Here is a 57,671-nt window from a genome sequence, read left to right as displayed (position 1 = left end):
CACGTGCGTGGAGCTCGTATCGAACTTAGCTTCCTGCTCGGCGTAGAGCTGCAAGAAGGTGTACGCATTCCAGATGGGAAGCAGCGCCTGGCGCACGCCCTCGCGGATGCCCTGCTCGGTGACGATGAGGTTGCCGCCGCGCAGGATGGGCGAGGACATCAGGAACCAGCGCATGGCATCGGAACCGTCTCGGTCAAAGACCTCGTTGACGTCCGGGTAGTTACCCTTGGACTTGGACATCTTAAGCCCGTCATTGCCCAAGACGATGCCGTGGGCCACGACCTTCTTGAACGCCGGGCGATCAAAGAGCGCGGTGGACAGCACGTGCAGCAGGTAGAACCAGCCGCGGGTTTGCCCGGAGTACTCCACGATGAAGTCCGCCGGCGAGTGGGTTTCAAACCACTCCTTGTTTTCAAACGGGTAGTGCTTTTGCGCAAACGGCATGGAGCCAGACTCGAACCAGCAGTCCAGCACGTCCGGCACGCGGCGCATGGTGGACTTACCGGTGGGATCGTCCGGGTTGGGGCGGGTCAGCTCATCGATGTGCGGGCGGTGCAGGGACTCCGGGCGCTTGCCGAAGTCCCTCTCCAGTTCATCCAAAGAGCCGTAGACGTCCATGCGCGGGTACTCGTCATTATCGGACATCCACACCGGGATGGGCGCACCCCAGTAGCGGGTACGCGAGATATTCCAGTCGCGGGCGCCTTCCAGCCACTTGCCAAATTGGCCATCGCGGATGTGCTCCGGCAACCATTCGATCTCGTTGTGGTTGAGCTCCACCATGCGGTCGCGGAATTCGGTGACCTTTACAAACCATGCGGGCAGCGCCATGTAGATAAGCGGCTCGCCCGAGCGCCAAGAGTGTGGGTAGGAGTGCTCAATGGTCACGTGGCGCACCACTCGACCAGCGGCTTTCAGGTCCTTGATGATGGACTTATTCGCATCGAAGACCAGCTGGCCCTCGTACGGCGGAACCTGGGAGGTGAACTTGCCGTCCTCATCCACTGGGACCACCAGCTCGATATCGTACTCGTTGGTGGTATTCATATCGTCTTCACCAAAGGCGGGCGACTGGTGGACAACACCCGTACCGTCTTCGGTGGTGACGTAGTCTGCCAACAGCACCTGGTAGGCATTGCGCAGGTCTGGGAAGAAGCCGAAGATTGGCTCGTACTTAAAGCCCTCGAGCTGTGCGCCGGTAAAGGTACCCAGTACCTCGGCCTCACCCAGTTCCTTTTCCAGGGTGCCCAGCAGGTTTTCGGCCATGATGAACGTGCGGCCGGCGAATTCGCCGTCGGTGGCCTTAAATAGTGCGTAAGTGACCTCCGGGTGAACCGCCAGCGCCTCGTTGGACGGCAGGGTCCAGGGGGTGGTGGTCCAGGCGAGGAAGGAGGCATCGGCAAGCGCGGGGTTTTCCGCCAGCGTCTTTTCCGCCGCGGTGCCCTCGCGAGCACCTGCGACTGGGAAGGTCACCGTCAAAGTGGGATCCTGGCGCATCTTGTAGGAATCATCCAAGCGCGTTTCCTGGTTGGACAAAGAAGTATGCTCCGCCCAGGAGTAAGGCAGCACGCGGAAGCCCTTGTAGATCAGGCCCTTGTCGTACAGCTCCTTGAACGCCCACATGACCGATTCCATGAAGTTGATATCCATGGTCTTGTAGCCATTGTCAAAGTCCACCCAGCGAGCCTGGCGGTTGACGTAATCTTCCCACTCATCGGTGTATTCCAGCACCGACTTAGCGCAGTACTCGTTGAACTTATCCAGACCCATGTCCTCGATCTGGGCTTTATCAGTGATCCCGAGCTGCTTTTCCGCCTCCAGCTCCGCGGGCAGGCCGTGGGTATCCCAGCCAAAGACGCGGGGGACGTAATTTCCGGCCATCGTGCGGTAACGCGGCACGATGTCCTTCACGTAACCGGTCAGCAGGTGGCCGTAGTGCGGCAGGCCATTGGCAAAGGGAGGGCCGTCATAAAAGATATATTCGGGGCAGTCCTTGGTCTTTTCCAAAGAAGCCTGGAACGTATCGTCCTGCTTCCAGTACTTCTGGACTTCTTCTTCCATATCCGGGAAGCGGCTCGAGCCGCCGGTCATATCGACCTTGGGGTAAATCTTTTTCACCATTATCTTCCTTCACGCTGTAACTTGATGCAGGGACGGGCCAATGGCTCGCGGTACCACCCTGCTTGAGCTAAAAAGCTCCGCTTCGTTTCGGTGAAGGAGATAACGGTCCCACCCGTTCAGTTCTACTGAGCCTTATGGCCGTTCTTCTGAATTGCTTCCCCGGTGATAGCCGGATCATCGCATGTGCCCGCCAGTATAGCGCCACACGAACGCTGTGCACAAAAGTTATCCACAGGTAGAAATTTTCCTGTTGTACGCGGTTGCGCGCGGCCATAGATTATGAAGCATGACCGCGCTCGAGAATTACTTAGCAGCTATGGCCCCGGGGATGGATATCGTCGCCGGGTGCACTGGCCTGTCTGAGGACGATCTGCGGGCGCATGGTGCGCCGGAGCACACGGCGCGGGAGCTTATCCTGCTCAAAGAGGCTTATTGCGGAAACACCAAATTCACCGGCCGGCGCCGGCGAGCCATGGACGGTGCCCGGCGCAATGGCCATTCCATCGTGGCGTTGTCCATCATCGAAAAGTATGCCCGGAAGATGCCCACGCTTTTCGATGCCTGGCTTCTCCGCGAGCAGCTCTGCACCACCAACGCCGGCACGACGGACCTAGAAAAACTGGCAAAATCCAAGCTACCTGCGAAAAAGAAGAAGGTTAAGCCTGGGGTGCGTATCATTCGCCGCAAGAACGCGCCGTGGACCCTGGCCATCGATGCGCGCTCCTCGCTCATTGCGGACCTGCATGCCGCGCTAAAAGAGAGCGGCAAGGAGCCGCTCGAGGCGGTGGAACAGACCTTTTTCGGCGACGGATCCGCCGTAAAGACCACGGTGATGACCAATGTCCTGGTCAACCTGGATGACTACGTGCGCATCATCAATGGCGATGGCGAAGAAATCCAGCTGCAGATGACCAACGGGGCAACTCTTACTGGCGCCGAGTACCTAGAACGCGCCCTCAAGGAACGCGGGCTCATTACCCTCATTAGCCCCTTTGAGGGAGCGGTCAATCTGTACCGCACGGAGCGCTTTGCCAATGCGAAGCAACGCCTTATGGCTGCTGCAGAAAATCCCATCTGCCCGTGGCCGCGGTGCAATAGACCCGCAGACGAATGCCAGATTCATCATTTGGAACCGTGGTTGCACGGTGGATTGACCAACATAGGTAACTTATCCACAGCCTGCGCCTACCACAACGGGGTCAACGACGATGATCCCAATGCCCCGCCACTGCGCGGACACCTGGTCCGCAGGAATGGGACCATCCGGTGGGAACCTCCGGATTAGGCAGGAGCATCTGAAAGCTCGTGGCGCATTCCCGGCGGGGGATCCGCCTGGGAGTCCGCCTGAGGATCCGTTTGAGGATTCGTTTGGGAATTCGACGCCGGATCCGAGGAAACCGTCATCCAATAAACCGCAGAAGTTGTGGGTGACACGATTGCTACTGAGGCTCGGGTCCCAGCCAGTTGAGGCGCCGGCGTGCGCCTACTTTGGCATGCCGTAATTGCGTGGAAATTCTTTCTGGCCGCTCACTTTGATCGAATCAACCAAGCCGCACCGAAAGTGAGCGGACCTAGACAGATGTGAGCGGTGAAGAGCCTTAGTTCTGCTTCCATCCATGGGACAAGTCTTCTTCAAGGGCATTATTATCCGTTCGGTACTTGCGCGCCCAGTCGATGATAAACAAAACGATACCAGAACCCGCTGCGATGAAGACGAGGTACAACGCCCAATCGGCGGTATTTAAGACATACGTCACCAAAGCCACGAAGGCCACGAGGGCGAGGACGAGGGCGGCAACGAGCATGGCAGTTCCTCTCAGGGGTTAAAAAGAAGCGATGGGAACAATCATAGCGGGGATAAAACCACAATAGCGCCCACTCCCCTAGAGGTGTGGGCGCTACGGGTAACTAATTTGGTTTAGTTACTGCCAACCAGCTTCTTAGTTCTTGCCGGCATCGCCGTTTGGTGCGGCGGTTCCGCGGGTCTCGAGCTCTTCCAGCTGGGACTCGAGGAGAGTCTTCAAGCGGGTGCGGTACTCGCGCTCGAAGGTGCGCAGCTCGGAAATGCGTGCCTCCAAAGCGGTCTGCTGCTGCTTGACCGTGTTCATCACTTCGGTGTGCTTCTTCTCGGCATCAGCCTGCAGCGATGCGGCCTTCTCCTCTGCCTGGCGAATCTGGGCCTCGGCACGGGAGGAAGCATCGGACTCGGTCTGCTGAGCCTTGGACTCTGCCTCAGAAACCAGCTTCTTGGAGCGGGTTTCTGCATCCTGTACCTGAGCATCGTACTTCTTCTGTGCCTCGGCAAGTTGTGCCTTGGAACGAGAGTCGGCATCGGAAAGCTGCTTTTCTGCAGCCGTGCGGGCCTCAGACAGCATGGATTCAGACTCGGCACGAGCCTCAGAGGTCAGGCGATCCGCCATCTCCTGGGCCAAGCCCAGCACGCGGGCTGCTTGCATGTGCGTATCCGGGGTAGCCAGGCCGTCGACGCCCTGTGCTGCACCAGCACCAGCAGCGGCCGCTGCGGCGCTGGAGGCAGCCGAGTTCGAGGAGCCAGCGGCAGACGCGGACTTCTTCAGGCTCTCGTTCTCGCGCTGGGAAGACTCCAGCTCCTTCTTAGCCTGCTTAGCCTCTGCGCGAGCCTCCTCGGCTTCCTTCTTAGCCTTCGCAGCTTCGTCGCGAGCCGCCTTGAGCTCGGCGGTATTAGCGGCAGCGGTGGCACCAGCTGCTGGGGCATCGGCACCGCTTTCCTTTGCCTTTGCAGCCTCAGCCTGGGCGGCCTTGACCTGCTCCTGGGCCTTCTTGGTTTCTTCCTTAGCGCGAGAAACCTCGGACTTGGAATCTGCCAACTTGGTTTCATACTCAGCACGCAGCTTAGCCTCAATCTCCTTGCGCAGAGCTGCTTCATCTGCACCAGAGTTTGCGGCAGCTGCGGCACCAGCCCCTGCTCCGCCGGCCTTGGCCCCGGAGCTAAGATCGCTCACCTGCGCCTGCAGGTCTTCATTTTCATCCTGCAATTGGGCAAGGGCATCCTCAACGAGGTCGAGGAACTGATCTACCTCATCCTCGTTGTAGCCACGCTTGCCAATCGGCGGCTTGCTGAACGCGACGTTGTGTACATCAGCTGGTGACAGTGGCATGACTTGTCTTCCCCTTCGAGTTGATACAACCCCGGAGGTTCCAGGGCCTTAGGAGCTGCGGTTCCAGTTTATTTAAACCTTCCCCACAAAGTTATATGTAGTTCATGATACGGGTTATCGCATTTTATTGTAACCGAAAGTCCACAATAATGGACGTAACGCTGACTCTCAATGTCTACCACAGGTTACGGGGTGATGCGGGGTTGTCCTACAAGAAAATAACCTGCAGGAAAAGCGTCAGGAACGACAGGATGAAAAACAGCACTAGGACGGAAACATCCAGCGCGATTCCGCCCATCTGCAGCGGAGGAATAACCCGACGCAGCGCTTTGACCGGTGGATCCGTGATGGCGAAGAGGGGTTCAGCGATGATCATAAACCAGCGCGGGGGGTTGAATTGCCGCGAGAAGGATTGGATCATCTCGATAATAATTCGGGCAATCAGTACCCATGTATAAACCCTCACCAAAAAGATGAGAATAATTCCAATTTCAGTCACGATTACTCAGCCTATCGAATAGTCCCCCGCACGTGCGCATTGCGCTCCGTACGGGGGTTATTGGGTGTGCGTCGTTGTGCTTGGGCCGCGCTCCTAGCGCAGGCCGGCGGCGCGCTCCAATTCAGGTTTGGCGATATCGGCGGACTTCGGCACGACGGCGAATACCTTGCGCTGGGTATCCATCTCCTTCGACAGGTTGAGCATGCGGCCTTCTAGGCCAAAGCAGAGACCCGCTGCGAAGTCGATGAAGCGCTTGGCGGTGCCGCGCTCGGCATCGGTAAGCTCAAAGACCACTGCATCGCCATCGCGGAAGGGCTCACCCACCTTGGCGGCATCGTTGAACGAGGTCAGGGAGATTGCCACGATAGTCGGGACGAACTTTTCCTCGACAGGCGCCGGCGCTGGGGTTGGCTCATAAGCCTGCGGGGCGCGGCGCGGGGCGTATGCCGCAGAAGTAGCTGCTCCGTTGCCCGCGTAACGCGGCTCGTCGTTGTAGTAGGCGTCGTCTTCTTCGAAATCCATCGGACCAAGCCCGAAGAAATTCTTCGTCCTATCAATGAATGACATTTTTGGGTCTCCCTCTGACCTAAATTTGTTCAAGTTCAAGCGCGTAAATGTGAATGATGTGACTCATGTGATTTACGCTGTGAAATGCGCTTTTGCGATATTTTTAACCTACTGGGCGCTTTCCCATGATGCTGGTTCCGACACGCACAATATCGGTGCCCGCAGCAATCGCCGCATCCATATCCGCGCTCATCCCGGCCGATAGTTTGAGCTGCCGGCCAAGGCGTTCGGAGAGGCGATCCACGTCTGCGCGCACTGTAGTAAACACCTCCCTCGCATCGGCATCGAGGGGAGGAACCACCATGAGCCCTGCGAATTCTAGGTGCTCCGCCTTTTCGACGGCCTCGATAACCTCATCCAGTTCCTCGCGGATTACTCCCCCGCGCGACGTATCGCCATCGGCGGAAACCTGAATGAATATCGGGAGGTTGGACTCTCGCTGGCCGCGCTCTTTTGCCAGGCTCACGCCACGGTCCAGCGCATTGGCCAGTTTCACCGAATCCACTGAATGGACGCTGGTGGCCCACCGTGCGACATGGTTGGCCTTCTTGGTTTGAATCTGGCCAATCATGTGAAACCGCAGCTGGTCTAGCTCCTGCGCCTTTGCCCGGGCTTCTTGCTCGCGGTTTTCCGCTACATCCTCTACCCCAAGCTCCGCTAGAAGGGCGATATCCTCTGCGGGGTGAAACTTGGTCACGACCAATAACTGCGGTGCTGGGCGGTCATGCTCGGCGGCAATGGCTCTAATGTGTTCTTTTGTTGCGGCGAGATTATCTGCCAATTCTTGTTTCCGGTTACTCATGATTAGCCTCCAACCAAATCACACCGGCCTGGCGGCCAGTGGTTCCTTCGCGGCGATAAGAAAAGAAATCCGTGTCCTCAATGGTGCAGCGCGGATCAGAATCGATATTGGTAATGCCCAGGCCCATCAATTGGCGGATAAGGCCAGCGCGTACGTCGATGCCCCACGTCCCTGTCGCGGTCTTACATTTCGAGCCGGGAAGGCGCCGTTCGACATCGTTGGCCATTTCTTCCGGCACCTCGTAGTTTTTCCCGGATGCGGCGGGTCCCATGACCACCTGGATTCGCTCCGGCTGAGCGCCAAGTTTCTGCATCTCGCGCACGGAATTGACCACGATGCCGTTGCGGGCACCGAGCCGGCCGGCGTGGACGGCGGCGATGACGCCGGCGGGGACATCGACAAGCAGCACGGGCGTGCAATCCGCGACGAGGACGCCAAGGCCAAGCCGGCGTTGCGTGGTCACAATCGCATCCGTTGCTGGCACTGGGGACTCTTGCGGGCCATCGATGACGGTGACCGTATTTGTATGGAGCTGTTCCATCCACACAATGTTTTCGAGCCCGGTAACGCGCAAGAGGCGCTCGCGGTTAGCCGCCACGTTGGTGGGATCGTCGCCGACGTGGCCGCCAAGATTAAAAGACTCATATGGATATGCAGACGCCCCGCCTGCACGGCTGGTAAAAACCATGCGGACGGGGCGGCTGGTGCGATGTTCCTCGTTTACTGGCATGCACACCAGCGTAGCGGTTTGCGCTTAGCGCATGAAGGACGGCACATCGAGATCGTCGTCGCCATCATCATCGCGGCGCTGGCTTGGCCGGGACAGGCGGTAGTCTTCGCGACGCTCCTCGCGGAAACGATCGGAGTTGGTGAACAGGCCGCTAGACTCGCTGCGGCGCTCCTCGGGGCGGCGTTCTTCCACGCGGCGGTCGTCGTAGCGACGATCGTCTACGCGGCGCTCATCAGCGCGGCGATCCTCCACGCCACCCTGGCCGGCGCGTGGCTCATAGGAGTGGCGCGGTGCGTAGTCATCGGCCGCGGGCTGAGCAGGCGCCGGGGTGGCGGAGTTGCCGGACTCGCGGTCGCGGTTATCAAAGAGCGAACCGGGCTTGCGCTGCTCGGGAGCGCGCTGTGAAGATGCTGCCTGAGCGGCATTAGCCTCGGCATCGAAACCGGTGGCGATGATGGTGATGCGGATTTCATCGCCCAAGGTGTCATCAATGATGGTGCCGAAGATGAGGTTAACGTCTTCATCCGCGCGCTCTTCGACCATGGAGGCTGCGGAGTTGACCTCGTGCAGGCCCAGGTCGGAGCCGCCGGCGATGGACAGCAGCACGCCCTTGGCGCCTTCCATCGTGGATTCCAATAGCGGGGAGTTGATGGCCTGCTCGGCGGCGGTCATGGCGCGGTTATCGCCCCGTGCGGAGCCGATGCCCATCAGCGCGGAGCCGGCATCAGACATGACGGAGCGAACGTCAGCAAAGTCGACGTTGATCATGCCCGGGATGGTGATCAGGTTGGTAATACCCTGGACACCATTGTGGAGGACCTCATCGGCCGCGCGGAAGGCTTCCACGATGGAAAGCTCTTCCCCACCGAGCTGCATCAGGCGGTCATTAGGGATGACAATGAGGGTATCGCAGACCTCGCGCAGCTCCTCGATGCCGGCCATAGCCTGGCGGGTACGGCGCGCGCCCTCGAACTTGAAGGGGCGGGTGACAACGCCCACGGTCAGCGCGCCCATCTTCTTCGCAATGGAAGCCACAACGGGAGCGGCGCCCGTACCGGTGCCGCCACCCTCGCCGGCGGTAACGAATACCATATCGGAGCCCTGCAGGGCGTCCTCGATTTCGGACTTGTGGTCTTCCGCAGAGGTCTTGCCCACCTCAGGGTTGGCGCCTGCGCCCAATCCGCGGGTGGCTTCGCGGCCGATGTCGAGCTTGGTATCGGCATCGGAGAAAATCAGCGCCTGGGAGTCAGTGTTGATGGCGACGAATTGGACGCCCTTCAGGCCTTCTTCGATCATGCGGTTCACGGCGTTGACGCCGCCGCCGCCGACGCCGACGACCTTGATATCCGCGAGATTGTTGTTGGAAGAGATCATGTGAGCAGGTCTCACCTTTCGCTACTTTAAGTCTGCACGTGCATTAAACGAGGATTGTATGCGCTTCACCAGAGTGAATCGCGTTCCCCTCCATCTTTAACGACACACCTGTAATTTTCATGCTCATTTTACGCGTGTCGAGACTCTCAAGTACCACTTTAGGGTTGTTGGCCTGCGGTTTTGTCCGCCACTTCCGCACCATTGACACCACCCGAGAGAGAAAATAAAAGACCCTGCAGCGCATACGCTGGGGGCGCGGCGCGGCAGGGAATTTTTCGGGTCTATCTCAACCTCCACCGAGGTATCTACCCTATCCGCGGGTAGTGACCAGTTCAGGGTTAGAGATATTCCATTCTTGGCCCTCCATCTTCAGCACGGTGGCGAAGGCGCGAGCCTTATCATCGTTATTTTTATCGCTGGCACCCCAGAAAATGCGGCGATCATCCTTGGTAGTGAACTGCAAGGAATAGGAATCGGTGACTTCGAGGGTGGCGACGTGGTGGCGCACGTCATCAGACAGCGCGGCAATGGCAGCCACCGCGTCTTGGGCCTCGGAGGAGCCACTGTCGATGTCCCCGGTAAGTTCCACCGCACCTTCAGGAGGCTCTGCGGAGGTAAACTCCTCCCCCTTGTCATCGATGAGGAAAGTAGTGTCGTCTCGCTTTACGAAGGCGACGGGCTTGTGTTCCTGCACGGAGATAGTCAAGGTCGATGGCAGGTCACGCGAGACCGTCACCGAATCCGCCCAGTCCAAGCCGGCGACTCCACTGGCGGCCGCGTGCGCGTCCACCCGCAAGAGATTTTCGCCCTCGGGCACGCCTGCGGCCTCCTGCACCTGGGCGGCATCGAGTTGGTGCACGCCTTCTACCTCAAAATTTTTCACCTTAAAGATGGGCAGCGCCCACACCGCGATGGCCACCAGCAGCACGAGGGCAAGCAGGCCACCGACGATGCCGAAAATGAGTTTCTTCGACACCCGCACTAGTGGGCCCGCAATTCATCGAGGATTTCCGCGGCCACGAGGGTGATAGAACCGGCGCCAATGGTCAAGATGATATCGCCCGGCTGTGCGATGGAGACCACGTCCTTGGCCGCGGCGGAAAAGTCTGGCTCGAAGATAACCTCCATCTCTTCCGGCATCTTGTTGGTGATGATGCGCGAGGTAATGCCTTCCACGGGTTGCTCGCGGGCGCCGTAGATATCGAGTACAACGGCGGCATCGGCAAGCGCAAGCGCCTGCGCAAACTCGGCGTCGAATTCCATGGTGCGCGAGTACAGGTGCGGTTGGAAACAGGCGATGACGCGGCCCCCATTGCCTTCGGCCGCGACCTTAGCGCGCGCGGCCCGCAGCACCGCGGCAACCTCGGTGGGATGGTGGGCATAATCGTCGAAGACGCGGACGCTACCGCCCTGCCAGTCCACGCTGCCCCGGTACTCAAAGCGGCGGCGCACGCCGCTGAAATCCGCGAGTCCCTCCGCGATGGTGCTGGGCTCGCCGCCCGAAAGCACGCCGGCGATAAGCGCCGCCATGGAGTTGAGCACCATGTGGTGGCCGGGGATCTGCAGCTGGTAGCTCACGGATTCCTCCACGCCGGGCAGGGAAAGTTGCACCGTGCACGCCATGCCGGCGGCGGTGGTCTCCTCCGCGGTCAACGTTGCGGCAAGCGGCACGGAGGTGGTGCGCGCCGTCTCCGCGCCGCCATAGCCGATGACGTTAATGCCGCGGTTAAGCGCCTGCTCACCGATCTCGGCGGCGTGCTCGTCCTCTGCGCACACAACGAGGTAACCGGTTTCCGGGGTGACCAAGTCCGCGAAGTCCGCAAAAACCTTGAAATAGGCGTCCGCGGAGGGGAAATAGTCAAGGTGGTCCGGCTCCGCGTTGGTAATGACGGCGATATCGGGGCTATAGCGCAAGAGCGAGGCATCGGACTCATCAGCCTCGGCAACAAAGGCCTCGCCGGTGCCACCGTGTGCATTGGTGCCGGCGCGATTGAGCTGACCGCCGATGGCAAAGGAGGGATCCAACCCCGCGTGCTGCATGGCGCTCACGGCCATCGAGGTTGTTGAGGTCTTGCCGTGCGTGCCCGCCAGCAGCACCTGGCTGTGCCCCTCCATCAGCGCGGCAAGCAGGTCCGAGCGGCGGATGAGCGGAATATTATTTTCACGCGCGGCGACGAGCTCTGGGTTATCCTGCGGAATCGCCGCGAAGGAGGTGACGACGGTGGTGGGCAGCTCGCCGGAAAGCTTGAGGTTTTCCGCAGCGTGGCCGATGGCTACCTTGGCGCCCATGGAACGCAATACCTCCACTGCGGTGGAGTCCTTCACATCGGAACCGGTAACGACGGCGCCGCGTGCGGCGAGGATGCGGGCCAGACCCGACATCCCAGAGCCGCCGATGCCAATGAGGTGGACGCGGCTGAGATCGTACTGTGCGGGATCGGTCATTTACTTATCCTTCTTTCCTGCCTGCAGTTCTGCGTCCTGCACGCGGGTAGCGATGCGATCAGCGATGATATGCGCCGCATCCCCCGCTGTGGACTGGTCTGCGGCCCGCGTCATGGATTCTAGGCGCTCTGGGTTATCAAGGATGGCGCGGACCTCTTCGATAAGGCGCTCGGGATCCAACTCGGCATCGGGAATCTGCACCGCAGCGCCGGCTTCTACCATTTCGCGCGAGTTCAACGCTTGCTCGCCGTTGCCGTGCGGCAGCGGGACGTAGATTGCGGGAAGGCCCGCGGCGGTAACCTCAGCCACCGTCATCGCGCCCGAGCGGCACACCACAAGGTCCGCTGCAGCCAGCGCGCCGGCCATATCATCGATATACGGCAGAGCGGCGTAGTTCGGGTGCGGCTTGGGCGGTTCGTTTTTCTTGCCATAGGCGTGCAGGAGCTGGAAGTCCTTGGTGAGGTCCTCCGCTGCGCCCGCCACAGCTCCGTTGATGCTGGCTGCGCCCTGGGAGCCCCCGGTAATGAGGATGGTGGGCAGCTGCGCCAAATCCCACTTCGTGCGGGCATCCGCGGCGGTATTCCCGTCCTTATCCGCGGCGGCCGCGGCCAGGCTCGGGCGCACCGGGATGCCGATGACTTCGCCCTCCATGCCGGAATTGGCGTGGGCGTTGAGCCCAATGCCGCCGAGCTTGACGCCCAGCTTATTGGCCATGCCCGCCAGGGCATTGGTCTCGAGGACGTAAAAGGGAATGCCTAAGGTCTTCGCCGCTATATAGGCGGGCCCAGAGACGTAACCGCCAGTACCGAATACGACATCGGCCTCCACATCCTTTAAGACCTTCCGCGCCTGGCGGACAGAGCGTGCGAGCTTGACAGGCAGCTTGGCCAGGTTGGTGCTCACCTTGCGGGGAATCGGCACGGGGGTAATCAGGCGCAGGTCCACGCCGCGGGCGGGAATAATATCGCTTTCCAGCCCCTTTTCGGTCCCTAATGCGGTAATCCGAGCGCCGTAGCGCTCGCGTAAAGCTTCACCGACGGCAAGTGCGGGCTCAATATGTCCTGCAGTGCCGCCACCTGCAAGGACGACGGAAAATGGCGTGGAATTCATAGCCTAAAGGCTACCAGCGCCTACCGCCTCGGGCGGTGCTCGGCGCGCGGATACCTCCGCCCACTTCCGGTCACCGGCCGGCCGTAGCGCTCGTCGCGCACCCGCGGACGGGGCTCCTGCGGCTGAGCATGCCGGCCCCGCTTTTTCGGCTTCCTCGCCGTCGGCGGCTGCGGCTCACCAATGAAAAAGAGGCGATCAAACAGTGGGCGCCCAAAGTTCTGCATGGCAGAAATCTGCATCGGTTCGTGGCGCGCGACGTTGCACAAAATGCCCATCGAGCCAATCGTGATAATTGCCGCCGTACCACCCGCGGAAATCATCGGCAGCTGAATACCGGTCACCGGCAACAAGCCAACGACGTAGGCGATATTGATAAACGCCTGGGTCACCACGCCGATGGTCAGCGTCGCAGCCAGCAGGGATTGGTACTGGTTCTGCGCGCGGGTCGCCGTGCGCAGCCCCACATAGCCCAAGGCGGCGAAGAGGAAAATAACTAGTGCCCCGCCCCACAGGCCGAGCTCCTCGCCCACGATGGCGAAGATGAAGTCGTTCTTGGCTTCTGGCAGGTAGAACCACTTGGCGCGGGATTGGCCGAGGCCAACGCCCCAGAAGCCGCCATCGGCAAGCGAGAGAAAGCCCTGGTAAGACTGAAAGCCCGTGCCCTGGGTATCGGAGATATTGCCAAAGAGTGCATCGAAATAGGTGTGGAAACGGTGGGAGCGGAAGCCGCCGATGAGGAAAACGGCGACCAAGCCCAGCGCACAGAGAATGCCGATGATGATGGGCACGCGCCTGTTAACACCAGCGAAAAAGAGCGTGAAAACCACCACGAGGGCAAAGGACAAGGCCATGCCTAAGTCGCCCTGTCCCACAATGAGCAGGAACATCAAGCCCGCGATGAGCGAGTACATCATGAACGGGTCCGAGAGCTTGAGGGAATGGTGTTCCTTATCCGCCAAGACCGAGGCGCCGAACATTCCTACCGTGATGCGCGCCAGCTCGGAAGGCTGCAGGGAAATCGGGCCGATATAAATCCACGACTGGGAGCCGACCTCCTCGCGGCCGGTACCGACGCCCGGGATGAGCACCGCGATCAACAGCAAAATAGAAAGGGCCAAAAGCCACGGGATGAATTTGCGCAGCGTATGCGGGGAAACTTTCAGGCCGAGCCAGAATGCGCCCAAACCAATGATGACCATGGCGGTTTGCCGCAGCGCCTGGTTCCACACGCCACCATCTTCTGTCAGCGACGTAGCCATGGACGAGGAAAAGACCATAACCACGCCAATGCCAATGAGCGAGAAGATAATTAGGCGCAGCAGCTGATAATCCAGCCCGGCTTGTTGGCGGGCTTGTTCGCGCACATCACTAATGCGCTCGCGCAGGCTCTTTGCCCGGGGGCGCTGCGGGGAGGTGGCCGTCATGAAGTCTCCTAATTTTTTAAAAAGGTCTAATGCGCGCGGGCGATATCCCGCGCTGCCGCGGCAAAAAGGTCGCCACGTTGGGCCATTCCGGTGTACATATCCAACGATGCCGCAGCCGGCGCCAAGAGGACGGTATCGCCTGCCTCGGCGTGTTGCACGGCTGCGCGCACTGCAGCGTTCATCGCTGCCTCCGGGTCGGTAGCCTCGATGAGCTCAACCGGGGTTTGCGGGGCGCGGCGGGCCAGCGCTTTAGCAATAATGCTCTTGTCGATGCCCACCAGCACCGCCGCCTTCAACCGCGCGGCGTGAGTAGCGATGAGCTCATCCACATCCGCGCCCTTAAGCTGCCCGCCGGCGACCCAGACAACAGAATCGAATCCCTCTAGGGCAGCATCGGCCGCATGCGGGTTGGTGGCCTTGGAATTATCGATAAAGGAAATCCCGCCGTACTCGTGTACCACGGCGCCGCGGTGACCAGCCACCGCGTAGGCGGCCAGGCCCTCCTGAATGGCGGCGGGGCTGGCACCCGCCAACCGCGCCACGCTCGCGGCAGCCGCCGCGTCGAGGACACCTGCAAGGCCCGCCGGCTCGATTCCCTCGGCGGAGGCGAGATCTATGGCGTCCTCACCGTCCAGCCTGGAGACCAGGCGCCCGGCGCTCACCCCTATCTCACCGGCAACCGGTTCGCCGGCGGTAAAGCCGTACACGCCGTCGATTCCTTCGGCGTAGCTGCCCGCCGCGGCATCGTCCTTGCCCACCACGGCGCGGGTGCCGTGCAGCGCCTTGACCTTGGCGCGGGCATAGGCATCGAAGGACCCGTGCCAATCCAAGTGGTCTTCGGCCACGTTGAGCAGCACGCCGACATCGGGGCGCAGCTCGCTGGACCAGTGCAATTGGAAGGACGAAAGCTCGGCGCACAGCACGTCTACCCGCGGGGTGGCGGTCAGGGCATCAAAAAGCGAGACCCCAATATTGCCCACGGCTTGGGCACGCAACCCGCTGCGGGCGGTATCGGCCTGCATAATCTGGGTCAGCATTCCCGTGGTAGTGGTCTTGCCATTCGTGCCGGTGACTACGAGCCAGGTGCGAGGTGGGCCGAAAACCTCGGCGCGGTCGAGACGGTAGGCCAGCTCGACGTCGCCGATAACCTCCACGCCTGCGGCCTGGAAGGAGTCTAAGAGGGCGGAATCGGGCCGCCATCCCGGCGAGGTCACCACCAGGTCATAGTCGCCCGGTGCCGGGGCGTCGGTCGATACCGTAGCCACGCCAAACTCTTCCGCCAGGGCCGCTAGGGCAGCGGCATTGGAATCGGCGACGGTGGTATCCACGCCGAGGCGCGCGAGCATCGCCACGCACCCGCGGCCAGAGACGCCGGCTCCTGCGACGAGGACACGCCCGCGCAGAAAAGGTGGTAGCTCAGCCATGATGAGTGCCTCAATCCTTAAGTATCTAGTGCCAAAACTTTATTGCAGGTTTCCAAAGCTGACTGCAGAGAGCCAATCGCCGTAAAAGATGCAGATGCCCGCCATCGCGGCCATCGCGCTTAATAGCCAGAAACGCGTGACAACCGCAGTCTCTGCCCAGCCGCCATTTTCAAAGTGGTGGTGGATGGGCGCCATGCGGAAAAAGCGCTTGCCCGTCGTGCGGAAGACCACGATCTGGATGACTACGGAGACCGTCTCGATGACGAAGATGGCGCCGATGATGATCATCAGCAGCTCGGTGCGGGTGGTCACAGAAAGGCCGGCGACGAGGCCACCGAGCGCGAGCGAACCGGTATCGCCCATGAAGATTTTCGCCGGTGCGGCATTCCACCACAGGAAGCCGAGGCAGCCGCCCAGGCCCGCGGCCGCGAGAACCGCAAGATCCAAGGGATCGCGGACCTCGTAGCAGCCGGCGGCCGGGGAAATCGAGCACGAGTTGCGGAACTGCCAGAAGCTAATGAGCGTATAGGCACCCATCACCATCGCCGTGGTACCGGCGGCGAGGCCGTCGAGGCCATCGGTCAGGTTGACCGCATTCGACCACGCGGCGATGAGCAGGTACAAAAAGACCAAGAAAATAATCGTGCCAATTACGGCGCCGCCGACGGCGATATCGAAGGTATCGAAATCGCGGACGAATGACAGGTTTGTGGACGCGGGGGTCAGCCCATTGGCATCCGGGAATTGTAGGGCGAGGATGCCGAAGATGAGCGCGATGGCCAGCTGTCCTACCAGCTTCGCGGTTTTATTAAGGCCGAGGTTGCGCTTTTTAAACAGCTTGATGAAGTCATCGGCAAAACCCAGACCGCCGAGTCCCATGGTCAAGAAGTAGACCAATAACCCCGAGGGGCTAAATCCACCGTTGCCGGTTGCGCGGGCATAAATTCCCACGATGAGGTAGGCCACGGTGATGGCCAGCAGGATCGCCAGTCCGCCCATCGTCGGGGTGCCTCGCTTACGCAGGTGGAGCTGCGGGCCGTCTTCGCGGATTTCTTGGCCTTTTCCGACGCCAGAAAAATACCGAACCAAAACTGGGGTGGTAAAAATCGCGACGAGGAAACTGACGACGCCCGCGATAATGATCTGAGTCATTGCTAGAGATCTTTCTCCTTGAGATAGGGACTAACGGCGATTGAGCTGTTCTGCCACGCGCCACAGGCGCTGGGCATTCGAGGATTTCACGAGGACGACGTCCTTGGCCGTGCGCGCGGACCAGTCCTCCACCCCGGCAGGGGCTACCCGCAGGATATTGTCCACGGCCGCCGTCGCGGCCTCGATATCGGGGCAAAGTTCAGTCTGGATGCCGTGCGCGTGCGCGGCCTCCGCCATGGCTACGGTATGGGCTCCTTCTCCTACCGCGACGAGGTGATCCACATGGTACTTCGAGAGCACCGATCCAAGAATGCGGTGGGCTTCGACGGCTTCGCCTCCAAGCTCGCCCATCTCACCGAGCACCGCGATGGAGCGGGCATCGGGACGGGCGGCGGCGGTATAGGCCAAGGCGGCAATCGCCGCGTGCATCGAATCCGGGTTGGCATTATAGGAGTCATCGATGACGGTGACGCCATCGCGGCGGGTGCGCACGTCCATACGGTGCGCCGAACTCGTCTGGTGTCCGCTGAGCGCACGCGCGACAACCGTGGGTTCCACGCCCGATTCGATGGCCGCTGCGGCCGCAGCCAGGGCATTGGAGACCTGGTGCTTTCCAAAGACCTGCAGCTTAATCTCCATCGGCGCGACGCCAGGGGCGTGGAAGGTAAAGGACGGGCGGGCGACATCGTCAAGCTCAATGTCTGTGGCATAGTACTGCGCATCCGCGGCTTGCGGTCGATTGGCGGAATAAAATACCACCTTGGCCTGCGTGCGCGGTGCCATAGAAGCCACGAAGGGATCGTCCGCATTCAGCACCGCTACCCCGCTGTCTGCCGCGGCGGGCAGGGCCTCAATAAGCTCGCCCTTGGCCTGGGCGATATTTTCGCGCGAACCAAACTCACCCAGGTGGGCGGTACCCACGTTGAGCACCACGCCCACCGTAGGGGCCGTGATCTCGGTCAAGTGGCGAATATGGCCAATCCCGCGCGCGGACATCTCCGCCACGAGGAAACGCGTATGCTCATCGCAGCGCAGGGCGGTATAAGGAAGGCCCACCTCGTTATTGAAAGAGCCGGGCGGGGCGACGGTTTCGCCCTCGGCGCGGAAGATGGTGGCCAGCAAATCCTTAGTAGAGGTCTTGCCCGCGGAGCCGGTAACACCGACGATATCCAGGCCCTGCTCTGCGGCGAGGCGGGAGGTCACCTCGCGTGCGAGATCGGATAATGCCCCAATCACAGCGGCGGCGGAGCCATCCTCATCATTGGCATAAATATCCGCATTCGCGGAATCACCGGTCACGCGGCCTTGGGGCTTGACGATGACCGCCGGTACCCCCACCGGCCGAGCGGCCAGCACGGCCACGGCGCCTTGTTCTATGGCTTTCTCAGCAAAATCATGGCCATCGACGCGGGCACCCGGCAGGGCTACGAACAAGCTGCCGCTCGTGACTTTGCGCGAGTCAAACTCCACGAAACCGGTCACGCGTTCATCGGGATCATCAACGCTATCCAGGCTACCGCCGGTTATCGCGGCGATATCTCCAATAGAAAGTGGAATCATTACTACTCCTTCGTATCCCTAAGAGTATCGCGATGCGCCGTTCCCGCCAGCTTTTCCTCAATGGCGCGCGCCATTTCCTCTCGGTCATCAAAGTGCAGGGTGCGCTCGCCCACAAGCTGGCCTACCTCGTGGCCCTTGCCGACGACGATGATGGCATCGCCCGGCTGCGCCCAATCCACGACTTCATCAATGGCACGTGCGCGCGAGCCCTGCTCCCGGATATCGGCGTCCGGCGCAGCCTCCCGGGCGCCCTGGATAACCGCCGCGCGGATTGCGGCGGGGTCTTCGGTGCGCGGGTTATCATCGGTGACCACCGTGAGATCCGCCCGGGTGGCCGCAGCCTCTCCCATAATCGGGCGCTTGGTGCTATCGCGGTCACCGCCGGCGCCGACGACGACACCCACTCGCCCGGAGGTGCCCTCCAATTGCAGGCGCAGGGTATCGAGCACTGCAGCAATGGCTGCGGGCTTGTGGGCATAATCCACTACGGCCACGAAGTCCTGACCGCGGTCGATCCTTTCCATGCGCCCCGGAACGGCGACGTTTTCCACGCCGGTCAAAAAGACCTGCGGGTCTTCGCCCACGGCAGTGGCCATTCCCAGTGCAAGGGCGGCATTAGCGATATTGAACTCACCTGGCAATGGCAACCGGAAGGAAAAATCGGTGCCGTCTAGTTTGAGGTCAACCTCCTGTGCACCGGTAGCCTCGGTGGCCGTCTGCTGGGCGGAGATCGTGGCATCGCCTGCGCGCGTTGCCACCGTCGTAATCGGGGTATCCGCGTCTTCTACCATTCCCCGCAGGCGCTCACCCCACTCATCATCAACGCAGATGACCGCGCGCTCGGCGGCCTGCTCACCTAGGAATAGCCGGGACTTGGCCGAAAAGTACTCCTCCATCGTGGGATGGAAATCTAGGTGGTCTTGGCTGAGGTTGCTGAACCCAGCCACGGCAAAGTTGGTGCCGCGCACGCGGCCGAGCTCCAAAGCGTGGGAAGAAACCTCCATAACTACGTGGGTAACACCCTCGTCCTTCATGCGGGCGAAAAGCTCTTGCAGCCGTGGGGCTTCCGGCGTGGTCAAGGAGGTGGGCACCGGCGTGCGATTAATGCGGGTGCCGGTCGTGCCGATAAGGCCTACGGAGTGGCCAGCCTGCAAGAGACCAGCCTCCAATAAGTAACTAGTCGTCGTCTTGCCGGACGTGCCGGTAATCCCCAAGACCGTGAGATCGCCAGTGGGGTGCCCATAGATTTCTGCCGCGATGGGGCCTAAGACGGCGCGGATATCGTCTACCACGATGATCGGCCGAGTCTCGTTAGCCTGGCGGAGGTGGTCGAGCCCGGGGGCATCGGTAAGCACCGCGCCCGCCTTGGTATCCCCGACGAACTGCGCGCCGTGCACGCGCGTGCCCGGAAGGGCGGCAAATAATGCGCCTTCGGGAAGGCTGGCGGAATCCAAGCCGCACGCACTGACCTCAACGGTGCCATCACCGATGACGCGTCCGTGCGAAAGCTGCGCAAGTTTTTCTAAGGAAACAGACATTTCAAGCTCCTATTGTTCCCGCAGGGTCATCCGCGGCGCTGGTGTCGAGGTAGGAATATTGTCGCGATTGAGCAGCCAGGAAGAAATATCCCGGAAGATGGGGGCCGCGGACTGGCCGCCACCACCATTGTCTTCCACGCCGGACTTGGGCTCATCGAGCATGACTGCGACGACGAAACGTGGGTCATCGGCAGGCGCAATGCCCGCGAAGGTAATCCAGTACGCGGAATTAGAATACGCCCCGGAATTCGGGTCCACCTTCTGCGCGGTACCGGTCTTGCCGGAGAGCTGGTAGCCATCCAATTGGGCATTAGCGGCCGTACCGTTTTGCACCCCGGCATCGTCATCTTGGAAGACGGCGCGGAACATATCCACCGTAGTTTTGGCGGTTTCCTTGTCTACTACCTGGGTCTTCTTTGGCTCGGGCAGCTTTTCCGTTTCGCCATCGGGGTCTTTGATCTCGTCGATGATGCGCGGTTCGATGCGCTCGCCGCCATTGGCCAACGCTTGGTACACGCTAGCCATCTGCAGCGTCGTCCACGCCTGACCTTGGCCGATGGGCAAGTTGGCAAAGGTGCCGCCTGACCACTGCTCTTGGTCTGGCACCGTGCCGGCGGATTCATTCGGCAGCTCAATGCCCGTGTTAGCGCCCAAACCAAACTTCTTCAGGTACTCCGCATATTTCTCAGGCCCGAGCTTATCCGCGATCATCAAGGTGCCCACGTTGGAGGACTTACCAAAGATGCCGGTGGTGGTATACGGCTCGGTCCCGTGGGTCCAAGCATCGTTGACGGTCACGCCAGCCATGTCGATGGAGCCCGGAACCTGGTGCACCTCGTCCGGAGTAGTGATACCCTCCTGCAATGCGGCTGCCGCCGTCACTATCTTGGCAACGGATCCCGGCTCATAGGGGTGGGAGATGCTGCGGTTCTCAAAGTCCTTGCCCTCTTTGAGCTGGTCTTCGATATTCTTATTCGGGTCCACCGTATCGGTATTAGCCATGGCGAGCACCTGGCCCGTCGCGGCATCAAGCACTACAGCCTCGGCACCCTCCGCCTGCGAATTGGCCTTAGCCTTTTCCAGCTTTTGCTGGACGTAAGTCTGCAGATCCAAATCGAGGGTGAGAGTGACATCGCGGCCGTCAACGGCATCCACGACATCGCGCAGGGTGCCGGGGATAACCTGCCCATCGGTGGAGACATCCTCCGTGGACTGCCCATCGATGCCGGTAAGCTCGGTATCGCGGGCCGCCTCAAAGCCAAATTGACCGTGGCCATCCATCGAGACCTTGCCCACGACGTTTTCTGCAATCGCCCCATTCGGGTACTGGCGGATATCCTGCCGGTCAGCTGCCACACCGTGGTACTTATTGGAAATCTCTACGGCAACATCTGGGTCCACATTGCGGACCAAGACCTCGTACTGCGTATCGGCTTTGAGCTTGTTTTTAATATCGTCCGCATCCACCTTGGAGGCAGAGGCACCCGAATCCTCAATCATCTTCGGAATGCCCTCAGACATCTCCTTGAGTTTGTCCTCCATTTGTTTGGTGAGGTACTCCTCTTTTTTGTTGTCATCCATGCCCTCGAGTTTCCCCTCGGACGTGGCTTCCATTTTCGCCTGCTCTTTCAGTTCATCGCGCAGGCGCGTGGGAGAGACAGTCAAGGAACGAGACTTCATCGTATAGGCCAAACGCTGACCATCTCGGTCCAAGATCTCTCCCCTGCGGGCGGGGTCGATGTAGACGCGTTCGCGCTGGGTAACAGCCTTCGCCGCAAGGTCTGGACCCCAGACCAATTGCACCCAAGCAAGGCGGCCGCCCAAAGCGACGGTGGCGACGACGACACAGGTCAAAATGATGCGCAGGCGCTGGCGCATGATCGCTTTTTGGGGCACAACAGAGCTAGCAGCGCGGCGCGGCCGCGGACGGTGTCCACGGTTGCCACCATTATTCGGTGCAGTCACGGTGTTCAGTCACCTTCCCTTCGCCGCCACAGGTTCTTGCGTGTATCGATTGTGCCCTACAAGATGGGCAGTGCCCGCGCTACCACGCGCGAGCACAGAGAATTTCACCACTTATTCTGTCCGTTTAATCGGCCTGGCTGGTGTACGGCGCGCGGGCGGGAAGGTTGGGGCGACTATCGCTGGCGTTATCGCGGTTTTCGTCGTCATCGCTGCCACGGTGCTCATCCCGGTTCTCGTCCGCATCGTTGCCGCGGGCATGTTGCTGCTGTCCGCGCGGCACAGCGTTGAGGGAATCAGACATCCCCTCCGTATCCTTTGGATCGCTCGAGGCTTGGCCCGGGCGGATGGGTTCACCGTTGACATCGATAAGCTTTTCCGTATACGGGGTGCCTTCGCGCTTGGCGATGATCTCTCCATCCCCGCCTACCTCAGTCACGCCGGGTTGCTTGGGCACTGCCATGCCCAATTCATCCGCGCGGCGGGCAATATCAGCCGAGGAGCTCAAGTTTTCGGCGTCCCGATTCAGCGATTCAATCTGATTATCCAACTGCGATTCCTGCACCGTCAGCTGCTGGATTTTAAACGTCTGTGAGGTGGACAAACCAGAGAGCCACATGGCCAGCACTACCCCGCCAATGAGCAAGGTAACGGCTAAGACGGCAACTCGGACAAAAGCGTTATTCTGCTTCGTCTGCTGTTGCAGCCGCCGGCCGCGGAAGCTGACGACCTGCTTCGAACCAAGCCGGTTCGGCCCGCGGTGCGGCACCCGGGTACGGCTAGGGGCCGTGCGGCGCGCCGTTTTGCCAGTGGTCCTGGTGGAGGTGCGCTCGCGCACTGCGGTCGGCGCTCCCGTATCGATTCCGGTGGTGAAGTCTCGGCTGGCGCCCATGCTGCGAGTGGCCTCCCTGTCGCGGCTATCCGTTAAGTGCTGGTTTCGGCGTGGGATGGTGCTCATTTCTTGCCTCCCGGGGTTAAAAATTCTGGCGTGCCTTCAAGCCGTTCTAGGGCGCGCACGCGCACCGACGCGGCGCGGGAATTTTCTTCTACTTCCGCCTGAGATGCCTTTTCGGCCCCACGGGTAACCGTGGCGAATTCCGGTGCGGTACCCGGCAGGTCCATCGGCAAGCCGGCAGGCGTAGTGGACGTAGAAAGGTCCTTGAATGCCGCTTTTACGAGGCGGTCTTCTAAGGACTGGTAGCTCATAAAGACCGCGCGCGCCCCAATGGAAAGCGCATTTGTAATAACGGGAAGCACATTTTCAATGGCCTCCAACTCGCGGTTGACCTCTACCCGCAGCGCTTGGAATGTGCGCTTTGCGGGATGCCCACCCGTGCGGCGCGTTGCCGCCGGAATGGTCGAGTAAAGAAGCTCAACCAGCCGGCCCGAGGTGCTAAAAGGTTCCTTCTCGCGCTCCTTGAGCACGGCGGAGGCAATCTTGCCCGCGAAGCGCTCGTCACCATAGGTCTTAAGAATCCGCGCCAAGTCCCCGTGCGAATACGTATTGAGTACGTCAGCGGCGGTAAGTCCATGGCTCGGGTCCATCCGCATATCCAGCGGCGCATCCGTCTTATAGGCAAAGCCGCGCTCTGCCTGATCCAGCTGCATGGAAGAAACACCCAAATCAAAGAGGGCTCCCGCAATACCGTGGGCGCGGGCAGCTTCAAAGATATCGCCCTCGCCCTGGGCAATGGCGGTGCCGAGCTCATCGAAGCGAGCATTAACCGCGCAAAAACGCGGGCCGAAGGGCTCTAGCCTGGCCGAAGCATTGCGCAATGCCTGCTCATCGCGATCCACACCGATAACGCGCGCCTGCGGAAAGGTCTGGAGGAAGTACTCGCTGTGGCCGCCGGCGCCCAAGGTGGCATCGACAAGCACAGCCTGCGAGCCCGCATCCTCTACCCCGGGGCGCAGGAGCTCTGCCATGCGCTCGCGCATGACCGGCACATGGCCGTGGTTATCCGCCACATCGTAATTAAGGTCAGTTGTAGCCATGTCTCCCCGCGTCCCCCTTTCTTATTTCCGCTGTGCAGGACTTCCTATCGTGGAAAGCACGACGAGTGCATATAGGGCCCTGTCCGAGGCAGGTTTCTGATATCGGGGAAGTACACCAGAATCATCCGCCTCGGACAGAGTCCTTACACGCACTCGAGATGCGGGCTTCTACAGCAAGCCCGCAAGTACGTCATCGGCATCTGCTGCCGAATAAGCATCTTCAGTTTGCGATTGATACTCAGCCCACGCAGCTGCATCCCAAATTTCAAGGAAATCTACCGAGCCAACCACCACGCACTCTTTGGACAAGCCCGCGTACTCACGGTGGCCTGCGGACAAGGTGATGCGACCATGCCCGTCGGGCCGCTGTTCGTCCGCACTTGCCGCCAAGTTACGAATGAAAGCGCGTGCTTCCGGATTGGTTCGAGAAACCGCCGCAGCCTTCCGTGCGCGTTCGGCGAACTCTTCGCGCGGGTACACGGCCAAAGAATGGTCTTGCCCCTTAGTGACCATCAGGCCACCTGCGAGTTCATCACGAAATTTTGCAGGAAGCGTTAAGCGCCCTTTGTCATCAAGTTTCGGAGTGTAGGTTCCGAGAAACATCCCGGCGTCCACCTTCCTCACTCGACAACTCCGGATTCCCTCACGTCAGAAGAGAGTTTTTCAACCCCATTCCTCCGCTGCGCCCCACTCTACCCCACTTTCCCCCACATGCCCCACTTAAATCGCTATATTCTTAATAACTCAAAACGTATGTGCAGTTAAAAGGGTGTTTTTACAGTGGTCAGATTTCCCGCGCCCCACCTTGACAACCCCGGAGATCCACCCCTTTAATCCCACCTACAACATCAAAGTTACTTCACCCCATACGCCACTTACAGCGCATTGCCTGCATAGAGCCCAGGTATTTCCCCCTCCAGCACCCACAATCCCCCTCCGCACCGCAGTTTTGGCAAGAAGGTGGGGCAAAGTGGGAAATTTTGGTGAGCCATAAAAAATCCCCAGCCACCCTTTATGGTGACTGGGGAAATGAAAAGTTCGCGGTTAGCTCTCCTCAAAGCGCCGACGGAAGTTTTCTTCCAGCTTGCTGCCTACTCCATCACTACGGGATGACGCTGCCTTCTTTGCCCGCCCATTAGTGGACTTTTTCTTTCCTGTGCTAGCGGGCTGGTCGCCACGAAGCATCCACACACCAGAGGCAAACATGACAAGGAATCCGGCGATGGACAGCGCAATAAACCACAAGTTTTGCTGCGCCAAGGCCACGCCGCCGACGAGCATGCACAGACCAACCACGATGAGCGCAACCCCACGCAGGGTAAAAGCGCCGCCGGAACCGCCGATCGAGGTAGATTCAGACACAGAAGCGCCAAATTTAGGATCGTCCGCTAATAACGATTCCTCTATTTCACGGAGCGTGCGTTGCTCCTGTTCAGAAAGAGACACTTTTCCTCCAACTAGGGACTGGGCTTCGGCCAATATATCTTCTACCAATACTAACGTCCAGAGTAACCAGTATGTTCCCCAAAAGGTAGTTATTCCTCTCAGCAGTGATTATGCCGCGGTTATGCCGCAAAAGAGCCCAGAATTGTCTCGGCTTCACTCTCATCTAAAAACTGCGCTGCCTGCTGCATTAATCCGTAGACATACTCCTCATCCGGAGTTGCATCCAGGCCAGATGCAACCCGGGCGCGAGTGCGAGAATAGGACTTGAAAGCCTCCGCCCACTGCTTTTCTTCGGCCCCGATTAGAGCCAAGCGATCCCACGCGCTCGTTGGCAGGCGCCGGCGACGAGAGGCCACCGATACCGCTACCCGCGCGCCAGCCGTACGCAATGCAGACTGATAGGCCACCTCTAACGCCTGATCAAAGCGACCCTCCGCCGCGTAGCTTCTCGCCTGATCTAAAAGCTCGCGGGCTTGAAATAAAAAGTGTGCCCGCTTCGCACCCCGCTTACCAGTGAAGCGACCGGTAGTGCGGGACTGCGTTGCCGAAATAATCTGTGCCATTGTTTTTCTCCTGTAGTGCGCCAATAACTAACCGTGTTCGACTGCCGTTGACTTTAAGCAGCCGACTGGACATCTAGTTTCTATTCTAGGTCACATGTTCGAATTATTCAAGAGTTTTACCAGCCATATCTCCCTGCATATCGAACATTGTTCGATAGTTTTTAATGTTCGATGGAATAACCCCACCCCACCCTCGTCCGCCGGTAGCCGCACGTATCTGGTGAGATAGATACCGTGAGTTTCGAAATCCGCCGCTTAACCCCGCAAGAGTTCTCAATGTTGTCTCCTCAGCTCGTGGAGATATACATCGAGGCCATGGGATATGACCCGGTCACGTTTTCGCGCAGTGTTGACCATTGGCGGGCGGATTCCATGCGCCCAGGGTTTACAGCGCTTATCGCCACGCATGACAACGGAGTCGTGGGCGTGACATATGGATTTTTGGGATCACCGGATAGCTGGTGGGATTCCGAGCTGCGCCGAGCCCTGCGCCGAAATGGCGGCCCAACGGAGTCCGAATGGCGCATGCTGCGCAATTACTTTGAAGTAGCCGAAGTACACGTGCTACCGGCCTTTCAAGGACACGGTTTAGGCAGGCAGCTACTTAAAGGGCTGCTGTGGAATATCCCTGCCCAATACGCTTTATTATCAACACCGGAGGCGCCACAGGAAGCCAACGGGGCGTTTCGCCTCTACCGGTCTGTGGGCTTCTTTGATGTCGTGCGTCACCATCGCTACCCCGCGGATCCCCGGCCCTTCGCCATTTTGGGAGTGAGCCTGCCGCTATAAACCTGCGTTATTTCTTCTTGGCCCTAGGCGGTATCGTGTGGAGGTGTGACTATGACGAATATTCCTGAGCTTGCGGATATCCCCGGCGCGGTGCGCGAAAAACTGGCCATCTTCTTGGATCAGCGCCGGGATCACGTGGCAGAGATCGGCGCCCCGGTCAGTACCGCCATGAGCTTCTTGGAATCATTCGTCCTCGATGGCGGAAAAAGAATGCGCCCCATGTATGCGTGGGCGGGTTACCTCGCCGCAGGCCGCGGCTCGGAATCCCCTGAGGCCATGCTGCGCGCGGCGTCCTCGCTGGAGTTTATCCAGGCCTGCGCACTTATCCACGATGACATCATTGACGCGTCGAATACCCGGCGCGGGAAACCAACGGTGCATCGGGAAGCAGAGCGCCTCCACCGGGAATCTGATTTCTTAGGGGATCCGGAATTCTTTGGTACGTCGGTCGCCATCTTGGTGGGTGATTTTGCGCTGGTCTATGCCGAGGATATGTTTCAGGATTCTGGGCTCAGCTCGGAGGCGTTGCAACGTGCACGCGGGCCTTGGCGTGGAATGCGCACCGAGGTTTTGGGCGGCCAATTGCTCGATATTTCCCTCGAGGCAGCCGGTTCCGAATCCGTGGCGCTGAGCAATTCCGTCAATCGCTATAAAACCGCCGCCTATACCATCGAGCGGCCCCTGCATTTGGGCGCTGCCATCGCGGGTGCGAGCGAAGAGTTAATCTCGGCTTTCCGCGGCTATGGGCACGATATCGGCATTGCTTATCAGCTGCGCGATGACCAATTGGGAGTTTTTGGGGATCCTGCGATCACCGGCAAGCCCGCTGGGGACGATCTACGGGAAGGCAAGCGCACGGAGCTTCTCGCCCTAGCGCTACAGCGCGCCGATGAACGCGATCCCAGCGCCGCCGCTACCCTGCGGAAATTCATCGGCCGCACCTCCGATCCGCAGGACTTGCTGCGCCTATCCCAAATCATTGCGGATTCCGGCGCCCCCGATGAGATTGAGCGCCGCATTACCGCGTTGACGGAATCCGGGTTGGCTCATCTGCGTGCGGCACATGTGGATCCGCAGATTACGGAAACACTAGAGCACCTAGCCATTCAGGCGACGACGCGACAAAAGTAGGTGTCACTGTGGCCAAAACCTACTCCTTGCCAGTCCCCCGCGCGCTCCCGCTGGGCCTCGTGGCCTCGTGCATACTTCTTTTTTCGTCTTTTTCTGGCGGCTCGACCCGCAATCGCGGCGGCGTGCTCGAAGCGCTCAATATCGGCTTCTTATCGTATGGTCACGGGCGCAACCTCGGGTTGGTGCTGTATTGGGTGGGCATTTTCCTCCTCGCCGCCGCCTGGGTGCTTGCCGGGCGCATGATTATTCGCCGGCAGCTTAAGCACCCGCGCCCGGAGGGAGGGGTGCGCGAGTTACAACGCATTCTTATCGCATGGGTCACCCCGCTGCTTTTCGCCGGTCCCATGGCTTCCAGGGACGTGTATTCCTACCTCATGCAGGGCGCCATGGTGCGCGACGGGTTCGACCCATATACCGAGGGCGCCGCCATCAACCCTGGGCCCTTCCTGCTGGAGGTCTCGCAAGATTGGCGCAATACCACCACCCCGTATGGGCCACTGCACCTGTGGATTGGCAAAATCGTCACCACCGTCGTGGGCGATAGCGTCACCGCCGGGATCATTATCTATAAGCTGCTTTCACTATCAGGCTTTGTCCTCATTGCGTGGACGGTGCCGCGCATTGCCCGAAAGCTCGGCGCGGATCCGGCGGTCGCGCTGTGGATTGGCGTTGCCAACCCGGTCATCATCTTGCACCTTATCGGTGGCATGCACAATGAATCCCTCATGGTTGGCCTCGTGTCCTTGGGGCTATTGGCCGCGCTGCACCAGCGCTTCCACGCCGCGTTGCTGTTAGTCGGTACGGCGGTGGCGATGAAGGCTACCGCGATCTTCGCCGCCCCCTTCATCGTCTGGCTCATGGTGCACCGCTACGCGCCTAAGGGTTCTACCGTGGCGCGCACGGCGGTAGCCTTCTTCTGCTCAGGCGTCATCGCGGCCGTGGAAATCATCGCCACGGTAGCGCTTATTACTTGGGGCTCCGGCACCTCATGGGGGTGGCTTTCCCAGGTCAGCGGCAACTCCAAGGTGATTAACCCCTTGGCGGGGCCGACATTGGCCGCAGACATCATCGTCCCCGCGGTCCACATTTTTGACCCGGACGCCTCCTATAACGCCATCTTGGGCGTCCTGCGCACGATCGCGATGGTATGCATGCTCATCGGCTTAGTCATCGTGTGGTGGCTAAGCCGACATACTGTCCGCGATGCCATTATGGGCACCGCGGCGGCCTACCAGGTTGCCTTCGTCTTCAACTCGGTGACCCTGCCGTGGTACTACGCCTCCATCTTTACGCTCATGGGCACCTTCCGCCCGCCGCTGTGGCTGCTGAAGTTTACCTCTGGCGTAGCGTTATTTATCAGCTTGAGCTTTTCCGGCGACGGCAACCACCAGCTCTATAACTGGTTCTGGGTCATCGGCCTCATCGTTGTGTCCTGGTCCGCAACGCAGTGGATGTTCGATGGCATTGGGCACAAAGGCCCTCAACTGCCCACACGCAGGGCTAAAAAGCAGACGCCTGAGCCCGCCGAATAACCTCGCGCGCCAGGTGCCCGTGCAGGGCGTCAATGGGCCGGCCAGGAAGGGAATCATCTGCGGTAAATAGGTGGCGCAGGATTTCCTCGTCGTCATAGCCGCCATCGGTAAGCACGGTAATAACGCCGGTGACATGCTTGGCGATGCTCCCCTTGTCATTGAAGAATGCCAGCGGCACACGCTTGCCTTCGGGCGAGTCCCAGACAATGAATTTGCGGTCCTGGAGCAGGTCATAGGCGCGCGTGATGGGAAGACCTAGCTTGTCTGCCACCTGCTGCATGCTGAGCAGCTCTTCGCCGGCCAATAAGGAATTCAGGGAATTTTCTGCATTAGTCACGCCACCTACTTTAACGCGCCCTAGTGGATCGGCCATACTGGGAGTATGACTAGGTTGGAAATTGGTGACGTGTTGGAAGACCGTTACCGCATCGATCGCCCCATCGCCCGCGGCGGTATGTCTACCGTCTATCGCTGCGTGGATATGCGCTTGGGCCGCCAAGTGGCCGCAAAGGTCATGGATGAGCGCTATGACGATGACCCGGTTTTTATCAAGCGCTTTTCCCGCGAGGCCCGCGCGATGGCGCGGTTGCAACACCCCAACCTCGTGGCCATTCATGATTTTTCCGCCGATGGCGAGCCCATTTACCTCATCATGGAGCTCATCGATGGCGGCACCCTGCGCGAGCTGCTTGCCGAAGGCGGCCCGCTGACCGTCCCTGCCGCATTATCGACCCTGCGCAGCGTGCTCCAAGGCCTGACCGAGGTGCACTCCACGGGGCTTATCCACCGCGATATTAAGCCCGATAACGTGCTCATTACCTCGCATCACCGGGTGAAATTGGGCGATTTCGGCTTGGTGCGTGCGAGGAATGCGCAAGCGACCTCGAATATGATCGTCGGCACCGTTTCATATTTGGCGCCGGAACAGGTCACCGGCGAGGATATAACACCCGCCACCGACGTGTATTCCGCCGGTATTGTGCTATTTGAACTCTTGACTGGAACCGTGCCCTTCTCCGGGGATACCCCGATCGCGCACGCCACCGCGCGCCTATATGCGGATGTTCCCGCCCCATCCACGCGTGGTGAGGACGTGCCCAAGCTTGTCGATGCCCTCGTGGCCACCGCCACTGCCCGCGATCCCCGCGAGCGCTTTGCCGATGCCGGGGAGTTTTTAGATGCCCTCGAGGACATTTGCCGGGAATTGGATCTGCCCACGGTAACCATCCCGGTCCCCCGCAACGCCGCTGCCGCGCGCACCGCACAAACACCCACTGACTATTCCGGCATCGGCGCCACGGATGTATTTGAGCCCACGCGGACCATCCCGCAGGGTGCCACCGAGCACTTGGACGGCGGGCCCACCGAGGTTATTCCTCCCGAGCCGGATCCGCAGCAGCCGGACTTTGAAACGCGCCTCGATGTGCCCAAGGCACCGGTCCCCCCGGAGCCGCCACTGCCGCCTGCTCCAGCAGCACCCGCTGCGGGTGTGGGGGAAGCGCATTCTCCTGTACAAGCCCCCGCGCAGGTGGCAGAAGAAGAACCCGCTGAGCGGCCGCTAACCAATCGCCATCCTGCGTCACTGCTGGTCTTTCTCCTCGCAGTGGTGGTGGCAACCGGTGCGGTCGCTATCAGCGGGTGGTGGTTTGGTTCCTCCTATTACGAAGGAACTCCTTCCCTCTGGGTCTAGTGGGAGCTAGTTCCGCAGCATCTCTGCGATGAGGAAGGAAAGCTCGAGGGACTGTTGCGTGTTCAGGCGCGGATCGACGGCGGATTCATAGCGGCCCGGCAGATCTAGGTCGGTGATGTCCTCGGCGCCGCCGAGACATTCCGTGACATCTTCGCCGGTGAACTCGAGGTGCACGCCGCCCGGGTGGGTGCCCAAATCGCGGTGTACCTCGAAGAAGCCCTGCACCTCGTCGACGATCTTGTCAAAGTGGCGGGTCTTGTACCCGTTGGACGAGGTAAAGGTATTGCCGTGCATGGGGTCGGACTGCCACACCACGGTGTGCCCGGAGTCTTCGACGGCCTTGATGATGGGTGGCAACACGCTGCGGACCTTATCGTGCCCCATGCGGGAGATGATGGTCAAGCGGCCGGGCTCGCGGTTGGGATCCAACTTTTCGGCATATTCCACGGCCTGCTCAGGTGTGGCGCCAGGACCAAGCTTGATGCCCACCGGGTTGCCGATCATGGCGGCGAAGTTGACGTGGAAGTCATCCAGACCACGCGTGCGCTCACCAATCCACACTTGGTGCGCGGACAAGTCATAAAGCTTGGTATCACCATTATCGTCTTGGCCCAAGCGCAGCATGGAACGCTCGTAATCCTTCAGCAGCGCCTCGTGCGAACAGTAAATATCCGCTGAGTGCAGCGTGGAATCCTGCACGCCGCAGGCGTTCATGAATTTCAGACCATTTTCAATCTCGCGGGCCAGATCCTGGTAGCGGGCACCGGCGCGCGATTTACGGACGAACTCCCGGTTCCATTCGTGCAGGCGGTACAGGTCAGCGGTGCCGGAGGAGGTCAAAGAGCGTACCAAGTTCATGGCCGCGGAAGAGTTAGCGTAGGCGCGGATCATGCGTGCCGGGTCATGACGGCGATCCTCATCGGTGGGTTCCACGCCATTGACAATGTCCCCGCGGTAATTCAACAAGCCATTCGCGTCCGTATCCGAAGAACGCGGCTTCGCATACTGCCCAGCGATGCGACCCAGCTTCACCACTGGAACGGAAGCACCATAGGTCAAAACGACGGCCATCTGCAGTAAGGTTTTGACGTTGCCGCGAATATGCGGTTCGGTATTAGATTCAAAGGTCTCGGCGCAATCGCCGCCTTGCAGGAGGAAAGCGTTTCCTAGTGCGACATCGGCAAGCTGCCGCTTGAGCTTCTCAATCTCCGGGGCAACCACGATGGGCGGCACCGACTCGAGAATCTTGCGCACGTTATCGGCTTGGGTGGGATCCCAACTAGGCTGTTGCTTTGCGTCACGCTTGATGACGTCCTGGAAGACCTCCTCAATGCCCTCTGGCAATGGTGGAAGATCAGGCAGAACACTTTGCGGAATATCTACTGTCCAACTCACACTTCCATTTAACCATTTGCTGCCTGTCGATTGGTAGTTAACTGCTAGAAATTGATTCTATTCCCCTTGGACAAGGGCAAGACCTCGGTGCAGGCGCGGAATTTGGCGAGGTTATGGCGGGCATCGACAAGCGCATCGTGATTGCCCTTAGGCACGGCTGGCAAGCTGGGGCGGCCGGCGAACTCCCACAGCTGCTTCAACTCGCGGGTATAGCGCGGCAGGCGCTTGGGCAAGCTCGCCATATCGCCCCACAGCTGCGCCAAGACCACGTGGTCATACGCGCCGACCCAAGCCCATAATTCAATTGGCGTAGAGCTGCGCGTGAGAAACTCCAGGATTTCCGTGCGGATGGTGCGGGCCGGCTTCCATGCAGAATCCTGGGGGCTGGGCAGCTTAGCCAACACGTTTTCCTTGACCCAAGAATTGGCCTTAGACGGGTCAAAATCCGTGGATACGGCATAATATTCACTTCCGTTTTCACCGACGATGCCGATGGAGACCAATTCAATGGTCTTGCCATCCTCGATAAATTCGGTGTCATAGAAGTAACGCACGTTTCCCAAGCCTAGCGCTGCGGCGATGGGCGCGGGAAATTGGCCCCACGATCGCGCCACTGTAAAATTTTGCGGGTGAGCAGAACCGAGAATAAAGCCCTGTGGACCACCGCCCTCCCCCTAATCCTGTCTGCGCTCGCGGCGCTGTGGTGGATTATCGATATTCCTGCGTTATTCTCGGGCGAGCTTCGTGCCTTTTACCACATTGACCTCGATGTTTACCGCGAAGGCGGGGCCGGCTTCGGCAGCGATCTTTATGATCGTGACTATTTCGTAGGCACTGACCGCAACTTTTCCCTGCCTTTTACCTACCCACCGTTTGCGGCCCTGCTCTTCGCCCCGCTGCAGTGGGTCCCCCTCACCGCTGCCGCCGTGGTAGTCACGGTCCTCTCCGTACTCGCATTGTGGGTATGCATTGCGCTGGTATTGCGCTCCCTCAACTGCCAGGAATGGGCGGCTTGGGGGCTTTTTGCCGCCATGCTGGCCGAGCCGATTACGCAGACCTTTAGTTTTGGTCAGATCAATATCCTGCTGACCGCACTCGTGGTCATCGATTTGCTGTGGGTGAAAAAGGCCCGTGGCATCCTGACCGGCATCGCCATTGCTATCAAGCTCACTCCCGCCGTCTTTTTGGCCGTCTTCTTCGTCCGCCGCGAATGGAAGGCCTTCTTTACCACCCTGGGATCCTTCGTAGCCGCTGGCCTCATAGCCTTCGCCGCCAATCCGCATAGCTCGATTGAGTATTGGACCTCCACCTTGCGGGATTCCGAGCGCATCGGCGGCCTAGCCTATAGCGCCAACCAGTCCTTGCGCGGCTTGTTTACCCGCCTTAGCCCCGATAACGCAGAAACTCTGTGGCTCATTGGCGTTATCGTCGTCATTGCAATTGTGTGGTTTGCCATGGAGCGCCTTTCCCACGGCAATCAGGTCGTGCTCATGCTGCTGGCGGCGTCTGTGTCGCTGCTGTGCTCCCCCGTATCGTGGTCACACCACTTCACCTGGCTGGTATTAGCGGGCGTCTACTTGGTTGCCAGCCGCCGCTGGATCCTAGCGGCACTCACTTGGCTGGCGCTATTTGCCCGCGGCCACTGGAAAGTTCCGCATACCGAAGACCAAGAACTGGACTGGACGTGGTGGCAGCACATCGTTGGCAATGACTACGTCATCATTACCGTGTTGTTGGTTGCTTGTTCGCTACCATTGGCTCTACGGCGGGGCGGCGCCTACCGATCCGCGGCGGAACCAGTGTCCAGCCAAGGATAGGGACCTTCCCCAGCGCCCACAGTGCAAGCGAAGAAATAGCCGTAAAGATAAAGCACATAGCGATCCAAAACCACGTGTTTTCCAGCGGCCACGTCCCCGCCAAAGACACGACATAATCGTGATGCGCCATGTAGTACCCGTAGCCCACCGTCAAGCCAATAGGGTGCGACAAATAAATCGGTAGCGTGTGCCGTCCGACGAACTTCACGCCTTCTGCAATCCACGGAATGTGGCTAATGAGCACGGCGCCGATAATGCCCGCCGGCACCTCCAGTGCCTGTTCCACGAGGCGCACTAATAAGTTGACATCTCCCCAACCTAAAAAGTCCGCGCCCAGCAGGGGCCAGTTAAAAGCAACATCAGCATCGTTGCCATCCCACACGTGGCGCAGGGCCAGGCCTGCACAATAAGCGCCGATGGCTGAGGCATACGCTCCAGCACTGCGCATGCTCCACGAGCCGCGGAATATCTCTTCTGCCGCAGCAGCAAAACGCGTGATTGGCTCGCGAAGAAAGGCGGCGCCTACGAAGATGGGAAGGAACATAATGGCCTTGCCAATAAACTGAAACTGTTCCTGCCACGCAATAAAAAGCACGGGAGTAAAGCTCAGGCCGATTCCTGCCCACGCCGGTAAAGCACGCACACACCACAAAAATAAATTGAACAAAATGAGCGCGTGGATAAACCACGCCATCGTATGGCCAAGGAAAAGATTTTGCAGCATCTCGGCCATACCCATGGAGGAGTCACCGAAAACCCACTGGTATTCCAGCTGTTTGGTCATATGCTCTACGGACATCCACACCAAATATGGGATGAGGAAAAACCAGAGCCGGCGGGTAAATAACTCCGCGAAACTGTAACGAAAGACTTTATAAGAGAAGTAGCCGGAGACCAGAAAGAACAGGGGAAGGCGCAGGGGGTCGAGAAAGGTATTGAGAGTTGCTAGCCACGTTTGTTCGGCTCCTGGCACCTTCAGCGTGATGTGTAGGAGCACCACGCCGATGATAGAAATTCCTTTTGCGGTATCCGGCCACGCTAAGCGGGCCTGAGGAATTGTAATTACCTCCCTTTAATCTCCGCACCGGCGGGGTATCCGTGGCCGGCCTTTAATGATTCCTTTACATCAGCCGCATAGACATCCACATAGGGATTGCCGGAGAGCTCGGCTAGTGTCCCCATGACCATGTCCGTGAACGCTCGAATGGTCTCGTGCTGCTGCGGATCCATGCCGTGCTCGCGCGCCCAATCGTGCGGGTAAATGGGATCTCCCACGCGCATCCCCACCTTGGCGGGACGGACAATCCACGAGCCGATTGGGTTAGCCTTGCGAGAATTGATCATAACGACGGGGTAGACCGGCTGATTGGTCTCCATGGCAATGCGCCCCATCCCGGTACGCCCCTTGTATACACGCCCATCTGGAGACCGCGTTCCCTCTGGGTAGATACCAAAGAGATCACCGCGCCCCAAAATCTTCCGTGCGGTCTCGAGCATGGCCTCCCCCGCTGATTCATGATCCCGCTCAATGGGAACTTGCCCGACGGAGCTAAAGAACCACTTCTGCATGCCGCCCACGAGGCCGGGGGTGGTGAAATACTCCGCCTTGGCCAAAAAAGTAATTTGGCGCGGGCACAGCAGGGGGAAGAAGAAGGAATCCATCACCGCTTGGTGGTTGGACACCAAAATCGCGGGCCCCTCAGCAGGGATTTTTTCCATCCCTTCTGACCAAGGGCGGTTCCATACACGCAGGGCGGGCCCGAAAAAGATGTGCTTAAACGCCCAGTACCATTTGCTTTTCATCTCCAGCTCGTCCTTCGCTCATTCTAGTGGCCGCGGCGGGCCAGGTCAGCTACGCCAATCATACCTGCTGCCGAGCCCAATTCCGCGGTTGCAACGCGAGCAAGGGGGCGATGCCCAGCGCCGACTATATCCCGGCCCATGGCAGCGGTGGCTTCCTCTAAGTACATATCCGCATCTTGGGACACGCCGCCGCCAATGACAATGAGCTCCGGATCAAGCACATCAGCCACGATGGATAGGCCTTGGCCCAACCACTGCCCAAAGTTCTCCATTACCGCAACACCAAGTGGGTCTCCCCCACGTGCCGCGCGTGCAACCTGCTCACCGGTGGGATACGGCGGCAAGGAGGTCTCATCATAGTTTGGGCGCAGTTCGCGCGCGGTATCCGGCAGGGCCGTGCCAGAGGCATAGCGCTCCAAGCAGCCCCGTTTGCCACACGAGCACTGCCTGCCATTGGGAACCACAACGATATGACCAAATTCCGGAGCAGTTCCAAACGCGCCGCGGTAGATGGTGTCGTGGGTCATCAAGGTAGCGCCAATGCCGGTGCCGACCGCAAAAAATACCCAATCCTTCGCGCCGCGCCCCGCGCCAAAGCGCCATTCTCCCCAAGCGGCGGAGTTGGCATCATGCTCCAACCGGACATGCAGCCCCAAGCGCTCCGCAAGGTTTTTCCGGACGGGCGCATTCCGCCACGGAAGATGCGGGGCGAAGCGGACGGTCTCACACTCTGGATCCAAAAATCCCGCAACAGCAAGGCCCACCGCACCCACGGGATAGTCTGCGCGCAGCTCCTCGACGATTGCTACCAGGTCATCATCAAGTTGGCGCGGGTCGCCCGAGGTTGGCATGGTGCGACTCGCGAGGATGTCCCCGTCTCGAGTAATTACTCCACCGCGCACATTGGTGCCACCGACATCGAAGCCGATAGTAAGATCGGCGGAGTTGTTTTCAAGCATGGATATCAGAATATACCGACAACCGGGCCAGGGTCACATCAAGCCATAAGCTTTCTCAGCCGCTGCCCCATAATCTCCCAGCTCCAGTGCTTTTCGACGTGCCTGCGTCCCGCCTGCCCCATACGAGTACGCATTTCCGGCGAGCGCAAGAGCGCCTTCAAGGCAGCCACAAGCTCATCAACAGATGTGCCCTTGACGACGATCCCCGTCTCCTCCGAAATAGTCTCCGGCGCTCCCCCAGAATCACCAGCGACGACCGGGACCCCGCAGGCCTGTGCCTCTAGGTAAACAATGCCCAAGCCTTCTACGTCCAAGCCTCCGCCGCGAGTGCGCGCCGGCATGGCAAAAATATCCGCGGCATGAAGTGCAGTTTCGATGCTGGGAGCCGGCTGAATCACCGCATCGGGGCAATAAAGCTCCGCCAATTCTCGCAACGCATCGTGATAACGCCCGCGCCCAATCAGCATCAACTGAGCATCCGGGAATTCTTCTCTGACCTGCGGCATCGCCCGCAATAATTGGTCTTGCCCCTTGCGCGGGACTAAACGGGAAATACAGACGATGGTAGGTCCGGTCACTCCGAACTCCGCCTTCGCGGCCGCGCGCTGGGCAGGGGTTGCGGGAGAAAGCAAATCTAGGCTGACTCCAGAGGGCAGGTGAGCCCACTCTGGGTGCGGGCCAAAAGGCCCGCGCAGGCGCCGCAGAGTGTAATCCGAGATATATGTAATGACGTCGGCGTTATTGCCAATCAACCGCAGGCATTGCCGGGCCAGTGGAACCATAGACCAGCCCACCTCGTGGCCATGCGTCGTTGCCACCACGCGGCGTGCCCCTGCCTGCCGCGCAGCCTTGCCCATCAGCGCCAACGGTGCTGCCGCACCAAACCACACGACGTCAATGCCTTCCTGCCGGATGATCTCCTGCATGCGGCGCGTGGTTGCGAGGGTGGGCAGCATCACGCGATGTGGCCACCGAATGACTTTGTAGGCAACCGAGGCGTCATAGTCCTCAGGTGGCTCTTGGGTTGAAGCGAATACTACGACATCGTCTGGGTCAAGCGCTTCAAGGTAGTCCCGCAGGTAGGACTGGATTCCTCCGACTTTGGGAGGAAAGTCATTCGTTACCAGCAGTATGCGGGCCACTTAGAATCGTGCAGTCCCCGAAATAGGCATCGAGTTGAGCGGCACGACCTGAACCGGCACGCCATAGGTTGAGGCGTGTACTACCTGGCCGTTGCCAATGTACATTCCGACATGGGTAACTCCTGGGTAGTAGCCCACGATATCGCCAGGCTGCAGCTGATCAACCGGCACGGAGGTGCCACCTGCAATTTGTGCTTGCGAGGTACGCGGAATGGTCTTCCCAATTTGCTGGTATGCCCAGTACATCAGACCAGAGCAGTCGAACTGGTTCGGGCCGGCAGAACCCCAGCCATAGGGCGAACCCAGCTTGGACAGAGCCGCAGAGCTAGCGCCATCAGCGATCTCTCCCAGGTCGAAATCCAGTTTATCCGTGCCGCCGAATTGTCCTTCCCAAGCTTCGCGCTGTTCATCGCTCAGCGCATCCACCTGAGCTTCGATGTCCGCCTGCTGCTCTTCCAGCGCATCCTTTTGCTTCACCAGCTCATCGCGCTGCTTTTCGAGGTCCTTCTTTTCCTCGCGCACCTTTTTCGCAGCGTCAGCGGCTTCTTGCTGAACCGCTTCAGCCATTGAGACGGCATTTGCCTTTGCATCGAGGGTGCGTTGTGCCTTGCGGGAAAGCGCACCCAAATATCCCATGCGTTCTACGGCGTCTGTTGGGTCTTCTGCAGCCAGAGCGCCCGAAACGGCGGAACGGGAGTCTCCCCGGTAGCGGGACTGTGCCAAATCGTCCACGCGGCCTTGCTGCGTAGAGACATCGCCCTGCGCGTCATGTACGCGTTTTTGGGCCTCTGCGGAGACTTGCTCCGCTTGAGCGACCTCTTCTTCCTTGGCCGCGAGCCTATCTTCTAGCTCTTTGACTTCCTCATTCTTCGCCGAGACCTTACGAGCGACCTCTCCGACGCGATCCACCAGATCATCGACGTTTTCAGAAGTAGATTCTTGGTTCGGTTCCGCCTCCTGCGCGATAACTTGCGGGAGGCCAGTAAGAGAAGTGACAGCGAGGACTGCGGTTAATGCAGCAGCTGGGAGCACACGTTTAGACACGAGAAGACCTTCAACTCAAAATTTTCAAAAATCGATTTTACTATAGCGGGTTTTAGCCGCCGTTGCACAACAAAACCCTTCCCTTTTTCGCAAAGGGAAGGGCATGTCATTTCACTGCGAATTAGAAGCGCACAGCGTTGTTAATCGGCATGTAGTTCAAGTCGCGCTCCTGCACAGGGGTGCCGGAGTTAAGCGCGTCAATGATGGTGCCGTTGCCGGTGTAGATACCGACGTGGGAAGCGCCACCGTAGTAGGAAATGATGTCACCAGGCTGGAGCTGGTCCAGGGAAACAGGGGTACCGCCAGCGGCCTGAGCCTGGGAGGTACGCGGAATCTGAACGCCAGCCTGGGAGTAGGCCCAGCTGGTCAAGCCGGAGCAGTCGAAAGCGTTTGGGCCAGCAGCGCCGTAAACGTACGGCGAGCCGAGGACGGAGCGTGCAGCTTCCAGAGCCTTCTGACCAACGGTGGACGGTGCCGGAGCAGCCTGCTGCTCTGCAGCAGCGACGAAGCTGTCGCCACCCTGGTTGGAAACCTGGCCCAAGGACGGGACATACTTGTCAATGTTTGGGACCTGGTCAATGTTCGGGACGTTTTCCAGACCGGCAACCTCGAAACGGTAGTCGGTATTAGGAACAACGACCTCGGCAGCCTGAGCAACGCCTGGGGCGGCGACAGCTGCGGTTGCAGCGATGGCTGCAGTAGATGCGATACGACGGGTATTTACAGTGCCCTGACGACGGTGCTTTGCCACGAGAAAAACTCCAAATCTTCCTACGCGTCTACTTTTCCTTGTAGAAAAGCTCTGACCCTAGGGCCTAGTGTTCATTGGAGGACCGCTCCTTTAGGCCTTCCTCCACTCGGCCCCTCAGTAGGAGGAGCCAGATGCGACGCTTTAAATTTTCATTTCCTATTGAGCACCTTTTCGGGCGGTAACTCAATGTCTCAAATAGGTTACGAAATCATCACAATCAATGTCCATTCACGATCCCGGATCCGGCTTCGTTACACGTTCGTTATCTTATTTTGACCAAGCCGAGACAAACACGCCATAACGAACATCCAATAAAGCTATTACTGAATTTTACTGGCCATACACTGCAGAAATAGCCGAAAGTCACGCACTCCGCAACCGGCAATCCACTCCTCGAACCCCAAATAAAGAGTGCCAAAAAAGTTATATGTGAGGTTCCTCACACGTCTTTTGGTTCGGCCCCTTCCGTGTCAACAGACTAATTCTTTAACAGACCCTAGCCATTCAAAAAATATTTAACCGCTGTCGATTTGGGGTAGTTGGTACCGTGAGTCCGCGTAGTTGGTACCAGGGTTACGCGTACCTGGTACTGCAAGGGTTTTCTTTCATAGTTGATGCGACACCACGATTCGTTGGTGTCGCATCAACTTCTACTTGGAAAGAAGCTCATTGTTGTGGCTAACTTCAAACAGATTCTTACGATATGCCTTGACGGTGCTAGCTATACGCAGATCGCACATACATTGGGGCGGGGCCTAACCCCGACGTGTCTATTTTCCGGGGGTCAGGCCCTCAGTCGTAAGCCGTCTCAACAACGGCCACCGAATCCACATAGGAGACTTTGACATGCGCAAAGCCACATCCCCAATAGGACCGGACAAATAGAGCAAAAAGCCGGGCCGACTCATTCGGGCCGCCCCGGTACCAACTACCCAGAACACGGCAGTACCGAGTCCCCAGAACACCGGTACCAAAAACTCGCATCTGACAACCGCAATCCGCAACTGGCTAACATTACTTGGAATATGTGGATCCCAAACTGAGCTCCAGGCCCCTTCTCGCTATACAAGACCAGTTGCTGCTCGTCTATGCCCGCCCCTTCAACGCGCAACATCGGAACAACCCCTATATGCCGTAGGTCCGGCGACAAAGTTGCTTTCCTTGGCTTGTGTAGAAAATTCGCCCTCTGTGCCGCGTGGGTCTGCCTACTATGCCCGGAAATTCTGCAGCTTTTTCATCCATCAAAACGAACCATCCAGCGTCAATACCAGCACCAGCCCCCGTCACCCCCGTATGCGCTTGCAACAAACTCGACGGTCACTCCAGTCGCGTTGGTGGCACTTACGCGACGACTGCTATGACTACACGCTGCCTCAATTCTTCGGTTGCACCACTGCATTCGTCACCATAAACGGCGCATCAAATATCCCACAGTGCAGAGGTGCCTACAGGCTCAATTTGTTAGGCTGAAAATTGGCTGTCCTGATACTGAATTTCAGCTGAAATTTCAAATACACCGTGCTGCCGTGACCGGAGAGCCATGGCTCGATACACCGTTTACTTTAAAGAATTGGAGAAGAAAATGCGTAGAACGCTTACCTTAGGAAGCGTCTTACTGGCCACTTCGCTAGCAATCACTGGCTGCGGCTCCTCTGGAGGGCCAGAAAAGGCTCTTAAGAATGCCGCTGACGAGCAAATGGAAGTTCACACAAACCTGTTGGAAGCTGCTCAGCAACACCAATCTGGCGACAGCAAAAAGGCCGAAGAATCGGCACACGAGTGGGTAGATCAAGCTAATGAATTCCAGACAGATTATCTCTGCAAAGAGCAGCGAAACCCAGTATCCCCAGATGAAGTTGTTGCGACAGTCCAAAGCTTGAATCCCTCAGATGTCCCAAGTGAAGAGGAACTCGAGGAGCTAAAGGACAAGAAGGACGATGCGCTCAAAGATCTAGAAGAGTCTGATTCCTCGTCAGATGATGAAGCTTATGTAACTTCAGATAACGAAGATTTTGCAAACTATTTCAATACCAGCGAAATCGAGTTGAAGAAGGAAGATGGAGACTGGAAAGTTTGCGACAGTTCTTTCCAGCTCTTTTAAACAGAACTTCGAAAAATCAATTGTTGCTCGTTGCCTTCTCATCGAGCAATATTTGGACTAAGACATTGAAATAGTCCGTTGATCGTTGAGAGTTATTTTCTTCGCTCCCCTAACGAGGTAAAAAGGCCCCCTTCGTATGGGATATAGGCCGACACTACATCCCTACAATCGTATCGGACTAAGGCGCCAATCTCGCTGACACTTTTGAATACTGCCTGACGACTCTAGTTTCGCCAGGCAGTTCTTTCGTTTGGTGTCGAGAGCATCGACTATGCGCGTTGGACCCGAATTACCCTGCCTTTATGCAAAGGCCTACTAGGGATGAGCTCGGTAGCCCTTTTACAAGCGCTGACACTACTTCTATTCTCGCGATAGAGATCCAGTAGCCTACGAACTACTCGTCGTTTCCTAAGACATCATTGCGCGAGGTTACCTTTTCCAAGCCACATGCACTAGACCTTTAAAAAAGTGTTTGCGGTAGAGAATTTAGACAGTAGAACCGCCCGCAGCTATCAATAAGTTCGAAAACAAACAAGCCCGCTGTTCGCCTCAAATTAGGCGAACAGCGGGCTTATCTAGTGAGCGTGTATCGAGCTAACCCAAGGAGAGGCTAGATGCGGCCGTTTTCCTCGTCATCACGACGGTTGGCCTCGTTGAGGCGGCGGAACATCTCCGCTTCCTCCTCGTGGTTCTCCTCGTGAATCTCGTGAACGCGACGCATGAGTTCCGGATCATCCGGGCTGAAGGTGCCCTGGATTTCGGAATCAGCGTAACCAAGGTGGTTAAGTTGCTTCGGCACCTGAGCGCCTGCGTACTCAAGCGGTACTGCGTGGCCGTGCTCGTCAACGGGGCCAAGCGGCTGGTGGACCTCAATGAAGGCACCATTAGGCAGCTGCTTGATAACACCGGTAGCGATACCGTGCTCGAGCACCTCCCGGTCAGAACGCTGGAGACCAACGCAAATGCGGTAGGTCATGAAGTAGGCAATCGGCGGCAAGATAATCAGGCCGATACGGCCCACCCAAGTCATCGCATTCAGCGAAATCTGGAAGAAGTGCGCGACGTGGTCGTTACCACCGGACAAGGTGACCAGCAAGAAGAATACGATTGCTGCTGCACCAATTGCGGAGCGGGTAGGAACGTCACGCGGACGCTGCAGAAGGTTGTGGTGTGCATCGTCACCAGTGAACTTCTTCTCCAAGAACGGGTAGGTGATAAGCAATACGACCATCAGGCCACACAACAGGGCTACCCAGAACGCAGAAGGAATCGTGTAGTTGCCCAAGTACAGCTCCCAAGCTGGCATGACACGAGCCACACCGTCTGTCCAGAGCATGTAGATATCGGGCTGGGAACCTGCAGAAACCTGGGAGGGGTTGTACGGACCAAGCAACCAGATGGCGTTGATGGTCAGCACACCGGACATAAGAGCCAGCACACCAGCAACCATCATGCCCATACCAATGGCCTTAGTTGCGAAGACCGGCATAATGCGGACACCGACGACGTTGTTCTCTGCACGACCCGGTCCAGGGAACTGGGTGTGCTTCTGGAACCAAACCATGATCAAGTGGGCTGCGATAAGGCCCAGGATGATGCCTGGGATGACCAAAACGTGGAGGATGTAGAAGCGGTCCAGCATCAAGTCGGACGGGAAGTCGCCGTTGAAGATGGCCCAGTGCAGCCAGGTACCGATAATCGGCAGACCCAGAATGATGGCGGACATAATGCGCAGACCAACACCGGAAAGCAGGTCATCCGGCAGGGAGTAACCGAGGAAGCCCTCGATCATGCCCAGCAGGATAAGGGTGCAACCAATAATCCAGTTGGCTTCGCGCGGGCGGCGGAAAGCACCGGTGAAGAAGATGCGCAGCATGTGCGCAACCATCGACATCATGAACAGTAGTGCTGCCCAGTGGTGCATCTGGCGGACAAAGAGGCCGCCGCGTACCTCGAAGGAAATATCAAGGGCCGTTGCGTAGGCGCGCGACATCTCAACACCGTTAAGCGGTGCGTAGGTGCCGTCATAGATGACCTTCGTAATAGAAGGGTCAAAGAAAAGCGCCAGGTATGTACCGGTTAGTAGAAGAATGATGAAGCTATACAGCGCCATCTCACCGAGCATGAAGGACCAGTGGGTCGGAAAGACCTTGTTCAGCTGCGTCCTTAGCACGCCGGCGGCGCTGTAGCGCTCGTCCATGTTGTTGCCCATTTGGGCGAGTTTATTGCTCATTATGACTTACGCTCCCAGAATGCCGGACCGACAGGCTCAATGAAGTTGCCCTCTGCAACAAGGTAGCCCTCATCGTCCACCGTGATAGGCAGCTGTGGCAAAGCACGAGCAGCCGGGCCGAAGACCGGCTTACCGTAGTGCAATGCGTCGAACTGCGACTGGTGGCAGGGGCACAGGATTCGGTTGGTTTGTGCCTCGTACAACGAAGTTGGGCAACCAATGTGAGTACAAATCTTGGAGTAGGCGTAGTAATCGCCGTGGTGGAAGTCTTCCTGTCCCTCACGCTCGATTGCCTTCTGCGCATCGGAGTGGCGCAGACGAATCAACATCACCGCATTGCGGTTGCCGTGGATGGAGTGCATGTGGTTTTCGTATACGTCGCGCTTAGCGTCGTATTGATCACCGTCGTTAACGTCTTCTTCCGCAAGCGGGAAGACGGTCTCCATGCCGCCGGCGGCCAAGTCCTCTGGGCGAACGCGCACGAGGCGGGTAACGCCTTCGGTGGTGTAGTGCTCGCCGGACTCACCGGAGTGCTTCTCAGCAATGGTACCGGTATCACGCGCGAGGTAAAGCTTGACGCCCTCCTCGTGCAACGTCCAACCGGAGGTCCACAGCGTGCCGTCACCGGCGTAGTTCAGCTCGTGACGTACCTTCCATGGGTTGCGGATTGCGCCAGCGAGCGGTGCGATAACCGTCAAGCCGAAGAGCACACCGGCTCCACCGAGAAGACCCTGGATAGTCTTGCGGCGACCGAGCGTGGAGGTCTTCCACGAGTCGTTCAAGAGAGCGGTAAGAGTACGACGGTCAACTTCTTCAGAAGGACCATCGTGGCGACGCTGCACTGAAATCTCTTCCGGCAGAATCTTCTTGACGTACTGCACGATGGCAAAGCCGAGTCCAAAAATGGAAAGTGCGGCGGTAATACCAAGCAGCGGGGTGTAGAGAGTGTGCCATACAAGGCCGTCCTCCCCTAGCTGCTTGTACTGCCAAGGCCAGAAGAGGTAAACACCCAAGAAGCCCAAGCCGCCGATAACGGAGATTGCCAGCCAAATGGCGACGTTGCGCCCCGCGCGCTTTTCTGCGGGGTCACCTTCAACCGGGAAGCGCTCCTTACGGAACGCTACGGTCACATCATCGAGCTCGGTACCAAGTGCAGCAAGTTCATCATTGCTCATCTTATCGAGCTCTGCGTCAGTGTAATTCTTTTTCACATTGCTCATGAGCGCGATCCAATCCACATAGCAGCGGCGCACAGGGCGCTGATACCAATAATCCACATTGCCAGGCCTTCAGCCACTGGGCCGAGACCGCCAAGGTCCCAACCGGCTGGAGACGGAGTCTCTTCTGCAGACTTCAAGTAGGCGATGATGTCCTTCTTTTCGTCTGCAGTCAGCTGGCGGTCAGAGAACTTTGGCATGTTCTGCGGACCGGTCAACATTGCCTGGTAGATCTCCTGCTCGTTAGCAGGCGCGAGCTCAGGAGCGTATTTACCGGAGGAAAGTGCGCCACCCTGGCCGGTGAAGTTGTGGCAAGATGCACAGTTCATGCGGAACAGCTCGGAACCCTTAGCAACGTCTTCGGCCTGAATCTGGCCGTTGTAGTTAGCGCCACGAAGGGATTCCTGAGCGATGCTTCCATCGTCGTTGTAGACGATGTCCGCGCCGCCACCGTTAGCTGCAACATAAGCGGCCAGCGCCAAGGTCTGCTGCTCGGTGTAACGCGGAGCCTTGCGCTCTGCCTGAGCGTCGTTGGACATCATCGGCATACGGCCGGAGTGAACCTGGAAGTACACCGAGCCGGCACCGATACCTACGAGAGAGGGGCCACGGTCTTCGATGCCCTGCAGATTGGCACCGTGGCAAGTGATACAAGCGGTGTCATAGATGTCCTTACCCTCTTGAACGAGGGCTTGGTCATCTTTTTCCGCCGTAGCGACCTGAGCGTCAGGCGTCAAGGCAGAGGCCAAGACGCCAGCGCCGGTCAAACCGATGGCCAAAGCGAAACCACCTGCGAGGGTGCGCTTCGCCTTGCGGCGACGGCGGGTCTTCTTAGCCGTGGCAGTGGTCTGCTCCACTGTCTCGGACTGCGAATTGTTATCCATCATTTTCCTTTAGATAACTCGAACACGGGAGGACTGTTTTGGGGAGAGGTTCGCCGACACTACTGAATCAAGTAGATAACGGTGAACACACCGATCCACACAACGTCAACGAAGTGCCAGTAGTAGGACACTGCCATGGCGGCAGTAGCCTGTGCCGGCGTGAATTTAGATTTAGCGATACGCGCCAGAATGATTGCAAAGGAAATCAAACCGGCGGTTACGTGCGCAGCGTGGAAGCCGGTGATGATGTAGAACACCGAACCAAAGACGCTGGACTGTACCGTCACGCCTGCGTGAATCAACTCAGCCCACTCAAACGCCATGATGCCTAGGAAGACAACACCCAATACCAGCGTGATGGTGTACCAGAGTCGAAGCTTGTAAACGTCACCCCTTTCTGCGGCAAACACGCCGAACTGCGAGGTCACGGAGGAAGAAATCAACACTGCAGTAATGAGAAAGCCCATTGGCAGGTTGATATGGGCAGTGTGCTCTGCCCAATCGCCTTCCTGGCCGTTCGCTCGCGAGGTGAACCACATCGCGAACAGTCCGGCAAAGAACATCAATTCCTGAGACAGGAACACGATGGTGCCCACGCTGACCATATTGGGTCGGTTCAGCGAGGCAACACGTGGTGCTGTCATACCTTGGTTAGAAACTACGCTCGTCACAGTGGTAATTATGGCTGTTCTAGACTCTAAAGTCACTTCAATTCCCCCCGCTTCCGCCATTCGGTTTTCACCAAATTGCCAGCTACCGATAAGGAATGTCTTGTGGCCTACCAAGATTAATTACCTGGGAACTTTTTGTATTCTTTTCCGACGAGACATCAACGCAGGTGACACACTTAAACTTCATCTATAGCCACGATCGCTACCTTTTTGTCTGCTCGAATCACGACAATCCATCCTTCATCCGCAACCGATTTGGACAAGTTTCTTAGAGAGATAAATCACACGGCGGTTTCCGGGGAAAATTGCCCGTTTGCAACTTTCGGATGACCCCCGCAGAAATAGGGGTTTACGTGCTAGGATGCCCCTTTGCTGCCCACTTATAACCTGGGCGCATCCGCTCTCCCCCTCCCCTAAAAAAGTTCTGGATTCTCGGGAACTTTCCTATTTTGTTTACGACGAGGATCGCCAAAGCCCTCCCCACCGTGGTGTGGTGAGGAGGGCTGAGAAGTTTAGGCAGTGGTTGCGACTAGATATGTACTAGTGCTTTTCCTTAGGCAGGCCATACTGCAGGGACAGGCCGGCACAGGCTGCAATCAAGCAGACAGCGCCCAAGGCGATGAGCCAGTAGTACAGGAAGATGACGCCAAGGCCCAAGAATCCGATGGAACCTGCCATAGCCAGTGGCCAGATGGAGCTCGGGGAGAAGAAACCCAAGATACCAGCGGAGTCTTCGGTCTCTGCTTCTTCCCAGTCTTCCGGCAGAACGTCGCTGCGGTTATCGGTGAAGTGAAGGTAGCCACCCAGCATAAGGCAGAGCATGACGGAGAGGAACATGCCTACGATGCCAACCCACTCGGCACCGTAGAGGTAACCATCATCCTTCACGAGGGTGACGCCAAAGATATAAACAATCAGCGAGACGAAAAGGTAAGTCGCGATTGAGTAAAAGACTTTCGATGTTGCACGCATTGTGTAATGTCCTTATCTCTTATGCCGCGGTCTTGACGTAGTTGTCACCATCGGCCGTGTCACGCTCGCCGGAGAACGGGTGGGTGGTAACTGCGTACGGATCCTGGCCAATTTCCTTCAACGCCTCAGCGTTGGTGGCATTCGGGTTCTTCTCGCGGAAGTCCATGTAGGCATTGAAGTCCTCTGGGGAGACAACGCGAATCTCAAAGTTCATCATGGAGTGGTAGGTACCGCACATCTCGGCACAACGGCCAACAAAGGCGCCTTGCTTATCAATCGACTCGACCTGGAAGCTGCGCTCCTGAGCGTTAGATTCAGGGTGTGCATAGACGTCGCGCTTGAACAAGAACTCCGGAACCCAGAATGCGTGAGAAACGTCAGCGGAAGCCAAACGGAATTCGATTGCGGTATCGGAAGGAAGAACCAGAACCGGAACCTCCTCGGTGGAACCTACGGTCTCAATCTTGTTGTAGTTGAGGTAGGAAAGGTCGCCCTTGGACTTACCGTGAATTGGGTTGGGGTTATCCACGCCTTCAGGGTCATGGGCGGTCTTTTCCGCTTCGGCCTGGCGCGCTTCGTCCGCACCGTTATAGTTCTCACCATTGACGCGGTTCTCGGCGTAGCCGAACTTCCAATTCCACTGGAATGCAGTGACGTCGACAACCACCTTTGGATCCTTATCCAATGCGGTGACCTTTTGCTGGGTCTGCACCGTGAAGAAGAACAAGGCCATGATGATCAGGATTGGAACGATGGTCAATACCATTTCCAATGGCACGTTGTACTGCGTCTGGCGCGGGAATTCACCCTTGCCATCGCGCTTGGCCTTCTTCGCGCTCCAGCGGAAGATTGCAGTAAGGAAGAGGCCCCACATGACGAAGCCGACAATCCAAGCTGCAACCCAGACCCAGATCCAGAAGTTGTACATTGCCTCAGCCTCAGGGGTCACACCCTTTGGCCAACCGAATCCCAGGAGGTTCTCTACAGCAGTTGGCGCCTGAACGTCACAACCAGCCAGGGCGAGACCGCCTAGGGCAAGTGCGCCAGCTACGCCCGCCTTACGGGCGAAGGTGCGCTTATTACGCTGTCCCACGTGTGTTCTGCCTTTCTGTCCACACAAACTTCTCGAATACTCACAGAGCACCCTTACCCAATCAGAATAATGGATAAATGCTTGGTTCCCAGCCTTTTTGAAGCTTAAAAGGAGACCCAGGGCGCTCAATTTATATCCACGTTCCAGTAGGTTACCGCCCCACCTGCACAATGTTCCAACCGTACCCCCGGTCTGCACCTTTGCCATGTGCCTTAACTCACAGGGAACAATTCCGGCCATCATCCGAAAGTTCGCACCCTTACGGGGAAGCTGAATTTAAGCTTTTCCGCAGCTTCTTCCAAGCCGTGGCGCTTTCTGGTTTCCACCCCATGCACCGTAGAGTAGGACACCGAGCACTAGTCGCTTAATTAAAAGGAGCTATCTTTACATGTGCGGACTTCTTGGCATGCTCGCGGCCACCGGAAACGTGGACAAATATGTCGACGCGCTCGAGCGGTCGCTTCCTTGCATGCACCACCGCGGACCGGATGCAGCCGGTACTTGGCATGATGGCGACGCCGCCTTCGGCTTTAACCGCCTGTCCATTATCGACTTGGAACATTCCCACCAGCCCCTGCGCTGGGGTCCCGAAGATGAACCAGAGCGGTATGCCCTTACCTTTAACGGCGAGATCTACAACTACGTTGAGCTCCGCGAAGAACTCAAGGCCTTGGGCTATACCTTCTATACGGAAGGTGATGGCGAACCCATTGCGGTGGGCTATCACCACTGGGGCAAGGACGTCGTCGAGCACCTGCGCGGCATGTTTGGCATCGTTATTTGGGATACCAAGACCAAGACCATGTTTGGCGCGCGCGACCAGTTCGGCATCAAGCCGCTTTACTATGCCACCACGGACGCCGGCACCGTCTTTGCCTCCGAGATGAAGTGCATCCTGGAGATGGCCGAGGACATTGGTCTAGAACTCAACCTTGACCGTCGTGCTATTGAGCACTATGTCGACCTGCAATACGTCCCGGAACCGGAATCCCTGCACGCCAATATCCGCCGGGTGGAATCCGGCTGCACTGTGACCCTGAAGCCGGGCGAGGAGGTCGTCTCCGAGCGCTACTTTAAGCCGCGTTTCCCGGTCCAGCAGGTACCAGAAGGAAAAGAACAGCAGCTCTTTGACCGCATTGCAGAAGCGTTGGAGGATTCCGTCGCCAAGCACATGCGTGCCGATGTCACCGTTGGCTCTTTCCTCTCTGGCGGCATCGACTCCACCGCCATCGCTGCCTTGGCCAAACGCCACAACCCGGATCTGCTGACCTTTACTACAGGCTTCGAGCGCGAAGGCTATTCCGAGGTGGACGTGGCCGCGGAATCGGCGGCCGCCATCGGCGTGGAGCACATCGTCAAGATCGTCTCGCCGGAAGAATACGCCGAGTCGATTCCTAAGATCATGTGGTACCTGGATAACCCGGTGGCCGATCCTTCCCTCGTGCCGCTGTACTTCGTGGCCCAAGAGGCCCGCAAGCACGTCAAGGTGGTCTTGTCCGGTGAGGGCGCCGATGAGCTCTTCGGTGGCTACACCATCTATAAGGAGCCGCTGTCGCTCGCCCCATTTGAGAAGATCCCCTCTCCCCTGCGCCAGGGACTGGGCAAGCTTTCCCGCGTGCTGCCAGAAGGTATGAAGGGCAAGTCCCTGCTCAACCGCGGTTCCATGACCATGGAGGAGCGCTACTACGGCAATGCGCGGTCCTTTAACTTTGAGCAGATGCAGCGCGTTATCCCATGGGCCAAGCGCGAGTGGGATCACCGCGAGGTCACTGCGCCCATCTATGCGCAGTCGGAAGACTTTGACCCGGTAGCCCGCATGCAGCACCTTGACCTATTTACCTGGATGCGCGGTGACATCCTGGTCAAGGCCGATAAGATCAATATGGCCAACTCCTTGGAGCTGCGCGTGCCATTCCTGGATAAAGAAGTATTCAAGGTCGCAGAATCCATTCCGCACGATCTGAAGATTTCCCACGGCACCACCAAGTACGCGCTGCGCAAGGCCATGGAACAGATCGTTCCCGCGCACGTCCTCAACCGCAAGAAGCTGGGCTTTCCCGTACCCATGCGCCACTGGCTGGCCGGCGACGAGCTCTACGGCTGGGCACAGGACACCATCAACGATTCCCAGACGGAGGACATCTTCAATAAGAAGGAAGTTCTGGAGATGCTCAAGGAGCACCGCGATGGCGTCTCCGATCACTCCCGCCGCCTGTGGACCGTGCTGTCCTTTATGATCTGGCACGGCATCTTTGTGGAAAAGCGCATCGACCCGCAGATCGAGCAGCGCGACTACCCAGTCAAGCTTTAGGCCGCATTGGGTAAAGCTCTACACCGAGCCATAAAGACATAAAAATAGGGTGAGTGCCGCGAAGCACTCACCCTCTTTCTTTATCCTTCGGTTTAGTTGAAGGAGTCGCCACACGCGCAGGAGCCGGTAGCGTTCGGGTTATCAATGGTAAATCCCTGGGACTCGATGGTGTCAGCGAAGTCGATCTTGGCACCGGTAAGGTACGGCACGGACATCTTGTCCACGACGAGCTTGATGCCACCTACCTCGTCGACCTTGTCACCATCGAGGCTGCGGTCGTCGAAGTAGAGCTGGTAGCGCAGGCCAGCGCAGCCGCCGGGCTGCACTGCGATGCGCAGGGAGAGATCGTCGCGGCCTTCCTGATCAAGCAGGCCCTTTGCCTTTGCGGCTGCGGCCTCGGTCAGAATGACGCCGGTTTCGGAAACTGGAGCGGTCATCACTTCTCCTCAAATGTGTCTTGGTTGCGTAGCCACTACCCTACCCGCATCTACGAGGAGGGAAAAGGTAGCCCATAGTAATAACAACGCCGTGGGCGGGCCTATTCCCCTCTCGGGAGCGAAACCTTGTAGTCTGATCAGCGTGAAACTTCCGTGGCAAAAAGATGACAAGACCTCCCCTGAACCTGCTCCCGTGCAGGAAGAAGTTCAGGAAGAAACCCACCGCAAGGGGTATACCCCTCCGAAGGGTCGTCCCACGCCAAAGCGCCAGGAACAAGAAATCGCGCGCGGCGTGAAGCGCGATCCACATGGGGTATCCGATGCGCAGCGCTACAAGCGCCGCAAGGAACTCAAAAAGTCCATGAGCAAGGACGAGTGGAAAGAATATAAAAAGCAGGAGCGCAAGGAACGCAACCAACGCAACCGCGAAAGCCAAGAGCGCATGGCTGAAGGCGATCCACGCTTCCTCCCTGCCCGCGATCAGGGCGAAGAGCGCGCCTACGTGCGCGATTGGATCGACGCCCGCCGCACGCTTTCGGAATGGGTCATGCCGATGGCGCTTGCCCTTATCGTCGTGGTCTTCGTGACCTATGCCGCCCCCAGCATCGCCGACCTCATCAATGCGATTGCCATGGTGGTCATCCTCATCTTCGCCATCGACGGCATCTGGCTGGGCCGCCGTGCTAATAATGCTGTGCGCAAGAAGTTCCCCGGTACCACCGCCACCGGCTTTGGCCTGGGATTCTACGCATTTTCCCGCGCCAGCCAGCCCCGCAAGTGGCGCATTCCTCGCCCGCGCGTAGAGCGCGGTGCCGACGTTTAAGGAAGCACGCTCATGGCTGATTCCCCGCAGCTTTACCCCTACGGTCGGCTAAGCGGTGCCGCACAGTGGCTAGCCGCCTGCCAGGATCGCTCCCCCGCTTCCGAGCCACATCGGGTGCGGGCCATCATCTTCGCCGAGGACGGTGACGGGATCCCACAGGCCACGGAGACCGCCGCTCGGCGGGTCGGGGCCAGCATTAAATCCGTCACGGTGACGGATTGCTCCACCGCCTATGACCTAGGCGTGCAGGCAGCGGATGCAGAGATTGATGGCGGTGCGGATCTATTGATTCCTGGCGGCATCGACAGCACGCAGGCTGCCGCGGCCGTCATGGGGGTCATGGCGCAGGAGGAGCCGGTGGTGGTCGTCGGCAAGCAGCCAAGCGTCGAGGCTTGGAAGGCCGAGGTTGCGGCCATTCGCGATGCCATGTTTCGGATGCGCGACCTGACTGGGCGGGAGCTCATCAAGGCCTGCGGCTCCCCCGTATTGGCCGCGCTGGTCGGCTTTATCTCCCAGGCGGCGCGGCGGCGCACACCCTTGCTTGTCGATGCCCCCTTGACCTCCACCGCCGCCGTATGCGCCGCTGCAGACACGCGGATCCACGACTGGATCCTTGCCACCAATATCGCGCCGCAGCCGGCTCACCGGTTGGCCTTAAAAAAGCTGCGGCTGGAGCCCCTGCTCGAGCTGCCGATGGAACCGGTACCGGCGCTCGGCGCCTTGGCTGCCCTACCCCTTTTATTACTGGGCGTAGAAATCACCGCGGACGCGACGCAGGCAGAGGCCTAACTGCGCGCCGCAGGTCCGCCTCGCGCCGCGTTACACCGCGGCGCGCTAGACCAGAGTGTGCAACCAGCCGTGGGCATCCTCCACGGCGCCGCGCTGGATACTGGTCAGGCGCTCGCGCAAGGCCATGGAGACCTCGCCTGCCTCGTTATTGTTGACGCTGAAATCGGTGTCCTCACCAAGGACGCGCCCTACCGGCGTGATGACGGCGGCGGTGCCGCAGGCAAAGGCCTCGGTCATCTTCCCTGATTCCACATCGCGCTGCCATTCTTCGGCGGTGATGCGTCGCTCGCTGACCCTATAACCCATGTCTTCGGCGACCTGCAACAAGGATTGGCGGGTAATGCCGGGTAGCAGGGAGCCAGAGAGTGCTGGCGTGACGATCTCGGCGTCGCTACCGGTGCCGTAGACGAACATAAGGTTCATCCCGCCCATCTCTTCGATGTACCGGCGTTCGATGGCATCCAGCCAGACCACCTGGTCGCAGCCCTTTTCTTCGGCCTGCGCCTGCGCCAACAAGGAACCAGCGTAATTGCCGGCGAATTTCGCGGCACCGGTTCCGCCCGGCGCAGCGCGAACATAGTCAGTAGACAGCCACACCGAAACCGGCTTAATGCCGCCGCTGAAATACGCACCGGCGGGCGAGGCCAAGAGGATGAATCGATACGCATTAGCCGGGTGAACGCCTAGCGATACCTCGGTAGAAATCATAAAGGGGCGCAGGTAGAGCGATGCTTCCCCGCCTGCTTCCGGTACCCAGCTCTTATCGATGTCCACCAGCTGGCGCAGTGCCTCGATGAATTCTTCTTGGGGTAGCTCGGGCATCGCCAAGCGCTGCGCCGAATTAATAAAGCGTTGCGCGTTTTGATCAGGGCGGAAGGTAACGATGGAATCATCGGGCTGCCGGTAGGCCTTAATGCCCTCAAAAACGGCCTGGCCGTAGTGAAAAACGTTGCTCGCTGGGTCCATCGTCAGCGGGCCATAGGGACGGACCTGCGCATCGTGCCAGCCTTTCTCCGTGGACCAATCAATGGTCACCATGTGGTCCGTAAAGTACTGGCCAAAGCCGGGATTGGCCAGAATTTTATCTAAATCTGCTGCCGCCGTTGGTTGATTCGTACGGGTAATCGTGTAATCAAGCATGCCCACAATCTACTCCTTTTATCTATAGCCGGGTAGGAATATGTTCACTCTAGCGCGGTACCATGGGCAGAAGTTTCATTAGTACCAATTAAAAAGGAGGACTTTATGTCTCAGTACACTGGACCCGCACGTGGGGCATTTCCTGAGCTTAAGCTAGAAAAGAAGGTCCCGAAGAACGCGCAGGCCCTACTCATCGCCGCATTTAAGGGCGAGGAGGGCATTGAACTTCCAGGCACCTCGCTGCTCAAGCCGGCCGCGCTGCGCGAAGCATACGAGTCCCTCATCGCCGTGGGGGCAACCGGCAAGGCCAATGAGGTCACCCGCATCCCGGCGCCCAAGAAGGCGGAGGTCGATTCCATCATCGCCGTCGGCCTTGGCGATGCCGAGGACCTCGATGCAGAAACCTTGCGCCGCGCCGCCGGCAGCGCCGCACGCTCGATATCCAAGGTGGAAGAGGTGGCCACCTCCTTGGGCGATTTTGGCATCGCTCCCACGGTAGAGGGCCTTACCCTGGGCGGTTACAAGTTCAAGGGGCTTCGTTCTAAGTCCGGCAAGGATTCGGAGCAGCCAGCCGCCTTTACCGTGGTGGCAGAAAAGTCCGCGCGCGAGGAATTCGAGGCGGCCAAGATCACCGCGGAGTCCGTGGTGATTGCCCGCGACCTGGTCAATACCCCGTCCAACCTGCTGTACCCGGAGTCTTATGCAGACTTCCTCTCCGCCCAGGCTAAAGAGGTTGGCCTCGAGGTAGAAATCCTGGATGAAAAGGCGCTGCAGAAGCAGGGCTTTGGCGGCATTACCGCCGTCGGCCGCGGTTCCGCTCGCCCGCCGCGCCTGGTGCGCCTGAGCTGGAACCCGAAGAAGGCGAAAAAGCACGTGGCGCTCGTGGGCAAGGGCATCACCTTCGATACCGGCGGCATTTCCTTAAAGCCGGGGTCTGGCATGTGGGACATGATTTCCGATATGGGCGGTTCCGCCGCCATGGCCGTCTCCATCATCGCTGCGGCCAAGCTCAACCTGCCAGTGAAGATCACCGCTACCCTGCCGCTGGCAGAAAACATGCCGGGCGATAACGCCACCCGCCCAGGCGATGTCATCACCCACTACGGCGGCATTACCTCTGAGGTTCTCAATACCGATGCGGAGGGCCGCCTCGTGCTTGCCGATGCCATTGCGCGCGCCAGCGAGGATAAGCCCGACTTCCTCATCGAAACCGCCACGCTGACCGGCGCCCAGATGGTCGCCCTAGGCGAGCGCACCGCTGGCGTCATGGGTTCGGAAGACTTCCGCGACCGCATGGCGGGCATCGGCCGCGAGGTCGGTGAAAATGCCTGGGCCATGCCGCTATTGGAAGAACACGATGAATCCGTGAAATCCGCCAGCGCCGATATCCGCAATATCAATGCCAAGCGCGAGGGCGGCATGGAATACGCCGGCACCTACTTAAAGCAGTTCGTGGGCGAGGGCATCGAATGGGCACACATCGATGTCGCCGGGCCTTCCTTCAATACCACCGGCGCTTATGGCTATACGCCAAAGATGGGTACGGGCGTTCCCACCCGCACCGTCATCGCTGCCCTCCGCGAGATTGCTGAATCAAAGTAATACCTCACGTAGCCGCCTGGGCATAAAATAGCGGAGTTATGAACACTGCTTTAATCATCGTTGATGTCCAACACGGTTTTTGCCCAGGCGGCGCGCTTGGCACCGATCGCGGCAACGAGGTTGCAGAGAAGATCTCTTCTTTGCAGACCGAGTACGACACCGTCGTTGCCACGCAGGACTGGCACATCGATCCGGGTTCCCACTTTGCGGAGGACCCGGATTTTGTCGATTCCTGGCCGGTGCACTGCGTCGCCGATTCCTATGGCGCCCAGATGCACGAGGCGATCGGGCCTGCGCAAGCATATTTCCGCAAGGGTGAATACACCGCCGCGTACTCCGGCTTTGAGGGTGAAGCGGACGGCGTATTGCTGGCGGATTGGCTGCGCGAGCACGCTATCGATGCGGTAGACATCGTCGGCATTGCCACGGATCATTGCGTGCAGGCAACCGCGGCGGATGCCCTAAAGGAAGGCTTTTCCGTCCGTGTCCTGAGCGAGTACTGCTCCCCTGTTGATCCAGACCGCGGTGATGCCGCCTTGGCAAAGCTAAGAAAAGCCGGCGCCACCATCGTCTAGGCTTATTAACTTAAGTCTTGCCCCGAATCAGGGTTCTCGCCGCGCTCAAAACGGGCGCGGCGAAGGCGCTGTTCTTCCCTCTTGCGCAAGATACGTTGGCGTTCCATACGCTCGCGCATGCGTTGGGGGTACCCGGTTTCTTCGACATCAAAAACGTCGCACTGCAATAGTTTTCCTACCGCGTCAATCCCCTTCGGCCCGCCGATGCGCCGACGGATAAACTCACCTTTTTCATCTACGACGACCACAGACATTTCATTGACCACGGTCTCAGGCTCGATAAATGCCTCGACAAACGCCTTATCAGCCGCCCACAATTTGAGCTCTTGTTCATCTTCTGGGCGAATAGTTTCTCCCGGACCGCGGGGCGGTCGCAGTGGCGATCGGGACTTATTGCGGCGGAAGAGGTTGAACATAACCCACTAGTTTACCCGCATGGAGGGTATTACTAACCCCACTACTGCACGATGACGGGCATCACGCTGTAAGATTGTGCGGTAGCGATAGAATACTTCCAACTTTTCGAGGAGTCTTAAAACTCATGGCGAACTCCGTTGAGATGCCCGAGCTGGGCGAGTCCGTAACCGAAGGCACCATTACCCAGTGGCTTAAGTCCGTCGGCGACACCGTCGAGGTAGACGAGCCTTTGCTCGAGGTCTCCACCGACAAGGTCGACACCGAAATCCCTTCCCCCGTTGCCGGCACCATTCTAGAAATCAAGGCCGAAGAAGACGACACCATCGAGGTCGGCGAGGTGATCGCCGTCATCGGTGATGAAGACGAGGCTGACTCCTCTTCCTCCTCTGATGATTCTGACGACTCCGACTCCGACGACGAAAAGTCTGAGGACAAGGAAGAATCCACGTCCGAGGACAAGAAGGAAGACAAGGACGAGAAGAAGTCTGGCTCTAGCTCCAAGGC

General features: G+C 58.7%; 54 protein-coding genes (1 of these 54 running past the window's edge). 13 read left to right on the top strand and 41 right to left on the bottom strand.

Annotated elements, in window-relative coordinates; all coding sequences use genetic code 11:
* Positions 1 to 2,121, bottom strand: the 5' portion of a protein-coding gene (ileS, locus tag ABRP95_RS02020; protein ID WP_349838868.1) for an isoleucine--tRNA ligase. 1,044 nt of this gene lie to the left of the window's left edge; the window shows 2,121 of its 3,165 coding nt (coding positions 1-2,121); the start codon lies at positions 2,119 to 2,121; its stop codon lies off the left edge, out of view.
* Between the two features lie 286 nt (positions 2,122 to 2,407).
* Here ileS and ABRP95_RS02015 point away from each other — a divergent pair, with 286 nt between their 5' ends.
* The gene (locus ABRP95_RS02015; RefSeq protein ID WP_284849983.1) at positions 2,408 to 3,406 is read left to right on the top strand and encodes an HNH endonuclease signature motif containing protein; all 999 of its coding nucleotides are present in this window, start codon (positions 2,408 to 2,410) and stop codon (positions 3,404 to 3,406) included.
* Here ABRP95_RS02015 and ABRP95_RS02010 read toward each other — a convergent pair.
* The 22 genes from ABRP95_RS02010 to ABRP95_RS01905 form a co-directional block, all read right to left on the bottom strand.
* Positions 3,403 to 3,555, bottom strand: a complete 153-nt coding sequence (locus tag ABRP95_RS02010) for a hypothetical protein (RefSeq protein WP_349838867.1) — start codon at positions 3,553 to 3,555, stop codon at positions 3,403 to 3,405. The genes ABRP95_RS02015 and ABRP95_RS02010 overlap by 4 nt on opposite strands.
* A gap of 164 nt (positions 3,556 to 3,719) precedes the next feature.
* Positions 3,720 to 3,926: a zinc-binding dehydrogenase gene (locus ABRP95_RS02005; RefSeq protein ID WP_284769522.1), complete on the bottom strand. Its 207-nt coding sequence runs from the start codon at positions 3,924 to 3,926 to the stop codon at positions 3,720 to 3,722.
* Positions 3,927 to 4,061: 135 nt separating this feature from the next.
* The gene (locus ABRP95_RS02000) at positions 4,062 to 5,258 is read right to left on the bottom strand and encodes a DivIVA domain-containing protein (protein WP_284769521.1); all 1,197 of its coding nucleotides are present in this window, start codon (positions 5,256 to 5,258) and stop codon (positions 4,062 to 4,064) included.
* A gap of 208 nt (positions 5,259 to 5,466) precedes the next feature.
* Complete coding sequence (locus tag ABRP95_RS01995) at positions 5,467 to 5,757, bottom strand: YggT family protein (RefSeq protein ID WP_005278444.1); 291 nt, start codon at positions 5,755 to 5,757, stop codon at positions 5,467 to 5,469.
* A gap of 93 nt (positions 5,758 to 5,850) precedes the next feature.
* On the bottom strand, positions 5,851 to 6,324 hold the full coding sequence (locus ABRP95_RS01990; protein WP_284795984.1) for a cell division protein SepF: 474 nt from the start codon (positions 6,322 to 6,324) through the stop codon (positions 5,851 to 5,853).
* 103 nt (positions 6,325 to 6,427) lie between these two features.
* Positions 6,428 to 7,126 carry a YggS family pyridoxal phosphate-dependent enzyme gene (locus tag ABRP95_RS01985; protein ID WP_284795983.1) on the bottom strand — a complete coding sequence of 233 codons (699 nt, stop codon included), beginning with the start codon at positions 7,124 to 7,126 and terminating at the stop codon, positions 6,428 to 6,430.
* Entirely contained in the window at positions 7,119 to 7,856 is a 738-nt protein-coding gene (gene pgeF, locus ABRP95_RS01980; protein ID WP_284795982.1) for a peptidoglycan editing factor PgeF, read from the bottom strand. Before pgeF ends, ABRP95_RS01985 begins: the two co-directional genes overlap by 8 nt.
* Positions 7,857 to 7,880: 24 nt before the next feature.
* Positions 7,881 to 9,230, bottom strand: coding sequence for a cell division protein FtsZ (gene ftsZ, locus ABRP95_RS01975; RefSeq protein ID WP_284769518.1), 1,350 nt, complete (start codon positions 9,228 to 9,230; stop codon positions 7,881 to 7,883).
* Between the two features lie 310 nt (positions 9,231 to 9,540).
* Positions 9,541 to 10,212 carry a cell division protein FtsQ/DivIB gene (locus ABRP95_RS01970; RefSeq protein WP_349838866.1) on the bottom strand — a complete coding sequence of 224 codons (672 nt, stop codon included), beginning with the start codon at positions 10,210 to 10,212 and terminating at the stop codon, positions 9,541 to 9,543.
* Entirely contained in the window at positions 10,212 to 11,675 is a 1,464-nt protein-coding gene (gene murC / locus ABRP95_RS01965; RefSeq protein ID WP_284783542.1) for a UDP-N-acetylmuramate--L-alanine ligase, read from the bottom strand. Before murC ends, ABRP95_RS01970 begins: the two co-directional genes overlap by 1 nt.
* Positions 11,676 to 12,785 (bottom strand): undecaprenyldiphospho-muramoylpentapeptide beta-N-acetylglucosaminyltransferase, encoded by a 1,110-nt coding sequence (gene murG, locus ABRP95_RS01960; protein WP_284783543.1) that lies wholly within the window; start codon positions 12,783 to 12,785, stop codon positions 11,676 to 11,678.
* A gap of 20 nt (positions 12,786 to 12,805) precedes the next feature.
* A complete protein-coding gene (locus tag ABRP95_RS01955) occupies positions 12,806 to 14,209 on the bottom strand; it encodes an FtsW/RodA/SpoVE family cell cycle protein (protein WP_349838865.1) in 1,404 nt (467 codons plus the stop codon).
* A 26-nt stretch (positions 14,210 to 14,235) separates the two neighbouring features.
* On the bottom strand, positions 14,236 to 15,633 hold the full coding sequence (gene murD / locus ABRP95_RS01950) for a UDP-N-acetylmuramoyl-L-alanine--D-glutamate ligase (RefSeq protein ID WP_349838864.1): 1,398 nt from the start codon (positions 15,631 to 15,633) through the stop codon (positions 14,236 to 14,238).
* A 39-nt stretch (positions 15,634 to 15,672) separates the two neighbouring features.
* Positions 15,673 to 16,785 (bottom strand): phospho-N-acetylmuramoyl-pentapeptide-transferase, encoded by a 1,113-nt coding sequence (gene mraY / locus ABRP95_RS01945; RefSeq protein ID WP_005278411.1) that lies wholly within the window; start codon positions 16,783 to 16,785, stop codon positions 15,673 to 15,675.
* A 30-nt stretch (positions 16,786 to 16,815) separates the two neighbouring features.
* The gene (locus ABRP95_RS01940) at positions 16,816 to 18,345 is read right to left on the bottom strand and encodes a UDP-N-acetylmuramoyl-tripeptide--D-alanyl-D-alanine ligase (RefSeq protein WP_349838863.1); all 1,530 of its coding nucleotides are present in this window, start codon (positions 18,343 to 18,345) and stop codon (positions 16,816 to 16,818) included.
* Between the two features lie 2 nt (positions 18,346 to 18,347).
* On the bottom strand, positions 18,348 to 19,883 hold the full coding sequence (locus tag ABRP95_RS01935) for a UDP-N-acetylmuramoyl-L-alanyl-D-glutamate--2,6-diaminopimelate ligase (protein WP_284853336.1): 1,536 nt from the start codon (positions 19,881 to 19,883) through the stop codon (positions 18,348 to 18,350).
* A 9-nt stretch (positions 19,884 to 19,892) separates the two neighbouring features.
* The gene (locus ABRP95_RS01930) at positions 19,893 to 21,761 is read right to left on the bottom strand and encodes a peptidoglycan D,D-transpeptidase FtsI family protein (RefSeq protein ID WP_284769795.1); all 1,869 of its coding nucleotides are present in this window, start codon (positions 21,759 to 21,761) and stop codon (positions 19,893 to 19,895) included.
* A 211-nt stretch (positions 21,762 to 21,972) separates the two neighbouring features.
* Positions 21,973 to 22,803, bottom strand: a complete 831-nt coding sequence (gene ftsL, locus ABRP95_RS01925; protein ID WP_349838862.1) for a cell division protein FtsL — start codon at positions 22,801 to 22,803, stop codon at positions 21,973 to 21,975.
* On the bottom strand, positions 22,800 to 23,840 hold the full coding sequence (rsmH, locus tag ABRP95_RS01920; protein ID WP_284769509.1) for a 16S rRNA (cytosine(1402)-N(4))-methyltransferase RsmH: 1,041 nt from the start codon (positions 23,838 to 23,840) through the stop codon (positions 22,800 to 22,802). Before rsmH ends, ftsL begins: the two co-directional genes overlap by 4 nt.
* Before the next feature lie 168 nt (positions 23,841 to 24,008).
* A complete protein-coding gene (mraZ, locus tag ABRP95_RS01915; protein ID WP_034654127.1) occupies positions 24,009 to 24,443 on the bottom strand; it encodes a division/cell wall cluster transcriptional repressor MraZ in 435 nt (144 codons plus the stop codon).
* Positions 24,444 to 24,884: 441 nt separating this feature from the next.
* Positions 24,885 to 25,286, bottom strand: coding sequence for a DUF3040 domain-containing protein (locus tag ABRP95_RS01910; protein ID WP_349838861.1), 402 nt, complete (start codon positions 25,284 to 25,286; stop codon positions 24,885 to 24,887).
* A gap of 119 nt (positions 25,287 to 25,405) precedes the next feature.
* Entirely contained in the window at positions 25,406 to 25,849 is a 444-nt protein-coding gene (locus ABRP95_RS01905) for an SAV_6107 family HEPN domain-containing protein (RefSeq protein ID WP_284769507.1), read from the bottom strand.
* A gap of 234 nt (positions 25,850 to 26,083) precedes the next feature.
* Here ABRP95_RS01905 and ABRP95_RS01900 point away from each other — a divergent pair, with 234 nt between their 5' ends.
* The 3 genes from ABRP95_RS01900 to ABRP95_RS01890 are packed head-to-tail and all read left to right on the top strand — an operon-like array spanning position 26,084 to position 29,301.
* Positions 26,084 to 26,638 (top strand): GNAT family N-acetyltransferase, encoded by a 555-nt coding sequence (locus ABRP95_RS01900; RefSeq protein WP_349838859.1) that lies wholly within the window; start codon positions 26,084 to 26,086, stop codon positions 26,636 to 26,638.
* A 51-nt stretch (positions 26,639 to 26,689) separates the two neighbouring features.
* Positions 26,690 to 27,769, top strand: a complete 1,080-nt coding sequence (locus ABRP95_RS01895) for a polyprenyl synthetase family protein (protein ID WP_284769505.1) — start codon at positions 26,690 to 26,692, stop codon at positions 27,767 to 27,769.
* Between the two features lie 8 nt (positions 27,770 to 27,777).
* On the top strand, positions 27,778 to 29,301 hold the full coding sequence (locus ABRP95_RS01890; RefSeq protein WP_349838858.1) for an alpha-(1->6)-mannopyranosyltransferase A: 1,524 nt from the start codon (positions 27,778 to 27,780) through the stop codon (positions 29,299 to 29,301).
* On the opposite strand, the gene ABRP95_RS01885 is transcribed toward ABRP95_RS01890, so the two are convergent.
* Positions 29,270 to 29,674, bottom strand: a complete 405-nt coding sequence (locus tag ABRP95_RS01885; protein ID WP_005278391.1) for an Rv2175c family DNA-binding protein — start codon at positions 29,672 to 29,674, stop codon at positions 29,270 to 29,272. The genes ABRP95_RS01890 and ABRP95_RS01885 overlap by 32 nt on opposite strands.
* Positions 29,675 to 29,683: 9 nt before the next feature.
* On the opposite strand from ABRP95_RS01885, the gene ABRP95_RS01880 reads away from it, so the two are divergent.
* The gene (locus ABRP95_RS01880; RefSeq protein WP_349838857.1) at positions 29,684 to 30,991 is read left to right on the top strand and encodes a serine/threonine-protein kinase; all 1,308 of its coding nucleotides are present in this window, start codon (positions 29,684 to 29,686) and stop codon (positions 30,989 to 30,991) included.
* Between the two features lie 6 nt (positions 30,992 to 30,997).
* Here ABRP95_RS01880 and ABRP95_RS01875 read toward each other — a convergent pair whose 3' ends face one another.
* Both ABRP95_RS01875 and ABRP95_RS01870 read right to left on the bottom strand, forming a co-directional pair.
* Positions 30,998 to 32,386 carry a class II 3-deoxy-7-phosphoheptulonate synthase gene (locus tag ABRP95_RS01875; protein ID WP_284769502.1) on the bottom strand — a complete coding sequence of 463 codons (1,389 nt, stop codon included), beginning with the start codon at positions 32,384 to 32,386 and terminating at the stop codon, positions 30,998 to 31,000.
* A 44-nt stretch (positions 32,387 to 32,430) separates the two neighbouring features.
* On the bottom strand, positions 32,431 to 32,940 hold the full coding sequence (locus ABRP95_RS01870) for a polyadenylate-specific 3'-exoribonuclease AS (protein WP_284784644.1): 510 nt from the start codon (positions 32,938 to 32,940) through the stop codon (positions 32,431 to 32,433).
* A gap of 75 nt (positions 32,941 to 33,015) precedes the next feature.
* Here ABRP95_RS01870 and ABRP95_RS01865 point away from each other — a divergent pair, with 75 nt between their 5' ends.
* Positions 33,016 to 34,203, top strand: a complete 1,188-nt coding sequence (locus ABRP95_RS01865) for a glycosyltransferase 87 family protein (protein ID WP_349838856.1) — start codon at positions 33,016 to 33,018, stop codon at positions 34,201 to 34,203.
* On the opposite strand, the gene ABRP95_RS01860 is transcribed toward ABRP95_RS01865, so the two are convergent.
* From ABRP95_RS01860 to ABRP95_RS01835, 6 genes are all read right to left on the bottom strand, one after another.
* On the bottom strand, positions 34,109 to 35,203 hold the full coding sequence (locus ABRP95_RS01860; RefSeq protein ID WP_284769500.1) for an acyltransferase family protein: 1,095 nt from the start codon (positions 35,201 to 35,203) through the stop codon (positions 34,109 to 34,111). The two genes, ABRP95_RS01865 and ABRP95_RS01860, sit on opposite strands and share 95 nt — an antisense overlap.
* 62 nt (positions 35,204 to 35,265) lie before the next feature.
* Positions 35,266 to 36,006, bottom strand: coding sequence for a lysophospholipid acyltransferase family protein (locus tag ABRP95_RS01855; RefSeq protein WP_349838855.1), 741 nt, complete (start codon positions 36,004 to 36,006; stop codon positions 35,266 to 35,268).
* A 23-nt stretch (positions 36,007 to 36,029) separates the two neighbouring features.
* Positions 36,030 to 36,965 (bottom strand): ROK family protein, encoded by a 936-nt coding sequence (locus ABRP95_RS01850; protein ID WP_284769498.1) that lies wholly within the window; start codon positions 36,963 to 36,965, stop codon positions 36,030 to 36,032.
* A 38-nt stretch (positions 36,966 to 37,003) separates the two neighbouring features.
* Positions 37,004 to 38,107, bottom strand: coding sequence for a glycosyltransferase family 4 protein (locus tag ABRP95_RS01845; RefSeq protein WP_284769497.1), 1,104 nt, complete (start codon positions 38,105 to 38,107; stop codon positions 37,004 to 37,006).
* Entirely contained in the window at positions 38,108 to 39,151 is a 1,044-nt protein-coding gene (locus ABRP95_RS01840; protein ID WP_284784549.1) for a C40 family peptidase, read from the bottom strand. It lies immediately after the preceding gene.
* Between the two features lie 121 nt (positions 39,152 to 39,272).
* On the bottom strand, positions 39,273 to 39,902 hold the full coding sequence (locus tag ABRP95_RS01835) for a C40 family peptidase (RefSeq protein WP_284851948.1): 630 nt from the start codon (positions 39,900 to 39,902) through the stop codon (positions 39,273 to 39,275).
* Between the two features lie 1,540 nt (positions 39,903 to 41,442).
* Here ABRP95_RS01835 and ABRP95_RS01830 point away from each other — a divergent pair.
* On the top strand, positions 41,443 to 42,003 hold the full coding sequence (locus ABRP95_RS01830) for a hypothetical protein (protein ID WP_284782420.1): 561 nt from the start codon (positions 41,443 to 41,445) through the stop codon (positions 42,001 to 42,003).
* A 610-nt stretch (positions 42,004 to 42,613) separates the two neighbouring features.
* Here ABRP95_RS01830 and qcrB read toward each other — a convergent pair.
* The 6 genes from qcrB to ctaC all read right to left on the bottom strand — a co-directional run bounded on the left by qcrB (position 42,614) and on the right by ctaC (position 49,073).
* Positions 42,614 to 44,236 (bottom strand): cytochrome bc1 complex cytochrome b subunit, encoded by a 1,623-nt coding sequence (gene qcrB / locus ABRP95_RS01825; RefSeq protein WP_284782419.1) that lies wholly within the window; start codon positions 44,234 to 44,236, stop codon positions 42,614 to 42,616.
* Positions 44,236 to 45,456, bottom strand: a complete 1,221-nt coding sequence (gene qcrA, locus ABRP95_RS01820) for a cytochrome bc1 complex Rieske iron-sulfur subunit (RefSeq protein WP_284852533.1) — start codon at positions 45,454 to 45,456, stop codon at positions 44,236 to 44,238. Before qcrA ends, qcrB begins: the two co-directional genes overlap by 1 nt.
* Entirely contained in the window at positions 45,453 to 46,340 is an 888-nt protein-coding gene (gene qcrC / locus ABRP95_RS01815) for a cytochrome bc1 complex diheme cytochrome c subunit (protein WP_349838854.1), read from the bottom strand. Before qcrC ends, qcrA begins: the two co-directional genes overlap by 4 nt.
* A 56-nt stretch (positions 46,341 to 46,396) precedes the next feature.
* Positions 46,397 to 47,008 (bottom strand): aa3-type cytochrome oxidase subunit III, encoded by a 612-nt coding sequence (gene ctaE, locus ABRP95_RS01810; protein WP_369707792.1) that lies wholly within the window; start codon positions 47,006 to 47,008, stop codon positions 46,397 to 46,399.
* 540 nt (positions 47,009 to 47,548) lie between these two features.
* Complete coding sequence (gene ctaF / locus ABRP95_RS01805) at positions 47,549 to 47,980, bottom strand: aa3-type cytochrome oxidase subunit IV (RefSeq protein ID WP_284769490.1); 432 nt, start codon at positions 47,978 to 47,980, stop codon at positions 47,549 to 47,551.
* A gap of 19 nt (positions 47,981 to 47,999) precedes the next feature.
* A complete protein-coding gene (gene ctaC, locus ABRP95_RS01800; protein ID WP_284782417.1) occupies positions 48,000 to 49,073 on the bottom strand; it encodes an aa3-type cytochrome oxidase subunit II in 1,074 nt (357 codons plus the stop codon).
* Between the two features lie 388 nt (positions 49,074 to 49,461).
* Here ctaC and asnB point away from each other — a divergent pair, with 388 nt between their 5' ends.
* Positions 49,462 to 51,384 carry an asparagine synthase (glutamine-hydrolyzing) gene (gene asnB, locus ABRP95_RS01795; protein ID WP_349838853.1) on the top strand — a complete coding sequence of 641 codons (1,923 nt, stop codon included), beginning with the start codon at positions 49,462 to 49,464 and terminating at the stop codon, positions 51,382 to 51,384.
* Between the two features lie 92 nt (positions 51,385 to 51,476).
* On the opposite strand, the gene ABRP95_RS01790 is transcribed toward asnB, so the two are convergent.
* Positions 51,477 to 51,821 carry a HesB/IscA family protein gene (locus ABRP95_RS01790; RefSeq protein ID WP_005283948.1) on the bottom strand — a complete coding sequence of 115 codons (345 nt, stop codon included), beginning with the start codon at positions 51,819 to 51,821 and terminating at the stop codon, positions 51,477 to 51,479.
* Positions 51,822 to 51,963: 142 nt separating this feature from the next.
* Between ABRP95_RS01790 and ABRP95_RS01785 the strand changes: the two genes are divergently transcribed.
* Positions 51,964 to 52,644, top strand: coding sequence for a DUF3043 domain-containing protein (locus ABRP95_RS01785; RefSeq protein ID WP_284769487.1), 681 nt, complete (start codon positions 51,964 to 51,966; stop codon positions 52,642 to 52,644).
* A gap of 12 nt (positions 52,645 to 52,656) precedes the next feature.
* Complete coding sequence (locus ABRP95_RS01780; protein ID WP_284782414.1) at positions 52,657 to 53,433, top strand: nicotinate-nucleotide--dimethylbenzimidazole phosphoribosyltransferase; 777 nt, start codon at positions 52,657 to 52,659, stop codon at positions 53,431 to 53,433.
* A 45-nt stretch (positions 53,434 to 53,478) separates the two neighbouring features.
* Here ABRP95_RS01780 and ABRP95_RS01775 read toward each other — a convergent pair whose 3' ends face one another.
* Entirely contained in the window at positions 53,479 to 54,573 is a 1,095-nt protein-coding gene (locus ABRP95_RS01775) for a branched-chain amino acid aminotransferase (RefSeq protein WP_284769485.1), read from the bottom strand.
* Positions 54,574 to 54,678: 105 nt separating this feature from the next.
* Between ABRP95_RS01775 and ABRP95_RS01770 the strand changes: the two genes are divergently transcribed.
* The gene (locus ABRP95_RS01770; RefSeq protein ID WP_296088837.1) at positions 54,679 to 56,175 is read left to right on the top strand and encodes a leucyl aminopeptidase; all 1,497 of its coding nucleotides are present in this window, start codon (positions 54,679 to 54,681) and stop codon (positions 56,173 to 56,175) included.
* Between the two features lie 38 nt (positions 56,176 to 56,213).
* Positions 56,214 to 56,750 (top strand): isochorismatase family protein, encoded by a 537-nt coding sequence (locus tag ABRP95_RS01765; RefSeq protein ID WP_349838852.1) that lies wholly within the window; start codon positions 56,214 to 56,216, stop codon positions 56,748 to 56,750.
* A 5-nt stretch (positions 56,751 to 56,755) separates the two neighbouring features.
* On the opposite strand, the gene ABRP95_RS01760 is transcribed toward ABRP95_RS01765, so the two are convergent.
* Positions 56,756 to 57,166: an oxidoreductase gene (locus ABRP95_RS01760; RefSeq protein ID WP_284769482.1), complete on the bottom strand. Its 411-nt coding sequence runs from the start codon at positions 57,164 to 57,166 to the stop codon at positions 56,756 to 56,758.
* Between the two features lie 125 nt (positions 57,167 to 57,291).
* Here ABRP95_RS01760 and ABRP95_RS01755 point away from each other — a divergent pair.
* A partial coding sequence (locus ABRP95_RS01755; protein ID WP_284769481.1) for a biotin/lipoyl-containing protein occupies positions 57,292 to 57,671 on the top strand: 380 nt, incomplete at its 3' end.

The sequence above is a fragment of the Corynebacterium sp. KPL2895 genome, assembly GCF_040225815.1.
GTDB classification, from domain to species: domain Bacteria; phylum Actinomycetota; class Actinomycetes; order Mycobacteriales; family Mycobacteriaceae; genus Corynebacterium; species Corynebacterium rhinophilum.
This window is presented reverse-complemented; position numbering and strand designations above follow the sequence as displayed.

Bases quoted from the DNA above. Each gene is read 5' to 3' on its own strand.
- ABRP95_RS02015 (WP_284849983.1), top strand. From the start codon at position 2,408: ATGACCGCGCTCGAGAATTACTTAGCAGCTATGGCCCCGGGGATGGAT.
- ABRP95_RS02005 (WP_284769522.1), bottom strand. From the start codon at position 3,926: ATGCTCGTTGCCGCCCTCGTCCTCGCCCTCGTGGCCTTCGTGGCTTTG.
- ABRP95_RS02000 (WP_284769521.1), bottom strand. From the start codon at position 5,258: ATGCCACTGTCACCAGCTGATGTACACAACGTCGCGTTCAGCAAGCCG.
- ABRP95_RS01990 (WP_284795984.1), bottom strand. From the start codon at position 6,324: ATGTCATTCATTGATAGGACGAAGAATTTCTTCGGGCTTGGTCCGATG.
- ABRP95_RS01985 (WP_284795983.1), bottom strand. From the start codon at position 7,126: ATGAGTAACCGGAAACAAGAATTGGCAGATAATCTCGCCGCAACAAAA.
- pgeF (WP_284795982.1), bottom strand. From the start codon at position 7,856: ATGCCAGTAAACGAGGAACATCGCACCAGCCGCCCCGTCCGCATGGTT.
- ftsZ (WP_284769518.1), bottom strand. From the start codon at position 9,230: ATGATCTCTTCCAACAACAATCTCGCGGATATCAAGGTCGTCGGCGTC.
- murC (WP_284783542.1), bottom strand. From the start codon at position 11,675: ATGACCGATCCCGCACAGTACGATCTCAGCCGCGTCCACCTCATTGGC.
- murG (WP_284783543.1), bottom strand. From the start codon at position 12,785: ATGAATTCCACGCCATTTTCCGTCGTCCTTGCAGGTGGCGGCACTGCA.
- ABRP95_RS01955 (WP_349838865.1), bottom strand. From the start codon at position 14,209: ATGACGGCCACCTCCCCGCAGCGCCCCCGGGCAAAGAGCCTGCGCGAG.
- murD (WP_349838864.1), bottom strand. From the start codon at position 15,633: ATGGCTGAGCTACCACCTTTTCTGCGCGGGCGTGTCCTCGTCGCAGGA.
- mraY (WP_005278411.1), bottom strand. From the start codon at position 16,785: ATGACTCAGATCATTATCGCGGGCGTCGTCAGTTTCCTCGTCGCGATT.
- ABRP95_RS01940 (WP_349838863.1), bottom strand. From the start codon at position 18,345: ATGATTCCACTTTCTATTGGAGATATCGCCGCGATAACCGGCGGTAGC.
- ABRP95_RS01935 (WP_284853336.1), bottom strand. From the start codon at position 19,883: ATGTCTGTTTCCTTAGAAAAACTTGCGCAGCTTTCGCACGGACGCGTC.
- ABRP95_RS01930 (WP_284769795.1), bottom strand. From the start codon at position 21,761: ATGCGCCAGCGCCTGCGCATCATTTTGACCTGTGTCGTCGTCGCCACC.
- ftsL (WP_349838862.1), bottom strand. From the start codon at position 22,803: ATGAGCACCATCCCACGCCGAAACCAGCACTTAACGGATAGCCGCGAC.
- rsmH (WP_284769509.1), bottom strand. From the start codon at position 23,840: ATGGCTACAACTGACCTTAATTACGATGTGGCGGATAACCACGGCCAT.
- mraZ (WP_034654127.1), bottom strand. From the start codon at position 24,443: ATGTTTCTCGGAACCTACACTCCGAAACTTGATGACAAAGGGCGCTTA.
- ABRP95_RS01905 (WP_284769507.1), bottom strand. From the start codon at position 25,849: ATGGCACAGATTATTTCGGCAACGCAGTCCCGCACTACCGGTCGCTTC.
- ABRP95_RS01895 (WP_284769505.1), top strand. From the start codon at position 26,690: ATGACGAATATTCCTGAGCTTGCGGATATCCCCGGCGCGGTGCGCGAA.
- ABRP95_RS01885 (WP_005278391.1), bottom strand. From the start codon at position 29,674: ATGGCCGATCCACTAGGGCGCGTTAAAGTAGGTGGCGTGACTAATGCA.
- ABRP95_RS01880 (WP_349838857.1), top strand. From the start codon at position 29,684: ATGACTAGGTTGGAAATTGGTGACGTGTTGGAAGACCGTTACCGCATC.
- ABRP95_RS01855 (WP_349838855.1), bottom strand. From the start codon at position 36,006: ATGAAAAGCAAATGGTACTGGGCGTTTAAGCACATCTTTTTCGGGCCC.
- ABRP95_RS01850 (WP_284769498.1), bottom strand. From the start codon at position 36,965: ATGCTTGAAAACAACTCCGCCGATCTTACTATCGGCTTCGATGTCGGT.
- ABRP95_RS01830 (WP_284782420.1), top strand. From the start codon at position 41,443: ATGGCTCGATACACCGTTTACTTTAAAGAATTGGAGAAGAAAATGCGT.
- qcrB (WP_284782419.1), bottom strand. From the start codon at position 44,236: ATGAGCAATAAACTCGCCCAAATGGGCAACAACATGGACGAGCGCTAC.
- qcrA (WP_284852533.1), bottom strand. From the start codon at position 45,456: ATGAGCAATGTGAAAAAGAATTACACTGACGCAGAGCTCGATAAGATG.
- qcrC (WP_349838854.1), bottom strand. From the start codon at position 46,340: ATGATGGATAACAATTCGCAGTCCGAGACAGTGGAGCAGACCACTGCC.
- ctaF (WP_284769490.1), bottom strand. From the start codon at position 47,980: ATGCGTGCAACATCGAAAGTCTTTTACTCAATCGCGACTTACCTTTTC.
- asnB (WP_349838853.1), top strand. From the start codon at position 49,462: ATGTGCGGACTTCTTGGCATGCTCGCGGCCACCGGAAACGTGGACAAA.
- ABRP95_RS01790 (WP_005283948.1), bottom strand. From the start codon at position 51,821: ATGACCGCTCCAGTTTCCGAAACCGGCGTCATTCTGACCGAGGCCGCA.
- ABRP95_RS01780 (WP_284782414.1), top strand. From the start codon at position 52,657: ATGGCTGATTCCCCGCAGCTTTACCCCTACGGTCGGCTAAGCGGTGCC.
- ABRP95_RS01775 (WP_284769485.1), bottom strand. From the start codon at position 54,573: ATGCTTGATTACACGATTACCCGTACGAATCAACCAACGGCGGCAGCA.
- ABRP95_RS01770 (WP_296088837.1), top strand. From the start codon at position 54,679: ATGTCTCAGTACACTGGACCCGCACGTGGGGCATTTCCTGAGCTTAAG.
- ABRP95_RS01765 (WP_349838852.1), top strand. From the start codon at position 56,214: ATGAACACTGCTTTAATCATCGTTGATGTCCAACACGGTTTTTGCCCA.
- ABRP95_RS01760 (WP_284769482.1), bottom strand. From the start codon at position 57,166: ATGTTCAACCTCTTCCGCCGCAATAAGTCCCGATCGCCACTGCGACCG.